The 56,538-nt window shown below is 63.1% G+C and carries 55 protein-coding genes, 1 tRNA gene and 2 pseudogenes (1 of these 58 only partly in view); 32 read left to right on the top strand and 26 right to left on the bottom strand.

Annotated elements, in window-relative coordinates:
• The 10 genes from P1U48_RS12255 to coxB all read right to left on the bottom strand — a co-directional run.
• Positions 1-195 (bottom strand): hypothetical protein (locus P1U48_RS12255; RefSeq protein WP_301069296.1); only part of this gene is annotated, 195 nt, incomplete at its 3' end.
• A gap of 28 nt (positions 196-223) precedes the next feature.
• Positions 224-808: a GNAT family protein gene (locus tag P1U48_RS12260; protein WP_301069390.1), complete on the bottom strand. Its 585-nt coding sequence runs from the start codon at positions 806-808 to the stop codon at positions 224-226.
• Complete coding sequence (locus P1U48_RS12265; RefSeq protein ID WP_301069297.1) at positions 808-2,070, bottom strand: pitrilysin family protein; 1,263 nt, start codon at positions 2,068-2,070, stop codon at positions 808-810. The genes P1U48_RS12260 and P1U48_RS12265 overlap by 1 nt, the downstream gene beginning before the upstream one ends.
• Positions 2,067-3,455 (bottom strand): threonine synthase, encoded by a 1,389-nt coding sequence (thrC, locus tag P1U48_RS12270; protein WP_301069298.1) that lies wholly within the window; start codon positions 3,453-3,455, stop codon positions 2,067-2,069. The genes P1U48_RS12265 and thrC overlap by 4 nt, the downstream gene beginning before the upstream one ends.
• Positions 3,452-4,114: an SURF1 family protein gene (locus P1U48_RS12275; RefSeq protein ID WP_301069300.1), complete on the bottom strand. Its 663-nt coding sequence runs from the start codon at positions 4,112-4,114 to the stop codon at positions 3,452-3,454. Before P1U48_RS12275 ends, thrC begins: the two co-directional genes overlap by 4 nt.
• Before the next feature lie 127 nt (positions 4,115-4,241).
• Complete coding sequence (locus P1U48_RS12280) at positions 4,242-5,042, bottom strand: cytochrome c oxidase subunit 3 (protein ID WP_301069301.1); 801 nt, start codon at positions 5,040-5,042, stop codon at positions 4,242-4,244.
• 22 nt (positions 5,043-5,064) lie between these two features.
• Positions 5,065-5,643 carry a cytochrome c oxidase assembly protein gene (locus P1U48_RS12285; protein WP_301069302.1) on the bottom strand — a complete coding sequence of 193 codons (579 nt, stop codon included), beginning with the start codon at positions 5,641-5,643 and terminating at the stop codon, positions 5,065-5,067.
• On the bottom strand, positions 5,643-5,810 hold the full coding sequence (locus P1U48_RS12290; protein WP_301069303.1) for a hypothetical protein: 168 nt from the start codon (positions 5,808-5,810) through the stop codon (positions 5,643-5,645). Before P1U48_RS12290 ends, P1U48_RS12285 begins: the two co-directional genes overlap by 1 nt.
• A complete protein-coding gene (cyoE, locus tag P1U48_RS12295) occupies positions 5,810-6,748 on the bottom strand; it encodes a heme o synthase (protein ID WP_301069304.1) in 939 nt (312 codons plus the stop codon). Before cyoE ends, P1U48_RS12290 begins: the two co-directional genes overlap by 1 nt.
• A 70-nt stretch (positions 6,749-6,818) precedes the next feature.
• The gene (gene coxB, locus P1U48_RS12300) at positions 6,819-7,712 is read right to left on the bottom strand and encodes a cytochrome c oxidase subunit II (RefSeq protein ID WP_301069305.1); all 894 of its coding nucleotides are present in this window, start codon (positions 7,710-7,712) and stop codon (positions 6,819-6,821) included.
• A 177-nt stretch (positions 7,713-7,889) separates the two neighbouring features.
• On the opposite strand from coxB, the gene tldD reads away from it, so the two are divergent.
• The 3 genes from tldD to topA all read left to right on the top strand — a co-directional run bounded on the left by tldD (position 7,890) and on the right by topA (position 13,437).
• The gene (gene tldD / locus P1U48_RS12305; protein ID WP_301069307.1) at positions 7,890-9,311 is read left to right on the top strand and encodes a metalloprotease TldD; all 1,422 of its coding nucleotides are present in this window, start codon (positions 7,890-7,892) and stop codon (positions 9,309-9,311) included.
• A gap of 141 nt (positions 9,312-9,452) precedes the next feature.
• Positions 9,453-10,631: a DNA-processing protein DprA gene (gene dprA / locus P1U48_RS12310; RefSeq protein ID WP_301069308.1), complete on the top strand. Its 1,179-nt coding sequence runs from the start codon at positions 9,453-9,455 to the stop codon at positions 10,629-10,631.
• A 199-nt stretch (positions 10,632-10,830) separates the two neighbouring features.
• Entirely contained in the window at positions 10,831-13,437 is a 2,607-nt protein-coding gene (gene topA / locus P1U48_RS12315; RefSeq protein WP_301069309.1) for a type I DNA topoisomerase, read from the top strand.
• Positions 13,438-13,455: 18 nt separating this feature from the next.
• Here the strand turns inward: topA and P1U48_RS12320 are convergent, their stop codons facing one another.
• Positions 13,456-14,181, bottom strand: a complete 726-nt coding sequence (locus P1U48_RS12320; protein ID WP_301069311.1) for a DUF4386 domain-containing protein — start codon at positions 14,179-14,181, stop codon at positions 13,456-13,458.
• Positions 14,182-14,270: 89 nt separating this feature from the next.
• On the opposite strand from P1U48_RS12320, the gene P1U48_RS12325 reads away from it, so the two are divergent.
• The 3 genes from P1U48_RS12325 (at position 14,271) to P1U48_RS12335 (ending at position 16,592) form a co-directional block, all read left to right on the top strand.
• Positions 14,271-15,167, top strand: a complete 897-nt coding sequence (locus P1U48_RS12325; protein WP_301069312.1) for a LysR family transcriptional regulator — start codon at positions 14,271-14,273, stop codon at positions 15,165-15,167.
• A gap of 94 nt (positions 15,168-15,261) precedes the next feature.
• Positions 15,262-15,966 (top strand): CoA transferase subunit A, encoded by a 705-nt coding sequence (locus P1U48_RS12330; protein WP_301069313.1) that lies wholly within the window; start codon positions 15,262-15,264, stop codon positions 15,964-15,966.
• Positions 15,966-16,592, top strand: a complete 627-nt coding sequence (locus P1U48_RS12335; RefSeq protein WP_301069314.1) for a 3-oxoacid CoA-transferase subunit B — start codon at positions 15,966-15,968, stop codon at positions 16,590-16,592. Before P1U48_RS12330 ends, P1U48_RS12335 begins: the two co-directional genes overlap by 1 nt.
• A 180-nt stretch (positions 16,593-16,772) precedes the next feature.
• Here the strand turns inward: P1U48_RS12335 and P1U48_RS12340 are convergent, their stop codons facing one another.
• Complete coding sequence (locus tag P1U48_RS12340; RefSeq protein WP_366142885.1) at positions 16,773-17,633, bottom strand: lytic transglycosylase domain-containing protein; 861 nt, start codon at positions 17,631-17,633, stop codon at positions 16,773-16,775.
• Positions 17,634-17,792: 159 nt separating this feature from the next.
• Complete coding sequence (locus P1U48_RS12345; RefSeq protein ID WP_301069315.1) at positions 17,793-18,035, bottom strand: hypothetical protein; 243 nt, start codon at positions 18,033-18,035, stop codon at positions 17,793-17,795.
• On the opposite strand from P1U48_RS12345, the gene P1U48_RS12350 reads away from it, so the two are divergent.
• The 12 genes from P1U48_RS12350 (at position 18,022) to P1U48_RS12405 (ending at position 28,859) form a co-directional block, all read left to right on the top strand.
• Positions 18,022-18,210, top strand: coding sequence for a hypothetical protein (locus tag P1U48_RS12350; RefSeq protein WP_301069316.1), 189 nt, complete (start codon positions 18,022-18,024; stop codon positions 18,208-18,210). The two genes, P1U48_RS12345 and P1U48_RS12350, sit on opposite strands and share 14 nt — an antisense overlap.
• A 184-nt stretch (positions 18,211-18,394) precedes the next feature.
• Positions 18,395-18,607, top strand: a complete 213-nt coding sequence (locus P1U48_RS12355; protein ID WP_301069317.1) for a hypothetical protein — start codon at positions 18,395-18,397, stop codon at positions 18,605-18,607.
• Between the two features lie 177 nt (positions 18,608-18,784).
• Positions 18,785-19,645, top strand: a complete 861-nt coding sequence (gene cpaB, locus P1U48_RS12360; protein WP_301069318.1) for a Flp pilus assembly protein CpaB — start codon at positions 18,785-18,787, stop codon at positions 19,643-19,645.
• A 213-nt stretch (positions 19,646-19,858) separates the two neighbouring features.
• Complete coding sequence (locus P1U48_RS12365; protein ID WP_301069319.1) at positions 19,859-21,286, top strand: type II and III secretion system protein family protein; 1,428 nt, start codon at positions 19,859-19,861, stop codon at positions 21,284-21,286.
• Positions 21,287-21,290: 4 nt separating this feature from the next.
• Entirely contained in the window at positions 21,291-21,965 is a 675-nt protein-coding gene (locus P1U48_RS12370) for an OmpA family protein (RefSeq protein ID WP_301069320.1), read from the top strand.
• A gap of 221 nt (positions 21,966-22,186) precedes the next feature.
• Positions 22,187-23,446, top strand: coding sequence for an AAA family ATPase (locus P1U48_RS12375; protein ID WP_301069321.1), 1,260 nt, complete (start codon positions 22,187-22,189; stop codon positions 23,444-23,446).
• A 23-nt stretch (positions 23,447-23,469) separates the two neighbouring features.
• Positions 23,470-24,939: a CpaF family protein gene (locus P1U48_RS12380; protein WP_301069322.1), complete on the top strand. Its 1,470-nt coding sequence runs from the start codon at positions 23,470-23,472 to the stop codon at positions 24,937-24,939.
• A gap of 5 nt (positions 24,940-24,944) precedes the next feature.
• Positions 24,945-25,913, top strand: a complete 969-nt coding sequence (locus tag P1U48_RS12385) for a type II secretion system F family protein (protein WP_301069323.1) — start codon at positions 24,945-24,947, stop codon at positions 25,911-25,913.
• Positions 25,914-25,924: 11 nt separating this feature from the next.
• On the top strand, positions 25,925-26,896 hold the full coding sequence (locus tag P1U48_RS12390) for a type II secretion system F family protein (protein ID WP_301069324.1): 972 nt from the start codon (positions 25,925-25,927) through the stop codon (positions 26,894-26,896).
• A 19-nt stretch (positions 26,897-26,915) separates the two neighbouring features.
• Complete coding sequence (locus P1U48_RS12395) at positions 26,916-27,476, top strand: tetratricopeptide repeat protein (protein ID WP_301069325.1); 561 nt, start codon at positions 26,916-26,918, stop codon at positions 27,474-27,476.
• Between the two features lie 32 nt (positions 27,477-27,508).
• Positions 27,509-28,354, top strand: coding sequence for a tetratricopeptide repeat protein (locus P1U48_RS12400; protein WP_301069326.1), 846 nt, complete (start codon positions 27,509-27,511; stop codon positions 28,352-28,354).
• 10 nt (positions 28,355-28,364) lie between these two features.
• Complete coding sequence (locus tag P1U48_RS12405) at positions 28,365-28,859, top strand: prepilin peptidase (protein WP_301069327.1); 495 nt, start codon at positions 28,365-28,367, stop codon at positions 28,857-28,859.
• On the opposite strand, the gene P1U48_RS12410 is transcribed toward P1U48_RS12405, so the two are convergent.
• Positions 28,830-30,434 carry a hypothetical protein gene (locus P1U48_RS12410; RefSeq protein ID WP_301069328.1) on the bottom strand — a complete coding sequence of 535 codons (1,605 nt, stop codon included), beginning with the start codon at positions 30,432-30,434 and terminating at the stop codon, positions 28,830-28,832. The two genes, P1U48_RS12405 and P1U48_RS12410, sit on opposite strands and share 30 nt — an antisense overlap.
• Before the next feature lie 164 nt (positions 30,435-30,598).
• On the opposite strand from P1U48_RS12410, the gene P1U48_RS12415 reads away from it, so the two are divergent.
• Positions 30,599-31,912 (top strand): ATPase, encoded by a 1,314-nt coding sequence (locus P1U48_RS12415; RefSeq protein WP_301069329.1) that lies wholly within the window; start codon positions 30,599-30,601, stop codon positions 31,910-31,912.
• A 45-nt stretch (positions 31,913-31,957) separates the two neighbouring features.
• Here the strand turns inward: P1U48_RS12415 and P1U48_RS12420 are convergent, their stop codons facing one another.
• Positions 31,958-33,487 (bottom strand): MDR family MFS transporter, encoded by a 1,530-nt coding sequence (locus P1U48_RS12420; protein ID WP_301069331.1) that lies wholly within the window; start codon positions 33,485-33,487, stop codon positions 31,958-31,960.
• 141 nt (positions 33,488-33,628) lie between these two features.
• Here P1U48_RS12420 and P1U48_RS12425 point away from each other — a divergent pair, with 141 nt between their 5' ends.
• The 3 genes from P1U48_RS12425 (at position 33,629) to P1U48_RS12435 (ending at position 37,836) form a co-directional block, all read left to right on the top strand.
• On the top strand, positions 33,629-34,291 hold the full coding sequence (locus tag P1U48_RS12425) for a MarR family winged helix-turn-helix transcriptional regulator (RefSeq protein WP_301069332.1): 663 nt from the start codon (positions 33,629-33,631) through the stop codon (positions 34,289-34,291).
• A 59-nt stretch (positions 34,292-34,350) separates the two neighbouring features.
• The gene (locus tag P1U48_RS12430) at positions 34,351-36,765 is read left to right on the top strand and encodes a ligase-associated DNA damage response DEXH box helicase (protein ID WP_301069333.1); all 2,415 of its coding nucleotides are present in this window, start codon (positions 34,351-34,353) and stop codon (positions 36,763-36,765) included.
• 132 nt (positions 36,766-36,897) lie between these two features.
• Positions 36,898-37,836, top strand: coding sequence for a DMT family transporter (locus P1U48_RS12435; RefSeq protein ID WP_301069334.1), 939 nt, complete (start codon positions 36,898-36,900; stop codon positions 37,834-37,836).
• Here the strand turns inward: P1U48_RS12435 and P1U48_RS12440 are convergent.
• On the bottom strand, positions 37,760-38,446 hold the full coding sequence (locus P1U48_RS12440) for a thiamine diphosphokinase (RefSeq protein ID WP_301069335.1): 687 nt from the start codon (positions 38,444-38,446) through the stop codon (positions 37,760-37,762). The genes P1U48_RS12435 and P1U48_RS12440 overlap by 77 nt on opposite strands.
• 161 nt (positions 38,447-38,607) lie before the next feature.
• Between P1U48_RS12440 and P1U48_RS12445 the strand changes: the two genes are divergently transcribed.
• Positions 38,608-41,010, top strand: coding sequence for a hypothetical protein (locus P1U48_RS12445; RefSeq protein ID WP_301069336.1), 2,403 nt, complete (start codon positions 38,608-38,610; stop codon positions 41,008-41,010).
• 81 nt (positions 41,011-41,091) lie between these two features.
• Here the strand turns inward: P1U48_RS12445 and P1U48_RS12450 are convergent, their stop codons facing one another.
• Complete coding sequence (locus P1U48_RS12450; protein ID WP_301069337.1) at positions 41,092-41,886, bottom strand: crotonase/enoyl-CoA hydratase family protein; 795 nt, start codon at positions 41,884-41,886, stop codon at positions 41,092-41,094.
• Positions 41,887-42,002: 116 nt separating this feature from the next.
• Between P1U48_RS12450 and P1U48_RS12455 the strand changes: the two genes are divergently transcribed.
• Positions 42,003-43,127: a pyridoxal phosphate-dependent aminotransferase gene (locus P1U48_RS12455; RefSeq protein WP_301069338.1), complete on the top strand. Its 1,125-nt coding sequence runs from the start codon at positions 42,003-42,005 to the stop codon at positions 43,125-43,127.
• On the opposite strand, the gene P1U48_RS12460 is transcribed toward P1U48_RS12455, so the two are convergent.
• Positions 43,124-44,320 (bottom strand): aminotransferase class V-fold PLP-dependent enzyme, encoded by a 1,197-nt coding sequence (locus P1U48_RS12460; RefSeq protein ID WP_301069339.1) that lies wholly within the window; start codon positions 44,318-44,320, stop codon positions 43,124-43,126. The genes P1U48_RS12455 and P1U48_RS12460 overlap by 4 nt on opposite strands.
• 165 nt (positions 44,321-44,485) lie before the next feature.
• Positions 44,486-45,166, bottom strand: a complete 681-nt coding sequence (locus tag P1U48_RS12465; RefSeq protein WP_301069341.1) for a glycosyltransferase — start codon at positions 45,164-45,166, stop codon at positions 44,486-44,488.
• 64 nt (positions 45,167-45,230) lie between these two features.
• On the opposite strand from P1U48_RS12465, the gene P1U48_RS12470 reads away from it, so the two are divergent.
• The gene (locus P1U48_RS12470) at positions 45,231-45,989 is read left to right on the top strand and encodes a folate-binding protein (RefSeq protein WP_301069343.1); all 759 of its coding nucleotides are present in this window, start codon (positions 45,231-45,233) and stop codon (positions 45,987-45,989) included.
• Between the two features lie 71 nt (positions 45,990-46,060).
• Here the strand turns inward: P1U48_RS12470 and efp are convergent, their stop codons facing one another.
• Positions 46,061-46,624, bottom strand: a complete 564-nt coding sequence (gene efp / locus P1U48_RS12475) for an elongation factor P (RefSeq protein WP_301069344.1) — start codon at positions 46,622-46,624, stop codon at positions 46,061-46,063.
• Between the two features lie 211 nt (positions 46,625-46,835).
• Between efp and P1U48_RS12480 the strand changes: the two genes are divergently transcribed.
• Both P1U48_RS12480 and P1U48_RS12485 read left to right on the top strand, forming a co-directional pair.
• A complete protein-coding gene (locus P1U48_RS12480) occupies positions 46,836-47,156 on the top strand; it encodes a DUF6280 family protein (protein WP_301069345.1) in 321 nt (106 codons plus the stop codon).
• Between the two features lie 88 nt (positions 47,157-47,244).
• Positions 47,245-48,705 (top strand): cobyric acid synthase, encoded by a 1,461-nt coding sequence (locus P1U48_RS12485; RefSeq protein WP_301069346.1) that lies wholly within the window; start codon positions 47,245-47,247, stop codon positions 48,703-48,705.
• A 48-nt stretch (positions 48,706-48,753) separates the two neighbouring features.
• Here the strand turns inward: P1U48_RS12485 and P1U48_RS12490 are convergent, their stop codons facing one another.
• The 3 genes from P1U48_RS12490 to P1U48_RS12500 all read right to left on the bottom strand — a co-directional run bounded on the left by P1U48_RS12490 (position 48,754) and on the right by P1U48_RS12500 (position 52,223).
• A complete protein-coding gene (locus P1U48_RS12490) occupies positions 48,754-50,052 on the bottom strand; it encodes a hypothetical protein (RefSeq protein WP_301069347.1) in 1,299 nt (432 codons plus the stop codon).
• Positions 50,053-50,122: 70 nt separating this feature from the next.
• Positions 50,123-51,499, bottom strand: a complete 1,377-nt coding sequence (locus tag P1U48_RS12495) for a TolC family outer membrane protein (protein ID WP_301069349.1) — start codon at positions 51,497-51,499, stop codon at positions 50,123-50,125.
• 73 nt (positions 51,500-51,572) lie between these two features.
• Positions 51,573-52,223 carry a protein-L-isoaspartate O-methyltransferase gene (locus tag P1U48_RS12500; protein WP_301069350.1) on the bottom strand — a complete coding sequence of 217 codons (651 nt, stop codon included), beginning with the start codon at positions 52,221-52,223 and terminating at the stop codon, positions 51,573-51,575.
• A 141-nt stretch (positions 52,224-52,364) separates the two neighbouring features.
• Here P1U48_RS12500 and P1U48_RS12505 point away from each other — a divergent pair.
• The 4 genes and pseudogenes from P1U48_RS12505 to P1U48_RS12520 all read left to right on the top strand — a co-directional run bounded on the left by P1U48_RS12505 (position 52,365) and on the right by P1U48_RS12520 (position 53,228).
• Positions 52,365-52,438 (top strand) — tRNA-Cys (locus P1U48_RS12505).
• A 116-nt stretch (positions 52,439-52,554) separates the two neighbouring features.
• Positions 52,555-52,749 (top strand): DUF1858 domain-containing protein, encoded by a 195-nt coding sequence (locus P1U48_RS12510; RefSeq protein WP_301069352.1) that lies wholly within the window; start codon positions 52,555-52,557, stop codon positions 52,747-52,749.
• A gap of 156 nt (positions 52,750-52,905) precedes the next feature.
• Positions 52,906-53,019: pseudogene (locus tag P1U48_RS12515) on the top strand (IS630 family transposase); the annotation flags it as partial.
• Between the two features lie 17 nt (positions 53,020-53,036).
• A complete protein-coding gene (locus tag P1U48_RS12520; protein ID WP_301069354.1) occupies positions 53,037-53,228 on the top strand; it encodes a hypothetical protein in 192 nt (63 codons plus the stop codon).
• 255 nt (positions 53,229-53,483) lie between these two features.
• Here P1U48_RS12520 and P1U48_RS12525 read toward each other — a convergent pair.
• The 3 genes and pseudogenes from P1U48_RS12525 to sfsA form a co-directional block, all read right to left on the bottom strand.
• Positions 53,484-54,257, bottom strand: a pseudogene (locus P1U48_RS12525) (IS110 family transposase).
• A 411-nt stretch (positions 54,258-54,668) separates the two neighbouring features.
• Complete coding sequence (gene map / locus P1U48_RS12530; RefSeq protein ID WP_301069394.1) at positions 54,669-55,463, bottom strand: type I methionyl aminopeptidase; 795 nt, start codon at positions 55,461-55,463, stop codon at positions 54,669-54,671.
• 137 nt (positions 55,464-55,600) lie between these two features.
• Entirely contained in the window at positions 55,601-56,308 is a 708-nt protein-coding gene (sfsA, locus tag P1U48_RS12535; protein WP_301069357.1) for a DNA/RNA nuclease SfsA, read from the bottom strand.
• Between the two features lie 46 nt (positions 56,309-56,354).
• On the opposite strand from sfsA, the gene P1U48_RS12540 reads away from it, so the two are divergent.
• Positions 56,355-56,538: the 5' end (the start) of a molybdopterin-binding protein gene (locus P1U48_RS12540; protein ID WP_301069358.1), read on the top strand. The gene runs 539 nt beyond the window's last position; only the first 184 of its 723 coding nucleotides appear in the window; it begins with the start codon at positions 56,355-56,357; the stop codon falls past the right edge of the window.

A 56,538-nucleotide genomic window follows, 5' to 3' on the forward strand; every position in this document is an offset into this window, starting at 1 on the left:
GCAGATACCAGCTTGAATCATGCCTGCGCGGCGATGCGAATCCCATTTGGCAACACGGCCCAGTGGCGTCCTAATCATCTCATGCGCCGCGCTTGTTTGCTGCGTTTGATACATAAGGCCGAAAATATCCCCGCCGGAGGCCACCGGTGGACCGGCCTCGATGGCCCGGACGCCGATTCCGCGCGCGACGGCCAAAGCCGACGCAATTCTTGTCAGAAGCGCCTCAGCCCACGTCGGTCTTGCCGCGGCGATCGGCGCGCAGCGCGGCATAGAGCACATGGGTGCGCCAGCGCCCGTTGATCTGCAGATAGCTCTGCGCCACGCCTTCGTATTTAAAGCCGCAATGTTCCAGCAAGGCCCGCGACGGCACGTTTTCCGGCAGGCAGGCAGCCTCGATCCGGCTCAGATCCATTCGCTGAAAGGCGTGATGCACCACCGCAGTGATCGCCTCGCGCATATAGCCCTGGCGGGCAAAGCTTTCGCCGATCCAATAGCCGAGGGTCCCCGCCTGCGCCGGGCCGCGGCGGATATTGTCCAGGGTGATCGCGCCGAGCAATTGCTCATCCTCGCGGCGGCACAGGAACAGCGGCACCGCAGTGCCGCCGGTGACCGAACGCTGCGCCCAATAGACTCGGTTGGTAAAGGATTTGCGGCCCAGGTGGTCGGTGGCCCAGATCGGCTCCCAGGGTTCCAGGAATCCCCGGCTCTCCCGTCGCAGCGCCGCCCAGGGCCGCCAATCGGCATGAATCGGTGGGCGCAGCACCATGCGATCGGTGTCGATCCGCATCTTGCGCCGCGGCCGCAACATCATGCGGCGCGCCTTGCCTGCAACGCCTCCAGCCCGAGCGCATCGCCCTTCGGACCGTAGAGGGCCAGCGCCACCGACGCGTCGCTCACCAGGGCTTGCCCGTAGCGGCGGATGTCGGCGGTGGTGACCGCGTCGATCTTGTCCACCACCTCATCCAGCCCCGGCACCCGGTCCCAGATCTGCAGCATGCGGGCCAACCGTTCCGCCCGGCTCGAGGGACCTTCCAGCCCCATCAGCAGCCCGGCCTTCATCTGCGCCCGGGCACGGGCGACCTCCTGATCGCTCATATCCTCGGCGGCGCGCTTCATCTCGTCCACCGTCAGCTCGGCCAGGCCCTTGACCTGATCCGCACCGGTGCCGGCATAGATCGTGGTCATCCCGGTGTCGGAATAGGCCCCGGCCTGGGCATAGATCGTGTAGCACAGCCCCAGTTTTTCGCGGATTTCCTGAAACAGCCGCGAGGACATGCCGCCACCCAGGGCCGTGGCATAGATCTGCGCCGCATAGGCATCGGGGTCGCGGTAATCCGGGCTTTCAAAGGCCAGCGCAAAATGCGCCTGCTCCAGCTTCTTGATCTTGCGCATTTCGCCGCCGCGAAACCGCGCCGGGGTCACCGCCACCTGTGGCTGTGCCGCCATATCGCCGAACAGGCCCTCCGCCAGATCGACTATCGCCGCGTGATCGACCGCCCCCGCCGCCGAAAGGATCATCTGCCCGGGCCCGTAATTCTGCGCCACGAAATCCGACAGATCGGCGCGGGCAAAGCCGCGCACCCGCTCGGCCGGGCCCAGAATGCTGCGCCCCAGCGGTTGATCCGGATAGGCCTGTTCCTGCAGCCAGTCAAAGATCACGTCGTCCGGCGTGTCCAGCGCCTGGCCGATCTCGGACAGGATCACACCGCGCTCGATCTCGATCTCGCTGGCCTCAAAGGTCGGATTGCGCAGGATATCGGCAATCACATCCATCGCCAGCGGCACATCGGCGGCCAGAACCCGCGCGTAATAGGCCGTCACCTCGCGTGAGGTATAGGCGTTGATATAGCCGCCGACATCCTCGACCGCCTCGGCAATTTCCAGCGCCGACCGGGTCGCAGTGCCCTTGAAGGCCATATGTTCGAGGAAATGCGCAATGCCGTTCTGCGCCTTGGTCTCGTTGCGCCCGCCGGCCGCCACCCAGATGCCCACCGCCGCCGATTGCAGCCCGGGCATCGCTTCGGTGACGATACGGAAACCATTGGAAAGCGTGTGATATTCAGTGGTCAATGTGAGCGCCGTTCTCGGATCAGGGATTGCAGGGCTGACAGGTCATTGCTGGCCCGGGTCACCCGCTCTGGTCGGTCATACAGGTTTGCCATGAACCGGGGAAGCCCCGGGCGCTGGCCAGTTGCCGCTTCGACCGCATCGGGGAATTTCGCCGGATGGGCGGTGGCCAGGGTGATCATCGGCACCGCCGGATCGCGCTGTTCCTCGGCCACTTTCACCGCCACCGCGCTGTGCGGGCAGAGCAATTCTCCGGTCGCCTCCAGGGTGCGGGCGATGGTGGCGGCGGTTTCCGCCTCCGAGGCGCGGCCGCTGTCGAAATGCTCGCGCAGCGCCTGCAGCGCACCCTGGCTGACGGTAAACCCGCCACCAGCCAGCTCCTGCATCAACTGCGCCACCGCGCCGCCATCGCGGTCATAGGCGTCAAACAACGCCCGCTCGAAATTCGAGCTGACCTGAATATCCATCGACGGGCTGATCGAGGGCACCACCTGGTCGGTCAGGTAGGCGCCGCCGGTCAGACAGCGGTGCAATATGTCATTCTGGTTGGTGGCGATCACCAGCCGGTCGATCGGCAGCCCCATCCGCTTGGCGATATAGCCCGCAAAGACGTCGCCGAAATTGCCGGTTGGCACGGTAAAGCTCACCTTGCGATGCGGCGCGCCCAGGCTGACGGCGGCGGTGAAGTAATAGACCACCTGCGCCAGAACCCGCGCCCAGTTGATCGAATTGACCCCGGCCAGCCCGACCTCGTCGCGAAAGGCATGATCGTTGAACATATCCTTCAGCCGCGCCTGGCAATCGTCGAAATTGCCGTCCAGCGCGATGGCATGGACATTTGCCGCTGCCGGGGTGGTCATCTGACGGCGCTGGACTTCGCTGACCTTGCCATGCGGATAGAGGATCACCACATCGACATTGTCGAGCCCGGCAAAGGCCTCGATCGCCGCCGATCCGGTGTCGCCGCTGGTGGCCCCGACGATCGTCACCCTTTGGCCCGACCGCGCCAGCGAAGCACGGAACAGTTGGCCGATCAGCTGCATGGCGAAATCCTTGAACGCCAGGGTCGGGCCGTGGAACAGTTCCAGCAGGAAATGATTGGCATCCAGCTGCACCAGCGGCGCCCGGGCGACGTGGTCGAACCCGGCATAGGCGGCGGCGATGATCGCCCGAAACTCGGCCGCGTCAAAGGCCTCGCCAATGAATGGCAACATCACCCGAAAGGCGGTCTCTTCATAGCTCAGCCCGGCCAGGGCGGCGATCGCATCGGCGCTCATCTCTGGGATGGTCTCGGGCACATAGAGCCCGCCGTCACGGGCGAGGCCGGTCAGCATCGCCTGTTCGAAACCCAACGTCGGCGCCTGGCCACGGGTGGAGATATAATTCACGGTCGTCCCTCACTCACTTTGCGCATCCGATAGACCAGAAAACCGGTCATCGCCAGCCAGATCGCGGCGAGGGAAAACCAGGTGATGGCATATTGCAGGTGATCATTGGCGATGCCCTCGATCCCGACCGGCAGCGGTGTCACCCCCGGCAGATCGACTCCGCTGCGCAGCACGATCAGCACCGGCGCGCTGTCCAGATGCGCGGCCAGGCTGCTCACCTCGCGGGCGAACCACAGGCCTTTGGCGGGATCGGGCTCCGGGGTAAAGCTGTCCACCTCATCCGGCCAATGCAGATTGCCAATCAGCTCTACCTGGCCTTGTGGCATCACCGGCACCGCTTGGGCGACCGGCAGAAACCCCAGATCCAGCAGCACCCGGCGCCCGTCGGTGGTGAAGGGCACGATCAGGCGATACCCGGCGCCGACAGTCTTGCGGCTGGCCAGCACCCGGATCACCCCGGTGCCGATCTCGCCACGCGCCCGCACTGGCAGATACCGGTTCAGCTGCGGATCCGGCACGGTCGGCAGCGGCACCGGTTCGGCGGCAATATGGGCCGCGATATCGTCCAGCACACCCTCTTTCCAGGCCAGCCGCTGTACCTGCCAGAATCCCAGGCCCAGCAGCACCGCAACGCCGCCCAGCCCAATCACCGCAACCATCAAAATGCCGCGCACTTTGCCACCCTCAATAGCCGGAGGCGCGAAGAACCCCCCGCGCCCCCTTCATCTTGCTCAAAATATTCCCGCCGGAGGCAACGCCGCGGCAGCGGCGTCCCCTGAAGCGGCTTTAGCCGCCCCAGACATAGACCGCGGCGAACAGGAACAGCCAGACCACGTCGACGAAGTGCCAATACCAGGCCGCCATCTCGAAACCGGCATGGTTTTCCGGGGTGAAATGCCCGGCATAGACCCGCAGCAGGCAGACGAACAAAAAGATCGTCCCGATCAACACGTGAAAGCCGTGGAACCCGGTCGCCATAAAGAAGGTCGCGCCGTAGATGTTCCCGGCAAAGCCAAAGGCGGCGTGGCTGTATTCATAGATTTGGAACACGGAGAACAGCGCGCCCAGTACAATCGCCAGGATCAGACCCCATTTGATGTCTTCGCGGTTGTCCTCATGCACCAGCGCATGGTGCGCCCAGGTTGCGGCGGCACCGGAGCACAGCAGGATCAGCGTGTTGATCAGCGGCAGGTGCCAGGCGTCGAAGGTTTCGATTCCCGCCGGCGGCCATTGTCCGTCGATCATCGGGCTCTCTGGCCCCATCGGATAGATCGCGTGTTTGAAAAAGGTCCAGAACCACGCCGAAAAGAACATGACCTCTGACATGATAAACAGGATGAACCCGTATTTCAGGCCCAGCCGCACCACCGGGGTGTGGTCGCCTGCCTTGTTCTCGGCAACCGTTTCTGACCACCAGGCGAACATGACATAGAGCACCATCGCAAAGCCGATGAGCAGCATCCAGGGTCCGCTGTCGTGGAAGAACAGCACCGCCCCGAAAAGCATGATGAACGCCGAAATCGCCCCGAGGAGCGGTTGGATCGACGGGGTAAGGATGTGATAATCGTGGTTCTTTTCGTGCGCCATTTCGGTCCCTCGTTGGAGCCTCTTAGTTCAATGCCGGCCGGTCCGATGTGTCCGGCGCAGCGGCCGAACCCTCGGGCAGATCGGTTTGGTAGAATGTATACGACAGGGTGATGCGATGAACATATTTCGCGTCCCGGTCGGTGACGATTTCCGGATCGACATAAAAGGTCACCGGCATCTCGACCCGCTCATGCGGTTGCAACACCTGCTCGGTGAAGCAAAAGCAGTCGATCTTGGTAAAAAAATTCCCGGCCTCGTATGGCGCGACATTGTAGCTGGCCGACCCGGCGACCACCTGGTCGGTGGGATTGTAGGCCTCGTAGAACGCCAGCCCGGTCTCGCCGATCCGCAGCACCATATCGCGCTGAACCGGCTTGAACTGCCAGGGCATACCGGGGGCGGTATTGGCGTCAAAGCGGATCTTGATGGTTTGATCCAGGATCACGTCGCTGCCCGCATCGGCGGTGTTGGTGATGCCACCAAACCCGGTCACCCGGCAGAACCAGTTGTAAAACGGCACCGAAGCCCAGGCCAGCGCGCCCATGATCACCACCGTGCCGACGGTCGCCAGCACTGTCTTGGTGGTGCCTTGCATCGCCATTACTTGTCCCCTCCGGCGGCTTTGGGCGCATTCGAAAAATCGGTGCGCGCAACCTTGACCATGGTCAGGCCGAACACCATCGCCACGAAAGCGGCCAGCACCAGGCCAAGGCCCAAGTTGCGGCCGCGGCGGCGCTTGTGCAGTTCATGTTCGACTTGAATTGCCATCACCAGCCCCCCAGTCCCCAGGGCCGCAACGCGGCCTCGGCCAGAATCGCCCCGAAGTGCAGGAACAGATAGAGTAGAGACAGCGCGAAAAAGCGTTTCTCGACCCGATATTTATCGGCCACGGCGTGGGTTTCGTCGCGGCGCAGGATATCGACCGCGCCTTTGACAAACGCCAGGTTCAGCAGCACCGATACGGCCAGATAGATCGGCCCGCTAATCGCGGTGAACCCGGTGCCGATCGCCAGCGGCGCCAGGATCAGCGTGTAGACCAGAATGTGCCGCCGGGTGGCGCGGCGGCCGTGGGTCACGGTCAGCATCGGCACGCCCGCGGCCTCATAATCGGAATTCATGAACAGCGCCAGCGCCCAGAAATGCGGCGGAGTCCACATGAAGATCAGCGCGAACATCAGCACCGATTCCACCGACACGCCACCGGTCGCCACCGCCCAGCCGATCATCGGCGGGAAGGCGCCCGCGGCACCACCGATCACGATGTTCTGCGGCGTCCAGCGTTTCAGCCACATCGTATAGACGACCGCGTAAAAGAAGATGGTAAAGGCCAGCAGCCCCGCCGCCAGCCAATTCGCCGCCAGCCCCAGCATCACCACCGCAAAACCCGACAGCGTCAGCCCCAGCGCCAGCGCATCGCCCCGGCTGACCTTGCCCGCCGGGATCGGCCGCCGCGCGGTGCGCTTCATTACCGCGTCGATGTCGTGGTCATACCACATGTTCAGCGCGCCCGAGGCGCCGCCGCCCACCGCAATGAACAGCACCGAACAGAAGGCGACGAAAGGATGCACCGGCACCGGCGCGGCCAACAGGCCAACCGCCGCCGTGAACACGACAAGCGACATCACCCGCGGCTTGAGCAGGGCGAGGAAATCGCCGAACTCCGCCTCGAGCGGGTCTGTCTCTGTGTTGATGCTTGCGTCGCTCATCTCTGATGGCCTTTCGGGCGCCGCGCCACTTTTGATGGAGCGGGCCGGATCATTGCTTCACCGCCCGAAATCAGAGGGCGTTTACATCGACATATTCGCCGGCGGCCTGAGTGGCAGCGATCCAGGCGTCATACCGCGCCTGCGACACCACTTTGACCGCGATCGGCATATAGGCATGGTCCTTGCCGCAAAGCTCGGAACATTGGCCAAAGAACACGCCTTCAACCTCGGGCTTGAACCACAGCTGGGCAATCCGCCCCGGCACCGCGTCCTGTTTCACCCCAAAGGCGGGCACCGTCCAGGAATGGATCACATCGCTGCCGGTCACATCCATGACGATGACCTTGTTCACGGGCACCACCACCGCATTGTCGACGGCCAGCAGGAATTCATCATCCCTGTAGCCGGATTTGATCAGCTTGGCCTTCATCGCGTCGGATAGGATATAGGCCTCGGCGCCCGCCGTGTCGTCTTCGGCGGTCATCGTGGCGGGCTGGCCGATCATGTAGCTGTCAAAGGTCACATCGTCGAAATCGGTGTATTCATAGCTCCAATACCATTGGTTGCCGGTCACCTTGATGGTGATGTCACCCTCCGGAATTTCCTGCTGCTTGAACAGGACCGGCAGCGAAAACACCCCGATAACGACCAGGATCATCACCGGGAGAATCGTCCAAACCACCTCGACCGGGGTGTTGTGGGTGAATTTCGCCGGCTTCGGGTTGAACCGGCTGTTATAGCGCAGGATCACCACGAACAGCAGCGCGACCACGAGTAACACGATCGCCGAGATGATGACCAAGATCATCCCGTCCAGCCATTGCTGGTCGCGCGCCAGTTCTGTGGCTGCGGTTTGAAAGCCTAAGCCGCCACTGTGCGGTTTTCCGATGACGCTTCCGTCTTGCGCTGCCGCGGGCAGAGCGGTTGCCGCCAGAAGGGCGAAGAGGCTGGTAAATGTTCGCATTATGCACCCTGATGATTGAGCGTTCCGCCGCGGTTCGGCCCATATTGGCCCGCGCCACGTTGTTTGTCGCAGCTTAAAACCATATTCTGACACGAACGACAACAATTGCGCTTGCGGCAAACGGACGCTTTTCTTGATCTGGATCAAATGCCGCGGTCGCGAAGCAGAGGTTTCAGCATGTCCAACACCCCTTTTCGCCCATTTGACACCGCCCTGGACGAGGATCGGGCCCTGGCCCATCTGCGCACCGCTGTGGCCGGGGCCGATGATGGCGAGCTGTTTCTGGAACGCCGCCGCTCCGAAGTTCTGGTGTTTGACGATGGCCGGATCAAGACCGCCAGCTATGACGCGTCCGAGGGATTCGGCCTGCGCGCGGTGCAGGGCGAGGTGGCAGGCTATGCCCATGCCACCGAAATCAGCGAAAGCGCGCTGAAACGCGCAGTGGAAGTCACCCGGCTTGCGGTGGGCGATGGCGGCGGCAGCCTGGCGCCGCCGCCGCGCGCCACCAATCGCCGCCTTTATGCGGATCTCGACCCGATCTCTGGCGCTGAATTTCCGGTCAAGGTCGAGACCCTGCGTGAGATCGATGCCTTTGCCCGCGATCTGGACCCGCGCATCGTGCAGGTTTCAGCGACCATCGCCGCCTCTTGCCAAGAGGTCGAGATTCTGCGCCCCGAAGGCCTTAGGGTGCGCGATGTGCGACCGATGACCCGGGTCAATGTCTCGGTCATCGTCGAACAGAACGGGCGCCGAGAATCCGGTTCTGCCGGCGGCGGTGGCCGGGTTGGCCTCGACGGGCTGCTCGACCCCACCGATTGGCAGGCCAAGGCGCGCGAGGCGCTGCGGGTGGCGCTGGTCAACCTCGATGCCGAATCCGCCCCCGCCGGGGTGATGGATGTTGTGCTCGGCCCCGGCTGGCCCGGCATTCTGTTGCACGAGGCGATCGGTCACGGGCTGGAGGGCGATTTCAACCGCAAGCAAACCTCGGCTTTTGCCGGGCTGCTGGGCCAGCGAATCGCCGCGCCCGGGGTCACGGTGCTGGATGATGGCACCATCCCGGACCGGCGCGGGTCGATCACCGTCGATGACGAGGGCACGCCGAGCGGCAAGAATGTGCTGATCGAGGATGGAATCCTGGTCGGGTTCATGCAGGACCGGCAGAACGCCCGGCTGATGGGCGTGGAGCCAACCGGCAACGGGCGCCGCGAAAGCTATGCCCATGCGCCGATGCCGCGAATGACCAACACCTATATGCTGGGCGGCGAGGCCAGCCGCGAAGAGGTGGTGGGTGAGCTCAAGGATGGTATCTATGCGGTCGGGTTCGGCGGTGGCCAGGTCGATATTACCAACGGCAAATTCGTGTTTTCCTGCACCGAAGCTTACCGCGTGAAAAACGGCGTCGTCGGCGCCCCGGTCAAGGGGGCCACCCTGATCGGTGACGGTGCCACCGCGCTGAATCGGATCCGGGCGCTCGGCAATGACATGGCGCTGGATCCGGGCATGGGCAATTGTGGCAAGGCCGGGCAATGGGTCCCCGTCGGGGTCGGCCAGCCAACGGTGCTGATCGGCGGGCTGACGGTGGGTGGATCGGCGGTCTGAGCCCCGTGGCCTGTCATATGGCCGACTGAAACCGCTGATCCGGGTCGTCTCACAGAATATTCCCACGCGGTTAACCATGCGATTCACGCTTGGTTAACCGCGCATCGGCTATGCCTGAGTCTGCAAGCAGGCGGAGTCACGATGGCCGTGGATACACATCCTTCCACTCACCCCCCACTCCCACCCACCACGGAAGATGAGCGTCTTTCGTGGCTCCGTCTCTTACGCTCGCGGCGGGTCGGAATCGTTACCTTTTACCGGTTGCTCACCGAACACCAATCCGCCCGTGCGGCCCTCGTCGCCCTGCCCGACATCGCTAGGGCGGCGGGGGTCTCCGGTTACCAGCCCTGCCCCGAGGCCGTGGCGCTGGCCGAACTGCGGGCCGCCGCCCAGGCGGGCGCCCGGATGATCTGTGTCGGTGCGCCGGACTATCCCGTTGACCTGCTCGACATCGACGACCCACCACCGATCCTCTGGGCGATTGGCGACCTCGGGGTGCTGGCCCGGCCAAAGATCGGGATTGTGGGGGCGCGCAATGCCTCCTCGCTTGGCACCAGGATGGCGCGGGCGATGGCCACCGATCTGGCCGAATCAGGGCTGGTGATCGTCTCGGGCCTGGCGCGCGGCATTGATGCGGCGGCGCATCACGCCAGCCTCGCCAGCGGCACGATCGCAATGATGGCCGGGGGTGTCGACATGCTTTACCCGGCGGAAAACGCCGACCTGGCAAGCAAGATCATCCAGACCGGGCTGCGCCTGTCGGAACAACCGATGGGGATGCAGCCGCAAGCGCGGCATTTTCCGCGCCGCAACCGGCTGGTCTCCGGCCTGTCGCGGGCGGTCGTGGTGATCGAGGCGGCGGCGCGGTCCGGCAGCCTGATCACCGCCCGCACCGCATTGGATCAGGGGCGCGAGGTGCTGGTGGTGCCGGGTCATCCGATGGACGCCCGCAGCGCCGGCTGCAACATGTTGATCCGCGACGGCGCCCGTCTGGTCCGCAATGCCGCCGATGTGATCGAGGCGCTGCCACCACAGGCGGCAACACGCGATCCGGTTCAGACGGCGCTGGCACTGGACACCCCGGTTCCATCGGCCCCGCCCCCGGGCGCGCCGCGAAAGCGCAGCCTGCGTGAAACCGCCGCGCTGCACAGCGAGATCCTGAACCGCCTTGGCCCGACTCCGCTGGCTGAGGACCAGTTGATCCGCGACCTCGGAGAGGAACCGCGCCGAATCGCTCCGGCGCTGGTCGATCTGGAACTCTCAGGCCAGATTCTGCGCCAGTCCGGCGGCCTGATCTCGCGGGTTCCGAGCAACGCCTGAGCGGAAGCAGACCGGCCACCGCCCCGACATTGCCACCCGACCGGCCGTGCCGCCGCGCGGGTCGAAACCCGGCCCAATCCTGCCGGGCAGTGTGGATTCCCCGAAATCCGCCGCGCGGCATTGGTCGAGTTGACATCCACCCGACATTGCTCACATGGTCCGCCGCCAACAGGTTATCCCCGACTCGAAAGGACTGCGTATGCCCGTTGTCGTGGTGGAATCCCCGGCCAAAGCCAAGACAATCAACAAGTATCTTGGTGCCGATTACACGGTCCTCGCCTCTTATGGTCACGTTCGCGACCTGCCGCCAAAGAATGGGTCGGTGGACACCGAACATGATTTTGAGATGAAATGGGAGATCGCCGCAGACAGCCGCAAACATGTCAAAGCCATCGCCGATGCGCTGAAGACGGACAATGCGCTGATCCTCGCGACTGACCCCGACCGCGAGGGCGAGGCGATTTCATGGCACCTCGAAGAGGCGCTGCGCGCCCGCAAGGCGATCAACAAGGACACGCCGGTCAGCCGGGTCGTGTTCAACGCGATCACCAAGACCGCGGTGACCGAGGCGATGAAGAATCCGCGCCAGGTCGATGCGCCGCTGGTTCAGGCCTATCTGGCCCGCCGGGCGCTGGACTACCTGGTCGGCTTCAACCTGTCGCCGGTGCTCTGGCGCAAACTGCCGGGCGCAAAATCCGCCGGGCGGGTGCAATCGGTCTGCCTGCGGCTGATCGTCGAGCGCGAGATGGAGGTCGAAGCCTTCCGGCCGCGCGAATACTGGACCGTAAAGGCGCTGCTCGGCACCCCGCGCGGCCAGGAATACGAGGCCCGGCTCACCCTTCTCGCCGGCAAAAAGCTTGAGCGCTACGACATTGAGAACGCCACCCAGGCCGAACTCGCGGTGCAGGCGATCACCTCGCGCGATCTCTCGGTCAAATCGGTCGAGGCGAAACCGGCCAGCCGCAATCCGTCGCCGCCATTCATGACCTCGACCCTGCAGCAAGAGGCGAGCCGCAAGTTCGGCATGGGCGCCCGGCAGACGATGAGCACGGCGCAGCGGCTCTATGAGGCCGGGCATATCACCTATATGCGGACCGATGGCATCGACATGGCGCCGGAGGCGGTGATCGCCTGCCGCGACGCGATCAAGGACCGCTTTGGAGCCGAATATGTGCCAGGCGAACCGCGGGTCTATAAAAACAAGGCCAAGAACGCGCAGGAAGCGCATGAATGTATCCGCCCGACCGAGATGACCGCCGACGCGGCCACGCTGAACATCACCGATACCGATCAGCGCAAGCTTTACGATCTGATCTGGAAACGCACCTTGGCCTGCCAGATGGAAGGCGCCCGGATGGAACGCACCACCGTGGTTATCGGCAGTGCCGATGACCAGGTCGAGCTGCGCGCCTCCGGTCAGGTGGTGCTGTTCGACGGCTTTATGAAAATCTATGAAGAAGGCCGCGACGACGCTGTGGTCGATGATGACGACAAACGCTTGCCGCAGATCCAGCAGGGCGAACAGGCCACCAAATCCAGCATCACCCCGGACCAGCACTTCACCCAGCCGCCGCCGCGCTACACTGAGGCGACGCTGGTCAAGAGGATGGAAGAGCTGGGCATCGGACGCCCCTCGACCTATGCCAGCATCGTCACCACGATTCAGGATCGTGGCTATGTGATCAAGGACAAGAACCGGCTGCTGCCCGAAGACAAGGGGCGGCTGGTGACCGTGTTCCTGACCAATTATTTCCGTCGCTATCTGGAATATGATTTCACCGCCGAGCTGGAAGAAGAGCTGGACGATGTCAGCGCCGGGGAACGCGACTACAAGGATGTTCTGGCCCGGTTCTGGCGTGATTTTTCCGCCGCGATCGCGGAAACCGCCGAGCTTCGGATCACCGATGTGCTGGAAAAGATCAACGAGGTGCTGGAACCGCACCTGTTCCCGCCCAACGAAGATGGCACCGATCCACGCCTCTGCCCGAATTGCGGCGCGGGCCGTCTGTCGATGCGCACCGCGCGCGCCGGTGGCGCCTTTATCGGTTGTTCGAACTACCCCGAATGCCGCTATACCCGGCCCTTCGGTCCGCCCGACGCCGAGGCCGAGGCCAGCGCGATCCCGCCGGACGGCAAATTGCTGGGCGAGGATGAGGGCGACGAGATCCGCGTCTTCAAGGGCCGCTTTGGTCCCTTCGTGCAGCGCGGGCCGGTCACCGAAGAGAACAAGAAACCGCCGCGCCAGTCGGTGCCCAAGGAATGGAATCCCGAAGAGCTGACACTGGAACCGGCGGTGCGCCTGTTGCAACTGCCGCGCCTGATCGGCCCACACCCCGAGGACGGGGTCAATGTCTGGGCCAATATCGGTCGCTATGGCCCCTATATTAAACATGCCGAGAGCACCTCGAACCGCGGCGGCACCAATGCCAATCTCGAGGGGCTGGACGAGGTCTGGACCGTGGGCATGAACCGCGCGGTGCAATTGCTGGCCGAAAAGGTCGCCAGCCGGGGAGCGCGGGGCAAGGCCGCGGTGCCGATCCGCGAATTGGGTGAGCATCCCGACGCGGGCGGGCCGGTGGCGATCTATGACGGCAAATACGGGCCCTATGTGAAATGGGACAAGATCAACGCGACGATCCCCGACACCTTCGAGGTCGACAAGGTGACGATCGAACAGGCGGTCGAATGGATCGCCGAAAAAGCCGTCAAAAAGGGCAAGAAGGCCCCGGCGAAAAAGACCGCCAAGGCCAAGCCTGCCAACGCCAAGCCGACCAAGGCCAAGCCTGCCAAGGCGAAGAAGGCCTAGGCGGGGTACACTGATCGTTCAGGCGGCGGCGGGCGCAGTGACCCGCGCCGCCGCCACGCGGCCGAACACCAGCCACAGGGCGAAGCCGATTTCGGCCAGCGTCACCAGGACCAGCAAAGCGATCCGCAGCATCCCCAGCCAGTCGGCATCCGGCGCCGCAAAGGCGTGGATCGAATCCAGCAGATAGCCCAAGCCGCCCAGGCTCAACGCCTGCCCCAGCACGCGGGGAAACCGGCCCGAGCGCGCCACCAATTGCCCCAGCAGCAGCAAATGCGCGGTAAAGAACACCTGCCAGATCCAGACGCCGCCGTCATGCATCGCCAGCAGCAGCCCGGCCAGATCAAGGCGCTGCGCCGCTGACAGGCTGCCCAGCCCGAGGTCGGGCCGCACCAGCGCCATCGCTCCGATGTGAAAGAACAGCATCGCCGCCATCACCGTGACCATGGCAAACCGGGCCAGCGCGGCGGCCAGCGACAGCGTCGCATTCACCGGGCGGAACATGAAAAACAGCATCGCCGTCACCATGATCTCGGCCAGCATCATCACTAGGTCACCCGCCAGCCCGAGGTGAAACAACCCCGGATGCGCCGCGATATTGGCAAATGTTGCCGCCGGATCACCGGCGACCTGCAATTGCGATGGCACATAGGCAATCGAAAAGCCGCCCGCGACGGCGATGATCAGATAGAAGACGCCTGCCAGCCTTGCATAGCCGCGCGATTGGGCGTTCTCAAAGAGGTGCATGTCGGTGTCCTTTCTGCGTCCGATGTCTGTGAGACCGGATCTAGCCGCGCCGCATTCCAACGAAAATTGACTTAATTCGTCTTTTTGATATGCGTAAATGCATGCATTGGGACGGCACGACTTTTGACTGGAACCGGGCGCGGGCCTTCCTCGTCACCGCCGAAGAGGGTTCGCTCTCGGCTGCGGCGCGGGCGCTTGGCCTCACCCAGCCGACCCTTGGCCGCCAGGTCGAGGCGCTGCAGCACGAATTGGGTGTGGTGCTGTTTGAACGGGTGGGCCGCGGCCTGACCCTCACCCCGGCGGGGCGCGATCTGCTGACCTACGTGCAACGGATGGGCGAGGCGGCGAACCAGCTGAGCCTGAAGGCGGTGGGTCGAAACGCGGATCTTGCCGGCAAGGTGGTCATCGCAGCGAGCGAGGCGGATGCCGCCCTGATCCTGCCAGCGATCCTCGCGGATCTGCGGCGGCGCGCGCCGCGGATTTCCGTGCAGGTCGTCGCCTCTTCCGATACCACCGACCTGCTGCGCCGCGAGGCCGATATCGCGATCCGCAACTTTCGCCCCACCGAACCCGATCTGATCGCCCGCAAGATCCGCGACGCCAATGCCCGGCTCTATGCCACGCCCGGCTATATTGACGCGGTTGGCCCGCTCGACACCCGTGCCGACCTCAGCCGCGCCGCCTTTGTTGGCCTCGATACCACTGGCCGCCTGATGACCCGGCTCAACAGCCTCGGCCTGTCGCTGAGCGAAGCGAATTTTCCGCTGGTATGTGACAGTTTCCTGGTGATGTGGGCAATGGTGAAACAGGGGCTGGGCATCGGCATCCTCGACGACCGGATGGCAAGGGTCGATGCGTCGGTCCGCCAGATTCTGCCGGATCTGGCGCCGGTCAGTTTTCCGATCTGGCTGGTCGCCCATCGCGATGTTCTGACCAACCCCCGGCTGCGTCTGATCTATGACCTCCTCGCCGAAGCGCTGGCCTAAGCTGCGCCATGGCGCTGGCGCCGCGTCGCAGCATTCCGTTGACTCCCAGCCCGCAGGTCGGCAAGACAGAAGCAAACGACCAAGGAGGTTCCTGATGAAGAAGGTCTACGGCTCTGCGGCCGAGGCGCTGGATGGCGTGCTGTTTGACGGCATGCTGATCGCGGCGGGCGGTTTCGGCCTCTGTGGCATCCCCGAATTGCTGATCGCGGCGATCCGCGATGCAGGCACCAAGGATCTGACGGTGGCCTCCAACAATGCCGGGGTCGATGACTTCGGCCTGGGCGTGCTGTTGCAAACCCGGCAGGTGAAAAAGATGATGTCCTCCTATGTCGGGGAAAACGCCGAATTCATGCGCCAATATCTGAGCGGCGAGCTGGAGCTGGAATTCAACCCCCAGGGCACCCTGGCCGAACGGATGCGCGCTGGCGGCTCCGGCATTCCCGGGTTCTATACCAAGACCGGCGTCGGCACCGTCATCGCCGATGGCAAAGAGGTCAAGACCTTCGACGGTCAGGATTACATCCTGGAACGCGGCATTGTTGCCGATCTGGCCATCGTCAAGGCCTGGAAGGCCGATGAGACCGGCAATCTGGTGTTCCGCAAGACCGCGCGCAATTTCAACCCGCCCGCCGCGATGTGCGGCAAGGTCTGCGTCGTCGAGGTCGAAGAGATCGTGCCAACCGGCGCGCTCGACCCCGATGCGATCCATCTGCCCGGCGTCTATGTGCACCGGCTGATCCAGGGCGAACACGAGAACCGGATCGAACAGCGCACCACCCGCAAGAAGGAGACCGCGTAATGCCCTGGGACCGCAACCAGATGGCCGCCCGCGCGGCCGAGGAACTTCAGGATGGGATGTATGTGAACCTCGGGATCGGCATCCCGACCCTGGTCGCCAATTACGTCGGCGACAAGGACATCACCCTGCAATCGGAAAACGGCATGCTTGGCATGGGCCCCTTCCCCTTCGACGGCGAGGAAGACCCGGACCTGATCAACGCCGGCAAGCAGACGATCACCGAATTGCCGCGCACCGCCTATTTCGACAGCGCCACCTCCTTCGGGATGATTCGCGGCGGCAAGATCGCCGCGGCGATCCTCGGCGCGATGGAGGTCTCCGAGGATGGCGATCTGGCGAATTGGATGATCCCCGGCAAGCTGGTCAAGGGCATGGGCGGCGCAATGGATCTGGTCGCGGGTGTCGGCCGGGTGATCGTGGTGATGGACCATCAGAACAAGGCGGGCGAAACCAAGGTTCTGAAATCCTGCACCCTGCCGCTGACCGGCAAGGCGGTGGTCGATCTGATCATCACCAATCTCGGGGTGCTTGAGGTGGCCGAGGGCGGCCTCAGGATCCTCGAACTCGCCGATGGTGTCAGCGAAGCCGAGATGCGCGCCGCAACCGAGGCAACCATCCTCGCCTGATCCCCACCAAAACAAGAGTCCCATACGCCGCCCCGGCCGGGCGGCGTTTGGCAGTCTTCATCACTTCATCTTGCCAGAAATATTCCCGCCGGAGGCCACAGCGACAGCGGGCTCAATGCCCGGTGGCGCTGTCCCCTGCGCGACGCCAACGGCGGCGCAATGCCGATCTCGATGCCCCGGTCAGCTCGGAAACGAAAACACGCAGCCATCCGAAATCAGCTGTGGCCGGGTCCGGCAGAGGTTCCGCGCCACCTCGAAGGCGGCCAACACCTTGGGCACATAATCCCTTGTCTCGGCATAGGGGGGCACACCGCTATGGGTCTTGATCGAATTCTCGCCCGCATTGTAACCGGCCAGCACCAGGATCGGGTCGCCGCCGAAGCGGGTCATCAGCATGTCGAGAAACGCCACCCCGCCCTTGATATTGTCCGCAGCGTTCGATCGGTCGGCGACGCCAAAGCGTTCCGCCGTGGCCGGCATCAACTGCATCAACCCGGCCGCCCCGGCGCCGCTGACCGCATCCACCCGGCCCGCGCTTTCCACCGCGATCACCGCCAGCACCAGCGCGGGCGAGACATTGGTGCCCGCCGTGGTCAGCAGAATATCCGCCTGATGCGCCCTGGCGATCTGCATCAGGGTGCCGAGTCGCGGTGCGGGCACCCCGGCGCCGCTGGGCGGGGCCGCGATCCGGCGCAGGGCCGGCTCCAACCGCCCCGGCCCGCTGGCCGTCAGATCCGGCGAGATCGCCTCCCAGAACCAGGCCAATTGCCCCGGTGCCGCGCCGACCGCCACGCTCGCCTTGTCGGTATCGGCCTCGGTCTTGGGTTTGGCCCTGGGCTTGGGTGGTTTCAGAGCGTCGCCGGGCTTGATCTGAACGGTGATCCGTCGCTTGGCATCGGCACGCGGCGGTTTCACCCTTTTGTTGGTGAAATCACCAAACCCGGTCTGCACCTCGGCCTGTGCCGGGGCGGTGACGGCTGTCATCATCGGGGCCGACATGGCCAGCCCGACGACAAACGCCAGGGGAATCGGTAACCGCATATAGGAACGCCTGTCTGTGATCGCTGCCTGTCAGGGCTGTTTCGCCCCCTTGTTATTGTCTGACACTATCTCAGATTCTGGTTAACCGCGCCAGAAATCGATTGGAATCACAACCTCGACGCAGGTTTTTACGCCACAGAACCTGCCCCTTCCGGTTACTCAAAAACTTTTTTGATTTTTTGTTTTGTTTACTTTCAACAGCTTAATCAGTTGTTCATGCTTTTTCTGGGGGCTGTCCAATTTTGAACCAAAGGCGCCCAATTCCTGCCCCAATCCGAGGGCTTTATATCCGAGTACCGCAAGGGTGGTGCCCGAAAGTTGAGAGAGACGGGTGGCCAACAGCCTAAGCGGACGTAGCAAACCATATGATCCTTTGGAGGGACACAACATGATCAAGTTCATCAAAAATTTCCGTAAAGACGAAGCTGGCGCCGTGACCGTTGACTGGGTCGTTCTGACCGCAGCCGTTGTTGGCCTGTCCGCAGCCGCCTACACTTCGATCAAGAGCGGTGCGACCGGCCTGACCGCCAACGTTGCGACCTACATGTCGGAACAAAACCCGAGCACCACCAAGTAATCTTCGGACGCTTCGGCGATGTAAGACCCAGCCGCGCCTTGTGACAAGGCGCGGCTTTTTCGGTCCGGCGGCAGAAGGCTTGCGACGCGACCGTCTGAGACCGACACCGGGCCCTGCCCGGAGACTCGGACCCATATTTGGCCTCCGACATGGCAATGATCGGGGCAGAACGAAGGGCCAGCCCATGCACATGCTTTCATCCTTCACTTTCGCAAACCGCCTCCTGGATCGCCAGAGCTTTGCCGCCGATGAAACCGGTGCAGTCACTGTCGACTGGGTGGTTCTTTGCGCGCTGGTCGTGGCGCTGACCGTGCTGGCGCTGCAGATGATGACGACCGGCACCACCGGCCTGACCGACAGCACCGCCAGCTATATGACGGATATGGTCAAGAACTGATCCGCCGCGCCTGCCAGCGGGGCCGCCGCAGGCAGGCGCAGCAGCACATCAACCGACACCCAGAAATCAGGAATTGTCCCTTCTTTGGACACAATTCGCTGCCAGAGTCAGACTCAGATAATCAGCATCGCCCGGCAAACGCGGCGGTGCGGACAAAAGTGAAAATGAGGTAGTAACATGCGCTCGCTTTTCGGATTGGTACTCATCGCTGGCGTCGGCCTCGCCGGTTTCGCCGTCTATATGGTCAACGGCTATATGCAGACCTACGAGCAGCAGCTCGCGATGGAACGCTCACAGCGGCCCGAGTCGGTGCCCACCGTCGATGTCTATGTCGCCCAGCGCGCCCTGCGGTATGGCGAAACGCTGAAACAAGAGGACGTGCGCAAGATCAAATGGCCCCAGGACGCCGTTCCCGAAGGTGTGTTCACCGATGTGGCCGCGCTGTTTCCCGAAAACAAACCCGATCGTTTCGTCCTCCGCTCGATGGAGGTCAACGAGGCGGTCATGGCGATCAAGGTCACCGAGCCCGGCGAAGAAGCAGGCCTGACCAACCGCCTGTCCAAGGGTATGCGCGCCTTTGCCATCAATGTTGACGTGTCTTCGGGCGTGTCGGGCTTTCTGCGCCCTGGCGACAAGGTCGACGTCTATTGGACCGGTCGGGTGACCGGCGACGATTTCAATCGTTCGACGGATGTCACCAAATTGATCGAAGTCGGGGTACAGCTGATCGCGGTCGATCAGACCTCGTCCTCTGACGCAGTTCAGGCCAGCATCGCCCGGACCGTCACGGTTGCGGTGAACCCGCAGCAGGTGGCGGCGCTGGCCCAGGCACAATCCACCGGTCGCCTGTCGCTGTCGCTGGTCGGCGCCGAAGATGACACCGTGGCGCAGGCCGTCGAAGTCGATCAGAACACGCTGCTGGGGATCGAAGCGCCGAAACCCGAGGAAGTGATCCGCAAGGAAGAAAAACGGGTCTGCACCATCCGCACCCGCCGCGGTGCCGAAGTGGTGATGATCCCGATCCCCTGCCCCGATTGATCCGCAACAATGGGGCGGCCGCAAGTGGCCGCCCTTTTTGCGTTTTCCGCTGTGCAGGCGGTGCGAAAACAACCGGGCTGTTGCGACTTATCCACATAAGCAACACCGTAGAAGCCATTGTTCATTGCAAAAAAACATAACTTGCCGCAGGATGCAGCCAATCGTGGGCACCACAAGACCCGCATCTGAGGCGTGATCGGAGAGGCAGGTCACATGAAAAACGACAGATTTATCAAGGCGGCCCTGTTGGGTCTGTCTCTGGCTGTGAGCAGCATGGCCCAACCGGCCATGGCAGAACAGCTTAGAGTTCTGCACCGCGGTGCAGAGGCCAAGGTCAGCGTGGCGATGAACCGCGCGGTGGTCGTGGAAAGCGACACACCTTTTGCCGAACTTTCGATCGCCAACCCGCAGATTGCCGACATTTCGTCGCTGAGCGACCGGTCGATCTATGTTCTGGGCAAATCGCCGGGGATCACCACCCTGACGCTGCTGGATCAGAACGGTCAGTTGATCACCAATGTCGATGTGGTGGTGGCGGCTGATATCACCGAATTCAAGGAACGCCTGCGTCAGATCCTTCCCAATGAGAAGATCGAAGTGCGCACCGCGAATGACGGCATCGTGCTGTCGGGCACCGTGACCTCGTCGCAGCGCCTGCAACGGGCGCTGGACCTGGCCGAACGCTATGCGCCGGAACGGGTTTCCAATCTGATGAGCGTCGGTGGCGTCCAGCAGGTGATGCTGAAGGTCCGCTTCGCTGAAATGGAACGCTCGGTGTCGAAATCGCTGTCTTCCTCGCTGTCGCTGAAAGGCAGCGGCCTGGGCGGCAAGCTGGGCCTGTCCGGTGGCACCGGAACCAACAACAATTCGACCAGCCAGACCAGTTCTCTGGCAGGCAATATCCCCGCCAACAATACCAACAACGGCGCAATGCTGTTTGGCTTTGATGTTGGCGCGGTCGAGGTCGGCGTTCTGCTGGAAGCTCTTGAAACCAAGGGCGTGGTCCGCACTCTGGCGGAGCCGAACCTGGTTGCGCTTTCGGGTCAGGAGGCGAAGTTCCTGGCCGGTGGCGAGTATCCGGTTCCGGTGTCGCAGGACAATGGTTCGGTCTCGGTCGAATACAAACCTTTCGGCGTCGAGATGAACTTTATCCCGCGGGTGGTGGATGGCGACATCATCAACCTCGAAATGTCATCCGCCGTTTCGGCGATCGATACCAACAACGGCTTTACCCTGAACGCCTTTACCATCAACGCCTTTACCCGGCGCGAGGCGCAGACCACGGTTGAGCTGCGGGATGGGCAGAGCTTTGCGATTGCCGGCTTGCTCAAGGATGATTTCCGCGATTCCAACGGCCAGGTCCCCTGGCTCGGCGATATCCCGGTGCTGGGCGCGCTGTTCCGCAGCGCCGATTATCAACGGTCGCAGACCGAGCTGGTGATCATCATCACCGCGCATCTGGTGCAACCGACCAGCGGCGAAGCATTGGTTCTGCCGACGGATCGGGTCAAACCCCCGTCGGAAAAGGATCTTTTCCTGTTCGGCAAGGTTGCCAAGGATCAGAGCCGCAAGTTGAAGGGTGCCGCGGGCGAAGTTGCGCGGCAGGACTTCAGCGGCTCTTATGGCTATGTGATGGAGTGAGACCATGATCGTTCGGGGCCACCTCAAAGGGCTTTTGTCCGCGACCTCTCTGTTGGCCCTGGTGGCCTGCACCGGTGACGGCTATTCGACCTTCACCAACGAAGCGGGCGCGATTGTCGATGGCGGCGATTTCGGCAGCGCGACGATGAACAACACCATGATCCACAATGGGGATCGTCAATATGTCGTCAGATTGAACGACCGTTTCACCAAAGAGGTCCCCTCGACGGTGAATTTCGCATTCAACTCGGCGGTTCTGGATGCCGATGCCCAGGCCGTCCTGCGCCATCAGGCCGATTGGATCCGGCAATTCCCCGAGGTCCGGTTCCGGGTCTTTGGCCACACCGATCTGGTCGGAACGAACGCCTATAACAAGAAACTCGGCCTGCGCCGCGCGCAAGCGGTCGTCAGCTATCTGACCCGTTTCGGGATTTCCCGGTCGCGGCTTGAGGCGATGGTGTCTTATGGCGAAACCCAACCGCTGGTCGTGACCCAGGGCCGCGAACGCCGCAATCGGCGCACCGTGACCGAGGTCACCGGCTTTGTCGGTGGCGCACCGCTGGTGCTGGATGGCAAATACGCTGCCATCATTTACCGTGACTATGTGCAGTCTGGCGTCGCCGTCAGCGGGTTGAGCGGCGTGCAAATGCAGAGCGGATTGAAATCGCTGGGCGACTAAGCCCAGCGAAACAACACCGCGCTTTTTCGGTCAGTGTTGTGAATTACCCAACTAATTCATATTTTTGGCCGCATTTCCGCCCAAGTTCACTGACATCCTGACCTGAGAAACACCAAGCCCTTCTTCCGGGCAATTGGATCGGACCCCGACGTCGTAACCGCAGGAGCAGTGCGGAACCGCCGTCACCGACCAAATAGGTGGACGATGAGAGGTATTGAGGCATGACGTCGAACGCAGAAGTGCAGCAGCCGGAGCCGAGCGCGCTGATCGCGTGCACGATCCGCCGCGAGCCAGATGGCTTCGATCTGTTGATCGAAGACATGGAAGACGCGTTAGGCGAACACTGGGGCGACCTTGGGTTCTCTGAAGCACTGATGTTCTTCAATCAACCCGAAGCCACCTCACTTGAATTCATTTCGATGGCGATTGACGCCGAAGACGAGAAAAACCTGGCGCTGCTGGGTGAAATCATCGCCCAGGCCGGGGTTCATGGCATTAAGGTGATCCTGATCGCCGAAGACGTCAGCCCCTCCTCACTGCACCAATTGCTCCGCCAGGGCGCCGATGAATTCGTGCCCTACCCGCTTCCCGAAGGGGAACTGGCCGCCGCGATCTCGCGGATTCAGGCCCCTGATCCGGAACCGGAAATCGCCGCCAATGACACGACGAAAAAGAAACGGGTCAAGGGTGATCGCAATGGTGCCATTCTGGTCACCCATGGCCTGGCTGGCGGCGTCGGCGCCACCACCCTTGCGGTGAACCTGGCCTGGGAATTGTGCAATGTCGCCGGTAAGGGCGAAGACGACCCCAAGGTCTGCATTCTCGATTTCGATCTGCAATTCGGCACTGTCGCGACCTATCTCGACCTGCCGCGCCGTGAATCGGTTTATGAAATGCTGTCCGATACCGAAGCGATGGACAGCGATTCATTTCATCAGGCGATGCTGACCTTTGAGGAAAAGCTGCATGTGCTGACCTCGCCCGGTGAGATGCTGCCGCTGGATTTCGTCAGCTCGGAAGATATCAACCGGATTCTGGAAATCGCGCGGTCGCATTTCGACTTTGTCGTCGTCGACATGCCCAAGACGCTGGTCAACTGGACCGAAGCGGTGCTGAACGCCTCGCAGGTCTATTTTGCGGTGATGGAGCTGGACATGCGGTCCGCCCAGAATTGCCAGCGCCTGAAACGCGCGCTGCAAGCCGAGGAACTGCCGGTCGAAAAACTGCGCTACGTTCTGAACCGCGCCCCGACGGGCCTGGACCTGAACGGCAAACAGCGGGTGAAACGGTTGGGCGAAAGCCTGGGAATTTCGATCGAATTGCAATTGCCGGATGGTGGCAAACCGATTGCACAGGCTGGCGACCGTGGTTCGCCGCTGGGCAAATTGGCCGCCAAGAACCCACTGCGCAAGGAAATCGCGAAACTGGCCAAGTCGATCTACGCGCTCGACATGACGGCTGAAGCGGACACGGCCGACTGAGGTCGGGACAAGGGGTAATACCGATGTTTTCCAAATATAAAAAACCGGGCCAAGCGAACAAGCCAACGCTCGTTCCCATCAACAGCAGCGGCGCAGCCCCCGCAGCGCCGAGCGCGCCTGCCGCCGCGGCAGCGCAGAAACCGAAAGTCGCGCGGCGCCCGATGGGCGGCGGCACTACCGCCGCGGCCCGCCCGGCTGCCACCGACAAGACCCGCAAGCGCAAGGAACGGCTGAGCGAGATCAAACTGGAGCTGCACCGCGCCCTGCTCGACAATCTCAACCTTGCCGCCCTCGACAGCGCATCCGAACAGGATCTGCGGATGGAGATCAACTCCATCGCCACCGAAGTGCTGCAGGAAAAAGGCATCGTTCTGAACCGCGAGGAACGCTCGCATCTCAATCAGGAACTTTATGACGAGGTGAAGGGCCTTGGCCCGCTCGAAAGCCTGCTTCAGGACGACAGCATCGCCGATATTCTGGTGAACGGCCCGCAGCAGATTTTTGTCGAACGCAACGGTAAGCTGGAACTCAGCGACGTCACCTTCAAGGACGAAAAGCACCTGTTGCGGATCATCGACAAGATCGTCTCGGCCGTGGGTCGGCGCGTCGATGAATCCAACCCCTATGTTGACGCCCGTCTGCAAGATGGCTCGCGGTTCAACGCCATGGTGCCGCCGGTGGCGGTGGATGGATCTCTTGTGTCCATTCGTAAGTTCAAAAAAGACAAGCTCGGCATTGATGACCTGGTGAAATTCGGCGCCTTTTCCGAAGAAATGGCCGCCTATCTGCAAGCCGCCGTGGCCTGCCGATTGAATATCATCGTCTCGGGCGGGACCGGTTCGGGTAAGACGACCACGCTGAACGCCCTGTCGTCCTTTATCGACAACAGCGAACGTATCCTGACCATCGAAGACACCGCCGAACTTCAACTGCAGCAGACCCATGTCGGCCGAATGGAAAGCCGCCCTGCCAACGTCGAGGGCAAGGGCGCGGTGACCCAGCGCGATTGTCTGCGCAACGCCCTGCGGATGCGTCCTGACCGGATTATCGTCGGGGAAACCCGTGGCGAAGAGGTCATCGACATGTTGCAGGCGATGAACACCGGCCACGACGGATCAATGACCACGATCCACGCCAACTCGGCCCGGGACAGCGTCAGCCGTCTGGAAAACATGGTCGCCATGGCCGGGATCGAAATGCCACTCAAGGCCGTGCGTTCGCAGGTCGCCAGCGCCGTGCATCTGATCGTGCAGGCCAGCCGCCTTCAGGACGGGTCGCGCCGCATGGTGTCGATCACCGAAGTGACCGGCATGGAAGGCGAGGTCATCTCGATGCAAGAGGTGTTCCGCTTTCAGCGTGTCGGCCTTGGCCCGAATGGCAAAATCCTGGGCCATTTCACCGCCACCGGCGTGCGCTCGCATTTCTCCGAACGCTTCAAGCAATGGGGTTATGACCTGCCGCCGTCGATCTTTGAACCTGTAGCTGCGGAGTAGGGCTGATGGAATTCGCGACCGGACCCGTCATTTACGGGCTTATCTTTGTCGGTGTCCTCGTCTTGGTCGAGGGCATCTATCTGACAGTCTTTGGTAAATCGATCAGCCTGAACAACCGGGTGAATCGCCGTCTGGAAATGCTCGACAAGGGCGCCGGGCGCGAAGAGGTGCTGGAAAAACTCCGCAAGGAGATGCAGCAGCACATGGCATCGCGCAAGATCCCGCTGTATTCGCTTCTGGCTGACAAGGCGCAGAAGGCGGCCATCGCCTTTACCCCGCAGCAGCTGCTGATGATGATGGCGGTGCTGTCGGGCGTGGCCTTTATGGGCATCACCGTCAGTTCGGACACCTCGCTGGCGATGCGGGTTGTGATGTCCGTCGGCATCGGCATCGGTGCCGTCTACATCTGGGTCAGCCGCAAGGCCAACAAACGTTATTCGATGATCGAAGAACAGCTGCCCGACGCGGTGGAACTGATGGTGCGCAGCCTGCGCGTCGGCCACCCGTTTTCCTCGGCCATCGCCATCGTCGCGAAAGAGGTGCAGGATCCGCTGGCCTCGGAATTCGGCATCATCGCCGACGAGGCCGCCTATGGCCGCGATATGGGCGAGGCGCTGAAAGAAATGGCTGAGCGTCTGGACATGCAGGATATGCGCTTCCTCGCCGTGGCGGTCACCATCCAACAGCAATCGGGTGGTAACCTGGCCGAGGTTCTGGCCGGTCTGGCCGCCGTGATCCGCTCGCGCTTTCGCCTGTTCCGCCGTGTCAAGGCGATCACCGCCGAGGCGCAATGGTCGGGCAAGTTCCTGTCGGCCTTCCCCATTCTGGCGCTGATCGTGATCAACGTCATGGACCCGCATTACTACGATGAAGTGATGGAACACCCCTATTTCATTCATGCCTGCCTTGCCGTGGCTGGGTTCCTCGGAGCCAACCTGTTCGTCATGCGCTCGCTGGTGAATATCAAAGTCTGAGGAGCGCCAAAATGGACGCCATCAACCAATTCCTGGTCAATCTGCTTGGCCCCATGGGACCGCTCTACGCGGTTGGCGGGCTGGGTGTGGTGCTGATCCTTGTTGCCCTGCCGGTGTTCCTGCGCAAGGAACGCGATCCGCTGGACAAGCTGAGGCAGCAGTCCAATGCCGCCGCGGCAGGCGCCACCAAAAAGGACCGGCTGCGGGTTGGCACCAAGAACGACAAGCTGGAGAAATATTCCTCCTTCCTCGAACCGCAGAACGAAACCGAGTATTCGGCGGCCAAGCTGAAGCTGATGCAGGCCGGCTACCGGTCGCGCGATGCGGTGCGGTTCTTTCACTTTGCGCAATTCGCGCTGGGGATCCTCGGGATCCTGCTCGGGCTGATCTATTTTGTCCTGTTCATGGCCGCGGATGAGCCGACGACCCAACAGACTTTGATGTATATCCTCGGCCCCGGCGGCATCGGCTATATGTTCCCGAAATACTGGGTAACCAAGCGTATGCAGACCCGCAAGGACGAGATCACCGACGGTTTCCCCGACAGTCTCGACATGCTGCTGGTCTGCGTCGAAGCCGGCCAGTCGATGGATCAGTCGATCATCCGGGTGTCCAAGGAAATCCGGCCCTCGTTCCCGGCGCTGGCCGACGAATTTGAGATCGTCAGCAACGAGATCAAGGCCGGCAAGGACAAATCGACGGTTCTCGCCGATATGGCCGAACGCTGTGGCGTGATGGATATCTCGTCCTTTGTGACGGTGCTGATCCAATCCTCCATCTTTGGCACCTCGATCGCCGAAGCGCTCAGGGTCTATGCGGCGGAAATGCGTGACAAACGTGTTATGCGCGCCGAAGAAAAGGCAAACAAGTTGCCGACCAAGATGACCCTTGCCACAATGATGCTGACGGTGCCGCCGCTGCTGATCATCCTGGTCGGTCCCTCGGTTCACGGCATCACGCAAATGGGCAATATGAGCCCCTAAGACAAAGGCATCGGCACCCATGGCGAAAATTCACCTCGCCATCCTCGTCAGCTTTGGATTGGCCGCCTGTTCGTCAGGCGGCTTTTCCCCTGTTGGCGATCAGGTCTATGCGCCCGGCGTGAAACCGAACGCCAAGGCGGTGGACGGGCTGATCGTCGGCGACCGGCTGATGGCGGCGAAAGAATACGAGCTGGCGCTGCAGGCCTATACCCGCGCCGCCGGGGATCAGGGGATGAACGTCGAGGTGCTGTCGGCCCTGGGTGCAGCGAACTACAGCCTGGGGCGGCTCGGCCAGGCCGAAAAGCAGCTGCGCGCGGCGATCAAGACCGGCGAAGCGGCGCCCGAGGCCTGGAACAACCTCGGCATCCTGCTGATGGAAAAAGGCGAAACCGCCGAGGCTGTGCAGATCCTCAAGCGCGCCTACGCCCTCGACAATGGCGAAAGTGACGCAATTCGAGACAATTTGCGGCTAGCGCTCGAAAAACTTGAAAATTCGAGCTACGCTGTCGATAATCAAGACCAAGAATACAAAGTGGTACGGCGCGGCAGCAGCGAATTCCTGATCCGCCAGATACCATGAGGCCCGAGGCAGAGCAGTAAAGGACGCAGTTCATGCGCCATCCCCTATTTGTGACCCTGTATCTGGCAGGCGCGGTTGCGCTTGCGGGCTGTGACCAAAACGGGTCCGGCGAGGTCAACCGCGCCTTTCGCGACGTGAACGTCGTCGATGAATCCAACCTCAGCGACATCATGTTGACCGTCGCCGACCCGAACGAGGCAGTGGCCTATTTCCAGCGCACGTCGAGCGACAACCCCAAGCGGATCGACCTGCAGCGCGGGCTGGCACAAAGCCTGATCCGGGCCAAGCGCCCGGTCGAAGCGGTGCCGGTCTTTGCCAAGATCGTCGAGCATAAAGAGGCCAATGACGACGACCGGGTCGATTATGCCGACGCGCTGATCCGGGCCGGGGATTGGGCCAAGGCCGACAAGGTGCTCGACCAGATTCCGCCGACGTTTGAGACTTACAAGCGCTACCGGCTGGAGGCGATGATCGCCGACAGCAACAAGGAATGGAAAAAGGCCGACAGTTTCTATGAAATCGCCGCCGGGCTGACCACCAAACCGGCTGGCGTGTTGAACAACTGGGGCTATTCGAAACTGACCCGTGGCGATTTCACCGGGGCCGAACGGCTGTTCGGTGATGCGTTGCGTCAGGACACCAGCCTGTTCACCGCCAAGAACAACCTTGTTCTGGCCCGGGGTGCACAGCGCAATTATACCCTGCCGGTGATCCCGATGAGCCAGGTCGAACGCGCCCAGCTGTTGCAGACCATGGGCCTGACGGCGGTGAAACAGGGCGACGTGCAGACCGGCAAGGCGCTGTTGCGCGATGCCATCGACACCCATCCGCAGCATTTCGAGGAAGCGGTGCGCGCGCTTCGCGCCCTCGAAACCTGAGCCCGGCGGCATGGAAATCTCAAGCCTGTCGGCGCTGATCCTGGCGATTCCGGCCCTTCCCCTGTCGTTCTACACCGTGTTCAGTGACCTGCGCGGTATGCGGATCCCGAACAAGACGGTGATCGCGCTGGCCGCGGCCTTCATCCTGCTGGGCCTCTTGGTGATGCCGCTGGAAACCTATCTGTGGCGTCTGTCGCATCTGGCGATCATGCTGGCGGTGGGGATTTTCGTGCATGCCGCCGGGCTGGCCGGTGCCGGTGATGCCAAATACGTCGCCGCCGCCGCGCCCTATGTCGCGCTTGGCGATATCCGTTTTGTTCTGGCGCTGTTCACCGCCAATGTTCTGGCCGCCTATGCCGCGCATCGACTGGCCAAGCACACCGCCCTGCGCCGTCTGGCCCCGGAATGGGAAAGTTGGACCCGCACGCGAGACTTCCCAATGGGTCTGGCGCTGGCGGGCACCCTGTCGATGTATCTAGTCCTGGGCATCTTCTTTGGCAGCTGACGCCGTTCCAGGCGCGTGATCAATGGCGTAGAGGCTGAACCCCGCGCCCTGGTGCACCTCATGCAGACCAACCCCGATCTCTTCGACATATGACAGGATCAGCTGCCGGGCCGATGGGTTCGCCGGGCAATCCGGCACCAGCAGATGGCTGGCATTGGCAAAGCCGGGCAGCCCTTCGTAATACCACGGCGCGCCGCCCTGGAGCGGTGCCAGCGGCGCAAACAGCCAATGCGGCGCCAGGTAATCGGCGACGAAGGGCTGGACCTGCAGCGCCGGTTTCAGCGCCCTCAGCGTGGCGGCCTGATCCCGGGTCTCGGCAATCAGCCCGGCGGTCAGGGTGCAATCCGGCAAGGTCCGATCCAGAAACAGCGTCTGCATCGCCGGGTCGATATCCTTGCTCACGCGCAGCGGCATCGCCATGCGCGCGGGTCCGGCGTAGTCGGTCAGGATCTGCAGATCCGCCCCGATCGGTGTGCTGAACACCGGCGCGTACTGATCGCGCGGCAGAAACGCATGGCGCAGCGGGCTGACCAGCAGATTGAGCATGATCGGCGACAACAGAACCAGCGCGCCCAGAGCGACCCCGCCAAGGCCGAGGCGCGGCCCCTCGCCCGACGCCGGCAATTGCGCCAAGAGACAGATGGCGAGTGCCAGCAGCCAGATCGGATCATTGCCGATGTTCTGAAAAGCGATGTGGGCGAAGGCGGGCAGCAGGATCAGCAGGGTCAGCCCCGGCCCGCGCGACTCCCGCCGCAGCAGCCAGGCACCGATCAGCGCCAGCAGGCTGGCCGGGGCATAGGCTGGTGACAGGATCACCTGCACCAATGACGCGGAGGGCCAGGGCCGCAGGGACGAGTGTGACCCGGCACTCAAATCATAGAAATAGGCCAGCCAATAGCCGAGCCCGAAGATCAGGCTGTATCCGGCCCAGACCGCCAGCGCAGCAAGGATTCCGACCCACATCACCCGGGCGCGAAACTGAATCAGCAGGCCCAGCCCCACCGGGATCAGCAACGCCAGTGCCACATCGGCCTTGATCAGCACCAGCGCCGCCAGCGCCAGCCCGATGATCAGCCCGTCCCGGACATCGGCCCGGTCGCAACGCGCCGGAACCACGACCAGCACCACCACCAGGCTGGTCAGCGCCCAGGCCCAGCGGTTGGAATGCGCCAGCAGCGACAGGTTCGGATCGCTGCCACCATAGGTATTGGCGGTGACCATCCCCAGCACCGCGACGCCAAAGCCGCAGGCGAGCCACAGCGGCAAGCGGCTGACCCCGGTCCAGATCACCGCCGGCAACAGCACCAGCGCTGCCAGAATCTGGCCCCAGAGCAATGCCTGACCAAGGCCGATCTGCCATCTGATCCCGAACTGCGTGGGCAGCGACAGCAACACCGCGAAGGGCCGGATCGCCAGATCGCCGATTGGCGTCATGAAATCCTGATGTGGCACCTGCCCCGCCGTCATCCGCAGCACCAAATCGGCCAGATGCAGCATGTCGCCTGCATCGCGATCAAACCGTAACGCGCCAGCGTAAAGCGTCAGCCCCAGCTGCAGCGCGAGGAAGCCGAGCATAAATCCACAATAAAGCCGTATTTGCGCCCTGCTCATGATCCCCTCATGTGGTTTTTGTCACATTACGAGGCTGAAATGCGCATTGGAATGATTTGTTCACCGGCCTTTGTGGCCGAAGCGTAATATGGAAAAAAACCTGTGATGAGCAGAAGGCAGGAACACGTATGAACATGCAGGTCCAAACGGGGGTGGCACCGCCACCTTTGCCGCATTCTCTGGAAGAGATGTGCCTTCCCATCGTGATGATGCGGGACATCTTGCTGAAAACCATTTTCCGCAAGAATATCGACCGGATCAGCACGATTGCGCAGGCCTTGTCGCTGCCTGTCCCGGTGACCCAGGAGCTGGTGGATATCGCCCGCGAGCAGATGCTGATTGAGGTGACTGGCACGGTCAAGGCGTCCGCTTCACGCGAGATGGCCTATCAGCTGACAGATTCCGGCCGGGCCCGGTCGCTGGATGCGCTGAAACAATCGGAGTATTATGGCGCCATGCCAGTGCCGCTGGCGATCTATCATGAACAGATCAAGCGCCAGTCGATCAAGAATATCCAGGTCACCCGCGACCACCTGACCGCGTCGATGGGGCATCTGGTGCTGCCCGACGACCTGATCTCCAACCTCGGCCCCGCTGTGTCCTCGGGCCGGTCGGTGCTGATGTATGGCCCGCCGGGCAACGGCAAATCCTCGATCTCCAACGGCATCCGCGACGCGCTCGGGGACAAGATCTACGTACCCAAGGCGGTCGAATATGCCGGGCAGGTGATCACAGTTTACGATCCGATCGTACACACCGCCGCCGAAGAGCAGGTGGACGACCCGAACACGCTGCGCCGCGCCTCGAACCGCTTTGACAACCGCTATGTGCTGTGCGCGCGCCCGACGGTGATCACTGGCGGCGAACTGACGCTGGACATGCTCGATCTGGTCTATAACCCGGTCGCCCGCACCTATCAGGCGCCGCTGCAGATGAAGGCCACGGGCGGCGTGTTCATCGTCGATGACCTTGGCCGTCAATCGGAACCGCCGCAGGCGCTGATCAACCGCTGGATCGTGCCGCTTGAGGAAAGCAAGGACATCTTGGCGCTGCAATCGGGCGAAAAATTTGAAGTGCCGTTCGACACGCTGGTGATCTTTTCCACCAACTTCCACCCGAACGAGCTTTTCGATAAGGCCGCGCTGCGCCGGATCTTCTTCAAGATCAAGATCGACGGGCCGAGCCAGGAAAACTTTCTCAAGATCTTTGCCATGGTGGCGCGCAAGAAGAAGATGCCGCTGTCGGAACCGGCGCTGGTGCATCTGCTGAAAAAGAAATACCCGACCATCGACAACATTTTTGCCAATTATCAGCCGATCTTTCTGATCGACCAGATGATCTCGATCTGCGAATTCGAAGGCATCCCCCATCAGATGACCCCCGAATTGATCGACCGCGCCTGGCACAACATGTTCGTCAAGGACGAGCATATCGTGAACTGATCCGCACCGGGCGGATCGCCTGCGCGAGGACAAATCGGCCCGCGATCACTCGGCTGGGGCTGTGTTCCGGTCTGGCATCGTGGTCCCCAGCGGCAATTCTTCAAGTCGCATCGAAATCAGACAAGCCACAAAGGCCAAGATCATCGCGACGCCGTAGATCGGCGTAATCGCCTCGGAAAACCCGGCGATCACCTGCGCCCGCAGGTCCGGGTCCAGCGCAATCACCCGCTCGAACGTGATCGGCCCGTCACCGCCGCCCGGCAACAGCGGGCGCACATGGCGGCCCAGCCCCATCGCAAACAAGCCGCCGAACAGCGAGGTGCCGATGGCGCCACCGGTGAGGCGGAACATGTTCACGCTGGCGGTGCCGATGCCGATGTTTTCGATCGGGATCGCCGACTGGATCGCGGCAATGCTGATGCCCATCGTCGGCCCCAGCCCGATCCCGACCATGCACAGATTGGCAGAGATCAGCCAGATTGACGTGTCCGGCCCGATGTTGGACAGGCAGAACATCGCGACCCCCAGGAACGCGGTCGAGGCGATCGGCATCCATTTGTAGCGCCCGGTCCGGGACATGGAGCGTCCGGCCAGGATCGAGGTGCCGATCATGCCGAACATCATCGCCACCAGGAACATGCCCGACTCGGCCGGTTCCAGCCCTTTGACCACCTGCAGATAGGTCGGCATGAACGCGATGGTGCCGAACATCGTCATCCCGACCAGAAAGTTCATCGAATTGGCGACCTGGAAGTTCCGGATCGTGAACAGGATCGGCGGCATGATCGGTTCGGCAGCGCGGCGTTCAACCCGAACCAGCAGCAGCAGCACAACCGGGGCCAGCGCCAGCAATGCCAGCACCGTCGGGCTGGTCCAGGGCAATACCGCACCGCCCAGATTGGCGAGCAGAACCAAAGTGCTGAGCAAGGAGGCCAGCAGGAACCCACCTAGATAGTCGATCCGGTGCTTGCCCGAGGACGGCGCTTTGTCCATCGCCAGGCTGATCACTGTAAAGGCGATCATCCCGATCGGCAGGTTCAGCCAGAAAATCCAGTGCCAGCTCATATGGCTGACAATATAGCCGCCGACCAGTGGACCGATGATCGAGGACACGCCAAATATACTGGACAGGACACCCTGCGCTTGGCCGCGTTGACGTGGTGGCAGCACATCCGCAACCGAGGCCATCGAGAGCACGATCAAGGACCCGCCGCCATAGCCCTGCACCAGGCGCCCGGCCACCAGGGTCAGCATGTTCTGCGCGGTTCCGCAGATCACCGATCCGACCAGGAACACGATGATCGCGGCCTGCAGAACCACCTTTCGGCCATAGAGATCACCCAGCCGCCCGGAAATCGGCGCGCCGATGGTCGAGGCCAGCAGGAACGCGGTCACCACCCAGGTGATGTAATCCAGCCCGCCCAATTGGCTGACGATCCGCGGCAGCGCAGCCGCCACGACGGTGTTGCCAATCGAGGACAGGAACAAGGTCGAAGCAATTGCGGCAAAGATGATCCGAAGCCGACGCTTATCGATCTCTGGTGGCGGGGTCTGGTCTGCCTCGGCTGCCGCCATGAGGTATAGTCCTTTGCTGACCGGTTGTTGCCGGCCTGAATTCGCCCGGGAGAGCGCACAGACATGGTTTGGATTTGGTCAGTGCGGTGCTAATCTTCCGTAGCCGCCGTTATCTGCTGCTGGCATTTGCATGTCAATAGCATGTATATTGGCGGCGCAGTCGATTCCGGTCGCCGCAGGACATACGCCAATCAGGAGGGCAGGATCATCGGCTCACGCGATGACATCACCAAACGCTACCTCGCCCGCGCCGGGATCCCGCCCGAAGTGTCGGATCGCGCGCTCAAGCTGGATGCGATCGTGCAGAACTGGCGCCGCCGCGTCCAGAAACGCGAGATCGGCCGGATGGCGCTGCGCGAGTTGGACCTGCCGCTGGACCTGCCCAAGCTCGACGTGCTGATCGCGATCTGGGCGCCATCGAACGAATTCGGCCGCAACGATGCCGAAACCATGGTCTCGACCATCGCCACCCGGCTGGGCATCGATCCGTCGCGCGCCTCGCGCCTGGTTTCGGATCTGATCGGCCAGGGTTTTGTCAAACGCTGTGTCTCACAAGAGGATGCGCGCCGCACCGTGGTGGATCTGACCGACCAGGGGCTGGCCATCGTCGACGCGGTGCGCACGATCAAGTTCCTGATGCTGGGCGATTATCTGAAAAGCTGGCCGATCGAGGAAATCGACGCCTTCGTGCCGCAGATGGAACGCTTCTTTCACTGGTCCGATCAGGCTGAAACAATGAATTCCGGTCGCCTGAAACCCGAGATCGAAAAGCTGGCGAACAAGCTCAAGCAAAGCTTGGACTGAGCTGGGGCGCGATCGACAGCCCCTTGCCCAATCCGCCTGCGGCACCTTAAGAACGTAGCATGAACACGCTGCCCGCCCCGTTTCAGCACTGGTTTTCCAGCCGTGGCTGGCAGATCCATCCGCATCAGCGGGCGATGCTGGACCGGGCCGCCGACCCGGCCCTGCTGCTGATCGCCCCGACCGGCGGCGGCAAGACCCTGGCCGGGTTCCTGCCGACCCTGGCGGAGCTTGCCGATGGCGGGCACCAGGGGCTGCACACGCTCTATATCTCGCCGCTCAAGGCCTTGGCCGCCGATATCAAACGCAACCTGTCGACCCCGGTCGAAGAGATGGGCCTGCCGATCCGCATCGAGGATCGCACCGGCGACACCTCTTACACCGCCAAGCGTCGCCAGCGCGCCGACCCGCCGCATATCCTGCTGACCACGCCGGAAAGCCTGGCGCTGCTGATCTCTTACCCGGACGCGCCCCGCATCTTTGCGGGTCTGCAACGGGTGGTGGTGGATGAGATCCACGCTCTGGCTGAAAGCAAGCGCGGCGATCAGCTGTTCCTGGCGCTGGCGCGGTTGCAAACCCTGTGCCCCGATCTGCGCCGGGTCGGCCTGTCGGCCACCGTCGAGGATCCCGCCGCCCTCGCCCGTCTGCTGGCCCGGCATCCCGACCGCTGCGAAATCCTGACGGCCGATCCCGGCCCCGACCCGGATATCGCGATGCTGGAAACCGCCGAATTGCCACCCTGGTCCGGCGGTGGTGCCGGCTATGCGATTCCGGCGGTGCTTGACCAGATCCGCCAGCACAAGACCACGCTGATCTTTCACAACACCCGCGCCCAGGCCGAAATTTTCTTTCACGCCCTATGGATGGCCAATGACGAGGCGTTGCCGATCGGCATTCACCACGGCAGCCTCGACCGGACTCAGCGCGAACGGGTGGAGCGGGCGATGACCACCGGGCGGCTGCGGGCGGTGGTCTGCACCGGATCGCTCGACCTCGGAATCGACTGGGGCGACGTCGATCTGGTGATCCAGATTGGCGCGCCGAAGAACGTGAAACGGCTGGTGCAACGGATCGGGCGCGCCAACCACCGCTATAATGCGCCGTCCAAAGCGCTGCTGGTGCCCGCCAACCGGTTCGAAGTGGTCGAATGCGTCGCCGCGCTGGAGGCGGCGAAGGCGCATGATCTGGACGGCGATCCGCGCGGACCTGGCCCGTTGGACGTGCTGTGCCAGCATATCCTGATCACCGCCTGCGCCGGGCCCTTCGATGCCGCGGCGCTGTTTGCCGAGGTCACCAGTGCCGGGGCCTATGCGGATCTGGCGCGCAGCGATTTTGACGCCTGCCTCGAATTCGTCGCCACCGGCGGCTATGCCCTGCGCGCCTATGACAAGTGGAAGCGGCTGCAACAGGGGCCCGACGGGCGCTGGCATCTGCGCGACCCGCGCGCCACCACGCTGATCCGGATGAACATCGGCACGATCTTTGACTATGACAAGCTGAAGGTCCGGTTGAAAAACACCTTTGGCCGGGCGCTGGGTGAAATCGACGAAAGCTTTGCCGCCTCGCTGACCACCGGCGACACGTTCCTGATCGGCGGGCGCATCGTGCGTTACGAGGGGTTGAAGGAATTGACCGTCGAGGTCACCCGCAACGCCGCCCGCAAGCCCAAGATCGCGGTGTTCGCCGGGTCGAAATTCGCCACCTCGACCCAGCTCAGCCACCGCATCCTACGGCTGTTCCAGCAGGACGACTGGCCGAACCTGCCTCCTCACACCGCCGAATGGCTGGCGCTGCAACGGCAGCTGTCGCGGTTGCCCGAACCGGGGCGGCTGCTGTTGGAAAGCTTTCCGCATGACGGGCGGCAGAACCTGGTGATCTACGGGCTCGCCGGGCGCAATGCGCAGCAGACCCTCGGCCTGATCCTGAGCAAACGGATGGAGGATCTGGGGCTTGCCCCGCTTGGCTTTGTCGCCACCGATTACGCGACCCTGATCTGGGGGCTGGAGCATCTGGACGATCCCGCGCCGCTGTTCGAGCCCGCCAGCCTGCGGGTCGGGCTGGAGCGCTGGCTGTCTGACAATGCGCTGATGAAACGCACCTTTCGCGCCTCGGCGCAGATCGCCGGGTTGATCACCCGCAACCAGCCACAAGCGGCGCGCAAGAGCGGGCGTCAGGCAACGGTTTCCTCGGACATCCTCTATGACACCCTGCAGAAATATGACCCCGACCACCTGCTGCTGCGGATTACCCGGATCGAGGCGATGCGCGGCATGGTCGATTTTGGCCGGGTCGAGGAAATGTTGGCCCGGATCGACGGGCGCATCGACCATCTGACCCTGGATCGCATCACCCCGCTGGCGGCACCGCTGTTCCTGGAACATGGCCGGGTGCCCGTCGAGGGCGCCGGGCGCGAACGGCTGCTAACGGAAGAGGCCGATCGCCTGATGGCCGAGGCAGGGCTGACGCAAAGGCCCTGATCCGTCGCCGGAACTGACCCGAAGCCGGCAGGGGCGTTCCGTTCTGCGCCAAGTCTCGGCCCTGAAAAAATAGCTATTTCTGCACCTTCAAACCGGATGGACAAATTACCTGACGCCAATTAGCGTCCAAATATGAAAACTGACCGTCCTCTGCTTGGCATCCTCTTGATGATCGGCTTTTGCGTGGTCGCGCCGATGGGTGATGCGGTCGCCAAGCTGCTCGGTGAAAAGCAGCCCTTGGGGCAGCTGCTGCTGATCCGCTTTGCGGTGCAGGCGCTGTTGCTGGCTCCGCTTGTGGCGCTGACCGGGCGCAGCTGGCGGCTGTCGGGCCATCTGCTCAACCTGGCGATCCTGCGCACCTTCCTGCACATCATCGGCATCGGCATGATGTTCACCGCGCTGCGCTACCTGCCGCTGGCCGATGCGGTGGCCATCGCCTTTGTGATGCCGTTCATCCTGCTGGTGCTTGGTCGGCACTTTCTGGGCGAAGAGGTTGGCATCCGGCGGCTGCTGGCCTGCGTCGTCGGCTTCATCGGCACGCTGTTGGTCATTCAACCCAGCTTTGTCGAGGTCGGCCTGCCGGCGCTCTTGCCACTGGGCGTGGCGCTGAATTTCGCGGTATTCATCCTGGTGACCCGTAAACTGGCGCCACATACCGATCCGATCGGGCTGCAGACGACATCGGGTCTGATCGCCGTAATCGTGCTGTTGCCGCTGATCCTGCTGCTGCAGCCGTTTGACTTTGCTCTCACCGATTTCGTCGCGGTGGATCGCCATAACGCCTTTCTGCTGTTTGCCATTGGCGCCCTTGGCACCCTTGGGCATTTGCTGATGACCTGGTCGCTGCGCTATGCGCCCTCGGCCACCCTGGCACCGATCCAGTATCTGGAAATCCCGGTCGCGACGATCATCGGCTTTTTGATCTTCAAGGATTGGCCGAATGGCCTGGCCGCCCTGGGCATCCTGATCACCATGGCCGCCGGGCTTTATGTGGTCATGCGCGAACGGGCCATCGCGCGGGCGCAGCCGCAAGCGCAGGAACAACCTCCGACAATTCCGCCCGAGGCATGATCACCAGCATCAGCGGCGCCGCGATTTTCAGGCGCACCGGCCCGGTCACCCTGTTCGAGGTGCCGACCCGGTGATCCGGCGCAAAGACCAGACCGTCGATCGGCCATTGCAGCCCCTCAGATGTCCCGGACACCTGCCCCAGCGGATAAAGCGACAGCCAGCTGCCGAGCTGCGGCGTCACCGCAAACTCGGGCGGGCACAGAAACACCGCCTCCTCCTCACCGACCAGAATACAGCGTCTGTCGGGATGCCGGGTCAGCACGGTATAGGCGGCCAGCGCGTGATCTGCCCGTGTGCCGCTGAATCCGGCACCAATCACCAGCGGCGCCTCGATATGGCGCAGCGCCTTGTCGAAATCGGTGCTGTCCTGTTCGGTGATCCGGTGCAGCCTTTCGGCGGCAATCCGCGCGCGGTGTTCGGGGTTGAGGGAATCCATATCGCCGATGACCGCTTCGGGCATAATATTGCGCCTGAACGCATGCGCGGCACCGCTGTCCGCGGCCACAACGGGACCACCAAGGCCAAGAACCTCGTCCAGAAGGCCGTCAGAGACCATTGCGCCGCCAAGCAAAACGATTTGTTTACAGGTGGTAAATAATGTCGAAGGCATGGCAATCCCGGCACTTGCGTGGACTTGAACCACACAATCGTCACAAAATGAAACTCAATGCACCATAGATTCGGGCAGGTTGGAACGCATCCTCTGAGTGTCGAGGTCCACGAGCAGTCACCGGACCCATAACTGGATACGAACAAGAAGCGAGCAAGACAGTGGTAGAGTCCAACAAAATCCTGACCGTCTCTTACGGGACGTTTTCGTGCACGCTCGAAGGGTTTGACGATGCGTTCGACACGATGAAAGCGATTGCGGAATACTTCCGCGATCTCGCCGCCGATGACCGGTATTTCGGCGCCGAACCCCCAACCCCTGATGCCGAGATGCTGGCGCGTATCGCCGAACGCAGCACCGCCCGCCGGGTCGAGGCACATGCCTCCCAGGATGGCGTGGTCCTGCGCTCGGGTGCCGCCATGACCGCCCCTGCCGCCGCAATTGCCGCAGCCCCGGTCGCAGCAGATCCAGTCGCCGAACCCGCACCGGTGGCCGAACCTGTGGTTGCCGAGGCAGAGGTCGATGCGGACCCAGAATTCGCAGACGACACCGCCGACATCTCCGCCGCAATCGATGACACCATCGCCTCTGATCAGGCCGATGCCGAAGCTGCCGCTTTGATCGCGGCTGAGGCGGAAGCCGCAGAATTGGCCGCCGCCATCGCCGCCGAGAAAGCTGCGGCTGAGGCCACCGCCGAACTGGAAGCCGAAGCCGATGTCGCGGCAGACGAAGACGCGTTTGAGGCGGATTATGACGCGGCCGAGGACCATGACGACGAAGACGAAGTCGCAGAGGTCGAAGCCGATCATCTGACCGAAGAACAGGCCGACGATCTGGCCGATGAGTTCGCCGAGGACCTGGACGAAGACGATTTCGAAGACCTCGCCGAGGCGGCCGTCGAGGCGCCAGAGGTCGATCTGATCGCCGAGGAGCCGGTGGCCGATGACGCCGACGACAGCATCCTGTCCAAACTGCGCCGCATCCGCGCCGTCGTGTCACGGTCGCGCAGCGCCGCGCCGGTGATGGATTACGAAGAGGATCAGCACGCCGAAGAGCTGGCCGCGAATGCCGATGTCGACATGACCGAATTGCACGAGGCCACGGTCTCGGATGCGGCGGATGATTTTGTCGCCGAGTCGGATGCCGACGAATACGAAGAGGTCGAAGCCTCTGTCGATGCGCTCGAAGAACACGCCGAATCGCTGACCGAGGCTTTTGCCGCAGCAGATGAAGACGACATTGAAGCGACTGGCGAAGCCTATGAAGACGAGGGCGCGCTTGGCGAGGTGATCGAAGAGACCACGATCGCCACCGGTTGGGCGCGTGTGGTCAAAGTGAAGCGTGCCGATCTCGAAGCGGCCGTCGCCAGCGACATCACCGAAGAAGACCACGATGATCGCCGCCCGGTCAGCTCGCTCACCCCCGAGCAAGAGGCCGATCTGCAAAGCGAACTGGCCGCGCTTGAGGCCGAGATCGACGCCGATGCGGCGTTTGAAGACGGAGATCTGTCCGTGGCGGAAGCGGTCTCAGAAGAAGCCGCCTTTGAAGAAGACGATCTGCCCGAGGAGGAGCTCGCCTTTGCCGAGGACGATCTGGCCGAGGACGAGATCGAAGACGATCACGAAGCCTATGCCGAAGACGAAGACGAGGATGCAGAATGGGTAGAGGCGCTTGCGGCCCCGTCGACCCCGGCCGCACCCGAGATGCACGAGGACGAGGCCCGCGACGAAGGTGACGACAGCCTGTTCACCGATGATGACGAATTCGATGGCGACGACGAAGGCAACGACAGCCTCTTTAGCGAAGGCGAGGCTGCGCCTGCGGCCCCGGTCGGTGGCCGGGCCAAACTGGCCGCCTCGGCCTCGCCCAACGATATGGACCGGATCCTGAAGGAGACCAACAACCAGCTTGGCGAAACCGAAGGCACCCGCCGCCGCAGCGCCATCGCCCATCTGCGCGCCGCCGTGGCCGCAACCAAGGCGGAAAAGCAGGCCGGATCCGACCTGAACCCGATCGATGAGGACAGCACCGACGCCTACCGCCAGGATCTGGCACAGGTTGTGCGCCCGCGTCGTCCGCGCCCCTCGGGCACGCCGCTGCGCCGGAGTGAGGACAAGCCCGCGCCGCTGCGCCTGGTCGCCGAACAACGGGTGGATATGGAAAACCAACATAGTGATCCGGTGCGCCCACGCCGCGTCTCGATCGCCGACCTGATCCGCCAGGAGGCCGAATCCGACGAGAGCAATTTTGCCACCGCCGAGGCCAGCGCCGCGCCGAATGAAGGCTTTGCCGCCTTCATCGAAGAGGCCGGTGCCAGCGAGTTGGGCGAAGTTCTGGAAGCCGCCGCGGCCTACCTCGCCTTTGTCGAAGGGCGCGAACAATTCTCGCGTCCGCAGCTGATGAGCCGGGTGCGCGAAGCCGCGCCTGAGGATTACAGCCGCGAGGATGCGCTGCGCGCCTTTGGCACGCTGCTGCGCGACGGCAAGATCCGCAAGGTCAAGGGCGGTCGGTTTACCGCATCCGACCGGATCAGCTATCGTCCGGATCAACGCGCCGTCGGCTGATCCTGAACGATCCACACCACAGGCAAAAGGCCCGGACAGCGATCTGCCCGGGCCTTTTCCTTTTTCCAACCGGCGCCCGGTTCAGTCGAAATTCGCCGCGCGTTTACCGAGATTGGCGGCAATCACCTCTTTCTGATGCGCGCCGCCGATCAGGTTGGCCTGTTCGCGGCTTTCCTCCAGCAGCACCGCCTTTTCATCGGCCCCGCTTTCGGCGAAATCGATCAGCCGTTTCGCCGCCCGGATCGCCGAGGGCGATTTGCCCGCGATCAGCGTCGCGATCTCCATCGCCCGGGCCAGCGGATCGGCATTGACCTCGGTCACCAGCCCCATCGGCAGCGCCGCTTCGCCGCTCACCACGTCAGCGGTGTAGGTCAGCAGCCGCAGCATATCGCGGCGCAGCAGCTTGGGCAGCACCGCAAGGCCGCCCATATCCGGGATCAGGCCCCATTTCATCTCCATGATCGACAGTCGCGCGTCGGGCGCGGCGATGCGGATATCCGCACCCAGCGCCAGCTGGCAGCCAGCGCCATAGGCGACCCCGTGCACCGCGGCGATCACCGGCATCGGCAGGTCGCGCCAGACCGTGGAAAACCGCTGCGAGATGTTGGAAAGGCCGTGGGTGCGCACCATCATCCGGCGCACCGGATCGATGCTGCCCTTCGACATCTCGCCGAACGAGGACACGTCGAGCCCGGCGCAAAATGCACGCCCCTCACCGGACAACACCACCACCCGGACATCGTCACGGTCAAGCAGGCTCTCACCGGCCTCGACCACCGCCGATTTCATCTCCGGGTCGACCGCGTTCATCTTGTCGCCCCTGGTCAGGGTCACCTTTGCAATATGGTCCTCGACCACCACCGATACACGCGCCATTTATCGCTCCTCTGTCTTGACGTTCGCGGGGACTGCACCCGATCTGCGGGCCCGCGTCCAGCCCTGTGGCGCGGATTTCACTGGACGAGCACAGTCTGGCCCCCCTAATTCAGCGGATGAACACACCAAACCTGACCCCGCTTGTCGCTGGCCTGCCCGCAACCGTGCCTTTTGTCGGACCCGAAGAACTGCAACGCAATCGCGGCGCGCCGTTTGCGGCCCGGCTCGGCGCCAATGAAAATGTCTTTGGCCCCTCACCTAGGGCGATTGCGGCACTGCAAGCCGAGAATGCCAGGATCTGGCAATATGGCGACGCGGGCAGCCACGATCTGCGCAACGCGCTGGCGGCGGAGCTGGGCTGTGGTATCGGCAATATCGTGGTCGGCGAGGGCATTGACGGGCTGCTTGGCTATCTGGTGCGGATGCTGGTGGCCCCGGGTGACGCAGTGGTGACCTCGGCCGGGGCCTATCCGACGTTCAATTACCATGTCGCTGGCTATGGCGGGCGGCTTGAGACGGTGCCCTATCGCGATGATGCCGAGGATCTGGTGGCGCTGATCGCCCGCGCCGCCGAGGTCGGGGCGCGACTGATCTATTTCGCCAATCCGGACAATCCGATGGGCAGCTATCTGCCGGGGGTCGAGGTCGCCGCCGCATTGCAGGCCCTGCCCGAGGGGGCGCTGCTGATCCTGGACGAGGCCTATCTCGAATTCGCCCCGGACGATGCTGCGGTGCCGCTGCCGCTAGATGATCCGCGGCTGATCCGGATGCGCACGTTCTCCAAGGCCTATGGCATGGCCGGGGCGCGGGTCGGCTATGCCATCGGCGCGCCGGGGCTGATCGCCGCCTTTGACCGGGTGCGCAACCATTTCGGGATGAACCGGGCCGCCCAGGCCGGGGCACTGGCGGCGCTCGCGGATCGCGATTGGCTGGCACGGACCAAGGCAAAGGTCGCCGCCTCCCGCGACGAGATCGGGCGGATCGCGGCAGAGAACGGGCTGAAAGCCCTGCCGTCGGCGACCAATTTCGTCACCGTTGATTGCGGTGGCGACGGCAATCTGGCGCGGCGGGTGGTGGCCGAACTTGGCGACCGCGGCGTATTCATCCGGATGCCGTTCGTGGCGCCGCAGGACCGCTGTGTGCGGATCAGTTGCGGCACCGAAGCCGACATGGCGCTGCTGGCCAGCACGCTGCCCGCCGCCCTGACGGCAGCGCGGGCGGCGGCGGCGCGGGCGGGTTAGCCCTTGGCAATCACCGCCGCGGCCGCGGACAGCGCGCCGGGGCCAAAGGGGATGTCCAGCGCCAACATGCCGGCCTCGATCGCCCCGAGCAGGCCCATGATCATATGGCCATTCACATGGCCCATATGGCCGATGCGGAAATAGCCATGCGCCCGGGGATCGCCGTCCGGCACCATGCCGAGACCGATGCCCAGGGTCAGCCCGGTCTCGCGTTCGCACCATTGCCGCAGCCTGGTGCCGTTGTCATCGCCAAGCCCTAGCGCCGTCACCGCATGGCTGCGCAGTGCCGGATCGGCGACATTCATCCGCATCGCTCCACCCGCGCCCCAGGCGTCACAGGCCGCCCAGATGGTGCGGGCCAGGCTGGCGTGACGGGCCCAGACCGATTCGATACCTTCATCGTGGATCATGTCGAGCGCCTTGCGCAGCCCATAGACATGGTGAGTGGCCGAGGTGCCACCGAAATACTGATACCCGGCCACCGGATTGGCGCGCGCGGTCCAGTCCCAATAGCGCGACACGCCATTGCGCCCGACCGCCAGCGCCTGCGCCTTGTCGTTGAAGAACACGAAGCCCAGCCCCGGTGGCACCATCAGCCCCTTCTGGCTGCCGGTGACCGCGACATCGACGCCCCAGGCGTCCATTTCGAAACGGTCGCAGGCCAGCGAGGCGATGCAATCGGCCAGCAACAGCGCCGGGTGCCCGGCGGCATCCAGCGCCGCGCGCAGCAGCCGCGGGTCATTGCGGATCGAGGTGGAGGTGTCGACATGGCTGAACAGCACCGCGCGGATCCGGTGATCCGTGTCGGCGCGCAGCGCTGCCTCGACCCGGTCGGGATCAACCGGAGATTTCAGGCCGAAATCCAGGATCTCGATTTCGGCGCCAAGGCCGGTGGCCATATCCGCCCAGCCATGACCGAACCGGCCGGTGACCGCGACCAGCACCTTGTCACCGGAGCGCAGCACATTGGCCAGGGCCGCCTCCCAGGCACCATGGCCATTGGCCATATACATCGCGACCTGGTGTTCGGTGCGGGCCACGCGTTTGAGATCCGCGCTGACGCTGGCCATCAGATCGACAATTTCGCCCTCATAGATATTGGGCGACGGGGTGTGCATGGCCTGCAGCACCGGGTCAGGCATGACCGAGGGACCGGGGATGGCAAGATAAGGACGGCCCGCGGCGAGAGACATGGAAAAGCTCCGGTTGGATATCTAGCTGGCGCAGCATTAGCGCGCTTGGCAGCGGGGTCAATCGGGCGCAGGCCATTGCCTGACGTCAACCCGGGATCACCGGCGCCGAGCGGGGGCGCTGCCCCCGCACCCCCGGAATATTTTTGGCAAGATGAAGCGGGCGGATCAGCGGCGATGATAGCGTTTCGCGAGGTCTGTGGGATCGGCACCAGCGAGGTAGCGGGCCAGGGTCAGCAGATTGCGGGCGCCACGCCGGGCCCAGCCGCCCTTGAGATAGCGGGCGGCGGAGGTGATTGCGGTGGCGTCGATCGGGCGCAGGCGGGGGGTGAGGGCGCGGGCCAAGGCGACATCCTCCATCAACGGCTGATCCGGGTAGCCGCCGACCGCGTCGTAGAGGGCGCGCGACAGCAGCAGCCCCTGATCGCCGTAGGGCAGGCCAAAGCGGCGGGCGCGGGTATTGGCCCAACAGGCCACCGCCCGTCCCCGCCAACCGCCGCGGTCAAAGGCCAGCTGGAAATAGCCCGCATCGGTGCCAGCCATATGGGCGATGACCGGCCCGGTCCAGCCCGGCGCCAGACTGGTGTCAGCATGCAGGATCAACAGCCAATCGCCGCTGGCCGCCTGCACCCCACGCCGCAGCTGGCCGCCACGCGAGGCTGGCCCGCCAAGCCAGATCGCCCCGAGCCGCTCGGCCACCGCGCGGGTCTGGTCGTCGGAACCGCCGTCGCTGATCACCACCTCACGGATCAGCCCGGCCTCCAGCCCTTCAAACAGAGCCGCCGCACAGCCGGGCAGGCTGTCGCCCGCCGCCAGTGTTGGAATAATCACGGAAATCGGTGCCCGCATAAGCGCCTCTGGTCCTTGCCGTCGCTGCGGCTATATTGCCCCAACCAAGGAAGGGACAAGCACAATGGCCCGACAGATATACCGCATCACCGGCGCGGATGCCCGGGAGTTTCTGCAAAACCTGGTGACCAATGACATGGGACGGCTGGAGCGCGATGGCATCCTCTATGCCGCGCTGCTGACACCACAGGGCAAATACCTGGCCGATTTCCTGCTGATTCGGGATGGCGACGCGATCTTGCTGGATGTCGATGCCGCGCTGGCAACGGGATTGCTGCAGCGTTTGAACATGTATCGCCTGCGCGCCGATGTGCAGATCGAAGCGACCGATCTGGGCGTCAGCCGCGGCACCGGGCCGGCCCCGGAGGGCGCCCTGGCAGATCCGCGGCATCCGGCACTGGGCTGGCGGCTCTATGGGCAGGAAAGCGGTGACGATGGCAGCGACTGGACAGCGCTGCGGGTGGCCCATTGCATCCCCGCCTCGGGGATCGAGCTGACCCCGGAGACCTATATCCTGGAGGCCGGGTTCGAGCGCCTGCATGGCGTCGATTTCCGCAAGGGTTGCTATGTCGGCCAGGAGGTCACCGCGCGAATGAAACACAAGACCGAGCTGCGCAAGGGCCTGACCACGCTCGCCATCGAGGGCGAAGCGGAGCCGGGCAGCGCGATCACCAGTGACGGGCGACCGGCAGGCACGCTGCTGTCGCGCGCCGGGAATCAGGCCATCGCCTATCTGCGGTTTGAGCGCAGCACAGGCGAATTGCGGGCCGGTGCGGCGCGGCTGAGCCTGCTGCCGCCCGTGGATTCTGCCGCGCCGGTCTGAACGCGCGGAAACCCGCCCATGCAAAAGGCCGGGATTTGGTCCCGGCCTTGCATCCAATGCATAACGTCGCGTCAGGCGCGTTCGGAATAATCCATGGTTTCGGTGTTGACGATAATGTCTTCGCCCTCGCCGACAAACGGCGGCACCATGACCCGGATGCCATTGTCCAGAACCGCCGGTTTGAAGCTGTTGGCGGCGGTCTGACCTTTGACCACCGGCTCGGTCTCGACGATCTTGCAGGTCACTTTCTGCGGCAGCGTCGCATTCAGCGCCTCGTTGTCATAGAACTCCATCTTGACGGTCATGCCATCCTGAAGGAAAGGGCGACGTTCGCCCAAAAGCTCGGCCGGAAGCTCGATCTGCTCATAGGTTTCGGCATCCATGAACACCAGCATCCCGTCGCTTTCATACAGAAATTGTTGATCTTTCTGCTCAAGCCGCACCCGCTCGACCTTGTCCGCCGAACGGAAGCGTTCGTTCAGCTTGGAGCCGTTGCGCAGATTGCGCAGCTCGACCTGGGCAAAGGCACCGCCCTTGCCAGGTTTGACATGGTCAACCTTCACCGCGGCCCACAGACCGCCATTGTGCTCCAGCACATTCCCGGGGCGGATCTCGTTTCCATTGATCTTGGGCATTGCAATATCCCTTGCGGCGGTTGATCGAAGACTGTTCCGCCCTATATATCGCGTCAGCCCCCGAGGCAATATGACCATATACAGTGCGGACTTGGCTCCACCTATGCTGACAGCACATAACAGACTTGCGTTTGCGATCTATCCGAATCGTCACTATTCCGCCATAAGTCGCCGACAGTCTGAAACGCAAGACCAATAAAAAGGAGGCCTGATGAAGGATTTCATCGACGGTACCGCGTATAACAACGAACAAGGTAACCGTGCCCGCAAACTTTTTGCCGCTGTCGTTCTCGCCGCTCTGGATGATGCGATTGCGGATGACAAGAAATATGGCAATGGCCCGGAACAGATTGCCCGTTGGGCGCGCTCGCGCGATGGGCGCGAAGTTCTGAGCTGCGCCGGAATCGACCCGAACGAACGGGTTGTGACCGGTCTGATGGATTTTGTCGGCAAGGGTGTGCGCACCTCGGTTGCGCTGTCGCGCGAAGAGAGCGAACGCCGTCACGCTGCCGAACAGGCCGAAGCCGCCTGACATATACCCAAATTGCTGCCATGAAAGACGCGCTCCCACTGCTGGGGGCGCGTCTTTCGTTTTGCAGACCAGTTAGAGGAACAGCGCCATGACCCGGGCGATCATGATACAGGGGGCCGGGTCGAACGTCGGCAAATCGCTGATCGTCGCCGGGCTGGCGCGTGCCTTTGCCGATCAGGGCCTCGTGGTGCGCCCGTTCAAGCCACAGAACATGTCCAACAACGCCGCGGTCACCGCCGATGGCGGCGAGATCGGGCGCGCCCAGGCGTTGCAGGCCCGCGCCGCGCGACTCGAGCCGCTGGTCGATATGAACCCGGTGCTGCTGAAACCCGAAACCGAGACCGGGGCGCAGGTGGTGGTGCAAGGCCGCCGCATCGCCAGCGTCGCGGCGCGCGATTACGCCAAGCTGCGCCCAACCTTGATGGCGCCGGTGCTCGAGAGTTTTCACCGCCTCGCCCAGGGTGCCGACCTGATCCTGATCGAGGGCGCCGGCAGCCCAGCCGAGATCAACCTGCGCGCCGCTGACATCGCCAATATGGGCTTTGCCGAGGCCGCCGATGTGCCGGTGATCCTGATTGGTGACATCGACCGTGGCGGGGTGATCGCGCAGCTGGTCGGCACTGCGGCGGTGCTGGCGCCCGAGGATGCGACGCGAATCAAGGGCTTTGCAGTGAACAAGTTTCGCGGCGACCCGACCTTGTTTGAAACCGGTCTGCAGGCGATTGCCGACCGCACCGGCTGGACCTCGTTGGGTGTGTTGCCCTGGTTTGCCGACGCCTGGCGCCTGCCCGCCGAGGATGTGATGGACGTCGCCTCATCCCCGCGCAGGGGCGGGTTTCGGATCGCGGTGCCGCGGTTGGGGCGGATCGCCAATTTCGACGATCTCGATCCGCTCTCGGCCGAGCCGGGGGTCGAGCTGCAGATCATCGAACCGGGGCGCCCGCTGCCTGGCGATGCCGATCTGGTGCTGATCCCGGGATCGAAATCCACCATTGCCGACCTCGCCGATTTCCGCGCCCAGGGCTGGGACATCGACCTGATGGCGCATGTGCGGCGCGGCGGGCGGGTGCTGGGCCTCTGCGGCGGCTATCAGATGCTGGGGCGCGAGATTGCCGATCCCGAAGGGATCGAAGGGGCGCCAAGCCGGGTGAAGGGGCTGGGCCTGCTGGACATCAGCACGGTGATGACGCCGGAAAAGCGGGTCAGCCTCAGCCAGGCCAGCCATATCGCCAGCGGCGCCAGGGTCAGCGGCTATGAGATCCATATCGGACAGACCGAAGGGCCGGATTGCGCCCGCCACTGGCTGAGTATCGACGGGCGCAACGAGGGCGCGACCTCGGCAGATGGGCGGGTGCAGGGCTGTTACCTGCACGGGCTGTTCAGCGAAGACCGGTTTCGCGCCGCCTGGCTGGCGGACATGGGCGCGGCGCCGTCAGGGTTGGATTATGGCGCCGAGGTCGAGACGGTTCTGGACCGGTTGGCCAGCCATATCGCCGCGCATCTCGACCTTACCGCGCTTCTGGCACTGGCCGGGCCGGTGAAATTCTGAAGTTACCGTGAAATTCTAGAGACGCGGACAGGTTGAGCGCGGAGAGCCCTAAAGCAGGTCATGCGCGGTCAGCGAGCGCTGGATTTCGCGGCGGACCAGTTTGCGGACATTGCGGGTGATGCGTTCGCCCAGGGCGCCCTGCAATTCCTGCCGGACGATTTCCGCCACCATGTCGCGCAGAATATCCTCGTCGATCATCGAGGTCGCGTCGATGGCCAGCCCGGCGTCCTCATCCGGGTCGGTCCACAGAACCTGCGCGTCGATTTCTTCCTCGGGATCATCTGACCGCAGGTTCAGGGCGTCGGCGGTGGGATCATCGGCGTGATCCTCCCAGGGCATCGTGCCAGCGGAGAAGGCTTCCTGATCGTCATCACGCGGATCGACGGTTCTGAATGTTGCGGACGCACGGCTGACCGCCGGTTCCATTTCCGCGATCGGTTCGTCCATCGAGGTGATGCCGCGCGAGCGCAGGAAGGACGGGATCGCCCCGGCGGCGCGGGCTGCCACGACATCGTCGTCGGGTTCGGATTCAGCGGGATGTCCCGGGGCGCTGTTCGCGTCGGCATCCGGGCCGCCCAGCAGTGCGTCCGACGCGGCCAGACCACCACCGGTCAGGCCCTCGTCTTCGTCATCAAGCAGCGCCTCCGCCGCGTCCTGATCGGCAAAGGCGGGCAGGTCCAGTGCGGCGGCGGCGTTTGCGCCCTCGTCCTCATAATCGCTGCCCGAATCGAACCGCGCCATCGGCGTCAGATCATCCGGCGTCGCCTCGGACGCGGGTCCGGCAGTCGCCTCGGCGGCCGCCTCAAATGCGGCGGCAACCCTGTCCTTCGCGGAAGTGTCATTCAAAAGCAGCTCGCGGCTGAACGCCGCAATGTCAAAGCCATCGTCTTCGGCGGACACATTGGCCTCGGCGGTCTTCTGTTCGGCCTGATCGGCCCAGATCGCCTCATCATGCAGGGCGGAATGGCTGGCGTCCTGATCATCGCCCTCCTCAACGAAATCCACGTCGAACCCGGCGGCATCCTCATCTGAGGCCGTGCCGGACTCGATCAGATCATCGCCATCGCCGTCGGGCGAAAGGGCCGCTTCGTCATCCCGGGACGCGTTGTCATCACGATCAGCATCAACAGTGGTGACCTCGGCGATCCGATGCGCCGGTGTCAGCACCAGCATGCTGACGGGGGCGGGGGCGGGTTTCTCGGGGGGCGCGGAGTCCACCGGGTCTGCGGGCTTTTCCGCGATTGGGCGCCGCAGCGGCGTGGTCTGGGCACGCACCTCTTCTGATACGAGCTTGCGAATTGAGGATAACACATCCTCGATCTGCACATTGGTCACAGGATCGGACATTGTATCTACCACTCTCGCCCCGCCCAAGAATAACCTGTGAGCGCGATTTTCTCAACCGATAGACCGCGTATTAATCTTTGCCAATCTTCCGCAACACGCGATCCAGGCGCTTTCCGCGCTCGCTCAACCCGGCTGGAGCATCTTTTACCATATTGTAATAGGCTGTGGGGTCAAAAATCTGCACCCCCAGGCGCAAATGCGCCGCCGTCAGCCTGCCCTGTGCCGCCAACAGCGCATAGGCACCGATATATTCATCGATCTGCGCCGAAATCAGATCGGCGCGGGCCTGCAGCAATTCCTGCTCGGCGTTCAGAACATCCAGGGTGGTGCGTGATCCAAGCGTCGATTCTTCGCGCACGCCGCGAAAGGCGATCTCGGAGGCGCGGACCTGTTGTTCACCAGCCAGCCGCGAGGCGCGGGCAACCAACACGTCGGAATAGGCGTTGCCTGCGTTACGCTGCACATTGTCCACCACCACATGCAGATTCGAACGCGCGGCGTCACGCTGCGCGAAAGTCTGCCGCTGCAACGAGCTGAGTCGGCCACCGGCATAGATCGGACCCGAAGCGCCGATGCCGACGGTCAGCCCGCTGGAATAGCCTTTGTTGTTCAGGTTTTCGGTCAGCCCGTAGGTCGCATTCAGATTGACCGTGGGCCGCAGCGCCAGATCGGCCAGCGTCACGTTCAGCTCGGCAACCGTGACGTTTTGCTGCGCGGCCAGCACATCCGGGTGCTGACGGGCGGCGGCCATCATCGCGGCATCGACCGTGGCAGGCAGGCCTGGCAGACTGCGTGGTGAGGTGAGGCCCTTGGCAACAACCCCGGTCGCGGCGCGGTATTCCAGCTTGGCGCGGTTCAGCGCCCCCTCGGCGGCAGCCAGGCCCGAACGGGCGGCGGCCAGGCGGGCTTCGGCCAGCGAGACGTCGGTACGGGTGACCTCGCCCACTTCGAACCGGTCGCGCGCAGCGCGCAATTCCTGGGTGATCAAGCGCAGGTTGTTCTGCCGCAGGGTCAGAGTTTCGGTGGCGCGGCGCACTTCGAAAAACGATTGCACCGCGCGCAGCAGCACCTGCTGTTCGGCGGCAATCAGATTGTGCCGGGTGCCCAGCACGCTTTCCTTGGCGACGTCGATCCGCACCTTGGAGGCGCCGAAATCATAGATCAGCAATTGCAGCGACAGCCCCAGCGACAGCGCGGTCGACCGTGAGGTGGTCGCGGTGAACCCGGACGAAGCGCTGCTGGCGCGAGTCCAGCTATGGGAGACATTGGCACTCCAGTTCAGGATCGGTCTGAGCGCTGACACCGCCTGGGGCACGCTTTCATCCGCCGCCCTGAGCAGCGCCCGGTTCTGTTCCAAAAGCCCGGAATTATTATAGGCCGCGACCAGCGTATCGGCCAGCGTTTGCGCCCGGGCCAGCGGCGCCGAAAGTGCCAGACCCAGTGTCATTACCGTCGCCAGTCCTAGATTTCTAGCAATCATACGGCTCTTCCTTGTCTATCAAACGGGCTGTTTGCGTCGGTTATAGCGTGAAAGCGCGATGTCGTTCAAATCCTGGCAGCACCGGCGCTGCCGCATTGAAGGCAAACCGCCAGTTCATCTTGCCATCCACCTTATACCCGATCCGGGCAACGCCCAGCGGCCCTTCCATGAACAGACAGCCGATCCGGCCACCGTCCTTGAGCTGGTCGAGCAGGGCCTCGGGCAGATGTTCGACCGCGCCTTCCAGCACGATCACGTCATAGGGGCCGTGCTCGGCCGCGCCTTCGGTCAGCGGGCCTTCGTGCAGCACCACATTGTCGGCACCGATCTGACCCAGCAATTCCAGGGCGCCGCCTTGCATATCGGCCTCGTCGACGGCGATCACCGCCTCGGCCATGCGGGCAATGACGGCGGCGGAATAGCCCTGGGCCGCGCCAAGATCGAGCACCAGCTCATCGCCCCGAATATCCAGCCCGTCCAGAAGCTTGGCCAATGTCCGCGGTTCCAGCATCACACGCCCGCCGCCCAGATCGACATTTTCGCCCAGATAGGCGGCTTCACGTTTTTCAGCGGGCACGAAAATTTCGCGCGGCACGCTCAGCATGGCGTCGATGATCGGAAATTTGGTCACATCCGAGGGGCGGACCTGTGCGTCAACCATCGTCGTCCTGCGGGCTGCATAATCGGCCATGTGTCGTCTCTCTTCCCAGCAGAATCCTTGTAGTTTGTATTGGCACAGATGGAACCTCCCGGCAACGCATGAGCGACGCCCGGCCCACCGCTTCACCCTTGCGAGGCCCCGCAGGATCAGCTAAACGCCCTCCACCACGGCGGCGAGTTGGCGGAGTGGTTACGCAGCGGATTGCAAATCCGTGTACAGGAGTTCGATTCTCCTACTCGCCTCCAGTGTCCCTCACCCCAATTTGCGTTTCCACAACATCGGAGCGGGCCGGGCTGGCTATGCTCGGGGGAAATGGCATGGGATCAGGACTGTGTGCTTACCGGATTTCGATGACCCGGACATGACCCTCGACACGCTGTTTCGGCATTGGCCGGCCGCGGCGGCGGTCTTCTTTCGCCACAAGATGAGCTGCGTCGGCTGCCCGGTTTCCGGGTTCCACAGGCTTGCCGATGCCTGCACCGCCTATGACCTTGACCCCGAGGCGTTTCGCGCCCGGCTGCGCGCGGCGGTCTTTGGCCCGGAGTCCCAGCCCTAGCCACCTGGAACCATAATTCGTGTCATTGACCTGATGTATATCGGGAGATGATGCGATGGTGGGGCGTTTGGCAAACGCGGTCGTTCTGCGCGACGAGGAACACGCCTTCCTCGAGGCACAGGTTCGGCGACACAAGGCGGCAGGCCGGACGGCCCGCAGGTGCATCTGGCGATGGACAACTACGCCACGCACAAGACGCCGCGCGTCAAGGCGTGGCTGGCGCGCCGCCCGCACTGGCAGGTGCATTTCACGCCCACCTCGACCAGCTGGAGCGTTGCTTCGCCGCGTTGACACGCAAGAAATTGCAACGGGGTGTCCACCGATCCAGCGCCGAACTGGAGGCCGACATTGCCGCCTTCATCGAGGCGCACAACGAGAACCTCAAGCCATACCGATGGGTCAAATCCGCCGACGAGATCCTCGCATCCGTCAAGCGGGTCTGCCAGCGTACCCAGAAAAACCGATGTGCCGAACTTTAGATTCGGGTGACTGGCGAATGTCCTGTGTGGATGGCTCCCGCATAACAAGGGTTAAATGTGGCTGAATACCCTTGCAGAAGCGGTCTTGTGTCCGGCCTGTTTGCGCGGTCATGACCGCTGGCCCTGATCGGATCCGCAGATCAGGTTCCTAACTGCTTTGCGGGCAGTGACGCCCGGGACATTCGGCGGAGTTTCCTGGTCGTTACGGCTGAAGGGTACACCATCACATCGTTGGCCTTGCTATCTCTGTTGTTTCTACTTCGACCAAGCCGCGTGCGGCCTGTATGGTTCGTTCTTCGTCAGCACGGCCCACATGATCCGCGCCGTTTTGTTGGCCATGGCGACCGTGGCGAGGCGTGCTGGTTTTCGTTGCAACAGGTCCGCGAGCCAGGGGGGGGGTGATTGGCGACCTGTCGGACGCGAGACGTCATGCCGACCACGATGAGCTGCCGCAGATACCGGTCGCCCATCTTGGTGATCTTGCCCAATCGTTCCTTGCCACCGCTGGAATGGTTGCGCGGTGTGACCTCCTTCAGTAATCCCTTTCGCAAAATCGATGGCACGGGCGACGCCGCGGGCAAGGACGATGCCGAACTCCGCAGCAAGGCTGCGCAGCATGTTGATGAGCTGTGTGCTTTGGCGGACCACAAAATCGCGTGCCCGGTGCAACGACAGCAGAGCCTGCTGCTCTTCCGACTTGATCTCGACAAAGCGCATCGTAGGCCGGGTCACCGCCTCGCAGATCGCCTCGGCATCCACGGCATCGAATTTTCCGCGCTTCACATATGGCTTGACATACATCGGCGGCATTAGCCGGACGGTATGCCCCAATCTCGAAAGCTCACGACCCCGGTGGTGGCTCGATGCGCAGGCTTCGATGCCGACAAGACAGGGGGCAAGGCGTTGGAAAAATGCCAGCACCTGAGACCTGCGCAAAGGACGGTTGAAGGCAACTTGCCCGTCTTCTGTGACGCCATGAACGTGAAAGATGGTTTTGGCCAAATCCAGGCCGACGGTGGTAACTTGCATCGGTGGCTCCTCTCGATCGCAGATTCTGACACCTGCAGTATGGCGCATTGCGATGCCGCGGGCGGGAGCCATCCACCCCATCTGTTTTAACAATATGGGACAATACTCGTGACTCTGCTGCGATTCATCTACGGCGACCAAGGGCCCGTCCGAGATGATCGCGCGGCGGGGCTTTGCACATCCTGTTTGCTGGGGATTTCTGCCACCGGCGCATGACGCTGTCAGAGTCGATTTTGTTTCAAAGGGTTACGATGTTCCACTCGGAGCTTCCGGCGGGGATATTTTGGACCAGAGGAACTTAGGACCGCCATCTCGGCTTCCTCTGGTTCCAAATATCCCGGGGGAGTCGCCCCGCAGGGGCGGCGGGGGCAGCGCCCCCATGTCTCAGGTTTTCACGAAAAACCGCCCGCGTCAGTCCTGGGCAGACGTCGGATAAAACAATCCGGCCGGCGACAGAGTGAAAATCTCCGCCCCGTCGGCGCGCACGCCGACCGAGTGTTCGAATTGTGCTGACAGCGACTTGTCGCGGGTCACCGCGGTCCAGTCATCGGCCAGCACCTTGGTTTCCGGACGGCCCAGATTGACCATCGGCTCGATGGTAAAGAACATGCCCTCTTCCAGCACCGGGCCGGTGCCGGGACGGCCATAATGCAGCACGTTCGGCGGCGCGTGAAACACCCGGCCGAGCCCGTGGCCGCAGAAATCCCGCACCACTGACATCCGCTGCGCTTCGACATAGCTCTGGATCGCGTGGCCGATGTCGCCAAAGGTATTGCCCGGCTTGACCGCCTCGATCCCCTTCATCAGGGAATCATGGGTGATCTGGATCAGCCGCTCGGCCTTGCGGCTCAACGCCCCGGCGGCATACATCCGCGAGGTGTCGCCAAACCAACCATCGACAATCACCGTGACATCGATATTCAGGATATCCCCGGCTTTCAGCACCTTGGCGCCGGGAATGCCGTGGCAGACCACATGGTTGACCGAAATGCACGAGGCGTGGCGATAGCCCTTGTAACCGATCGTGGCCGAGGTCGCCCCGGCCTCGTTCACCCAATCCTCGATCTGGCGGTCGATCTCGGAGGTGGTCTGCCCGGGAAACACATGTTCAGCGATCCGGTCGAGAATGTCGGCCGCCAGCGCGCCGGCTTTGTGCATGCCTTTGAAATCCGCATCCTCATAAATGCGAATCCCGTCACGGGTCATGCGGCCGCGGTTGTCTTTGTCCACGTCAGGCGCCTTTTGGATTACAAGCGGGATATGCGTTCCCGGAGGAAATAGACCGCCCCGGAACGGATTTCCAGAGACTTGGCAGAAATTTGTCGCAATTTGCGACCTCCCGCTTATCCGGTCTGCACTGGCAGCGGCGCGTCGGGCCAGGCGCCCTCAGGCGTGATCCGGCAGCCGAGCGCCATCACCTCGACCCCTGCCGCCACCGCCCGGGCAAAACCCGCCGCATAGGCCGGGTCGATATCTGCGGCCAGGCTGACCCGGTCGCAATCGCTGCGCTGGACCAGAAACACCAGCACGGCGCGATGGCACTGCTGCGCCATCTCGGCCAGATCATGCATGTGTTTCAGGCCGCGCGCGGTGACGCTGTCGGGGAATTCCGCCAGCCCGGCCTGCCGCGACAGGGTGACCGATTTCACCTCGACATAGGCATCGCGTCGCCCGGCCCCGCGCATCAGGAAATCGACCCGGCTGTTCTGGCCATAGCGTTGCTCTGGCAGCACCGTATCATAGCCCTCCAGCCCGGCCACCGCCCCAGCGATCAGCGCCGCGCGCAATGCCCGGTTCGGCACCGAGGTGTCGACCCCGGTGAAATGTCCGTTCTCGTGATCGACCAGCCGCCAGCCGTATTTCAACTTTTTCTTGGGATCATCGTTCGGTTCCACCCAGATCCGCATCCCCGGTTCCGCCAGTCCCAGCATCGCGCCGGGGTTGGCGCAATGCGCCACCACCTCGCGGCCATCCTCCAGCTGGATATCGGCAAGGAACCGCTTGTAGCGACGGATCAGCCGGGCGGGCACGAGGGGGGGTTGAAACCGCATGTGCCCCGCCTATACCCATGGCAAGACGCACTCAAGGAGGCCGCGAATGCCCAATCCAACCGCCGCGATGCTGGTGATCGGCGATGAGATCCTGTCCGGCCGCACCCGCGACGCGAACATGCACCATCTGGCGCAGGAGCTGACAAAACACGGTGTCGACCTGCAGGAGGTCCGCATCGTCAGCGATGACAAGACCGCGATCATCAATGCCGTGCGCGCCCTTTCTGCCG

Origin of the sequence: Pseudooceanicola sp. (genome assembly GCF_029213205.1) — a bacterium.
Classification (GTDB): Bacteria; Pseudomonadota; Alphaproteobacteria; order Rhodobacterales; family Rhodobacteraceae; genus Pseudooceanicola.

Coding starts and splice junctions, on each gene's coding strand:
- cyoE (WP_301069304.1), bottom strand. CDS start 6,748: ATGAGCGACGCAAGCATCAACACAGAGACAGACCCGCTCGAGGCGGAG.
- tldD (WP_301069307.1), top strand. CDS start 7,890: ATGTCCAACACCCCTTTTCGCCCATTTGACACCGCCCTGGACGAGGAT.
- sfsA (WP_301069357.1), bottom strand. CDS start 56,308: ATGCGGTTTCAACCCCCCCTCGTGCCCGCCCGGCTGATCCGTCGCTAC.
- P1U48_RS12290 (WP_301069303.1), bottom strand. CDS start 5,810: ATGGCAATTCAAGTCGAACATGAACTGCACAAGCGCCGCCGCGGCCGC.
- P1U48_RS12410 (WP_301069328.1), bottom strand. CDS start 30,434: ATGCTCGGCTTCCTCGCGCTGCAGCTGGGGCTGACGCTTTACGCTGGC.
- efp (WP_301069344.1), bottom strand. CDS start 46,624: ATGCCCAAGATCAATGGAAACGAGATCCGCCCCGGGAATGTGCTGGAG.
- P1U48_RS12435 (WP_301069334.1), top strand. CDS start 36,898: ATGAAAACTGACCGTCCTCTGCTTGGCATCCTCTTGATGATCGGCTTT.
- P1U48_RS12440 (WP_301069335.1), bottom strand. CDS start 38,446: ATGCCTTCGACATTATTTACCACCTGTAAACAAATCGTTTTGCTTGGC.
- P1U48_RS12320 (WP_301069311.1), bottom strand. CDS start 14,181: ATGCACCTCTTTGAGAACGCCCAATCGCGCGGCTATGCAAGGCTGGCA.
- P1U48_RS12375 (WP_301069321.1), top strand. CDS start 22,187: ATGACGTCGAACGCAGAAGTGCAGCAGCCGGAGCCGAGCGCGCTGATC.
- P1U48_RS12330 (WP_301069313.1), top strand. CDS start 15,262: ATGAAGAAGGTCTACGGCTCTGCGGCCGAGGCGCTGGATGGCGTGCTG.
- P1U48_RS12385 (WP_301069323.1), top strand. CDS start 24,945: ATGGAATTCGCGACCGGACCCGTCATTTACGGGCTTATCTTTGTCGGT.
- P1U48_RS12500 (WP_301069350.1), bottom strand. CDS start 52,223: ATGGCCGATTATGCAGCCCGCAGGACGACGATGGTTGACGCACAGGTC.
- P1U48_RS12285 (WP_301069302.1), bottom strand. CDS start 5,643: ATGGCGATGCAAGGCACCACCAAGACAGTGCTGGCGACCGTCGGCACG.
- coxB (WP_301069305.1), bottom strand. CDS start 7,712: ATGCGAACATTTACCAGCCTCTTCGCCCTTCTGGCGGCAACCGCTCTG.
- P1U48_RS12355 (WP_301069317.1), top strand. CDS start 18,395: ATGCACATGCTTTCATCCTTCACTTTCGCAAACCGCCTCCTGGATCGC.
- P1U48_RS12380 (WP_301069322.1), top strand. CDS start 23,470: ATGTTTTCCAAATATAAAAAACCGGGCCAAGCGAACAAGCCAACGCTC.
- P1U48_RS12325 (WP_301069312.1), top strand. CDS start 14,271: ATGCGTAAATGCATGCATTGGGACGGCACGACTTTTGACTGGAACCGG.
- P1U48_RS12365 (WP_301069319.1), top strand. CDS start 19,859: ATGAAAAACGACAGATTTATCAAGGCGGCCCTGTTGGGTCTGTCTCTG.
- P1U48_RS12280 (WP_301069301.1), bottom strand. CDS start 5,042: ATGGCGCACGAAAAGAACCACGATTATCACATCCTTACCCCGTCGATC.
- cpaB (WP_301069318.1), top strand. CDS start 18,785: ATGCGCTCGCTTTTCGGATTGGTACTCATCGCTGGCGTCGGCCTCGCC.
- P1U48_RS12405 (WP_301069327.1), top strand. CDS start 28,365: ATGGAAATCTCAAGCCTGTCGGCGCTGATCCTGGCGATTCCGGCCCTT.
- P1U48_RS12370 (WP_301069320.1), top strand. CDS start 21,291: ATGATCGTTCGGGGCCACCTCAAAGGGCTTTTGTCCGCGACCTCTCTG.
- P1U48_RS12390 (WP_301069324.1), top strand. CDS start 25,925: ATGGACGCCATCAACCAATTCCTGGTCAATCTGCTTGGCCCCATGGGA.
- P1U48_RS12345 (WP_301069315.1), bottom strand. CDS start 18,035: ATGAACTTGATCATGTTGTGTCCCTCCAAAGGATCATATGGTTTGCTA.
- P1U48_RS12510 (WP_301069352.1), top strand. CDS start 52,555: ATGACCCTCGACACGCTGTTTCGGCATTGGCCGGCCGCGGCGGCGGTC.
- P1U48_RS12430 (WP_301069333.1), top strand. CDS start 34,351: ATGAACACGCTGCCCGCCCCGTTTCAGCACTGGTTTTCCAGCCGTGGC.
- P1U48_RS12450 (WP_301069337.1), bottom strand. CDS start 41,886: ATGGCGCGTGTATCGGTGGTGGTCGAGGACCATATTGCAAAGGTGACC.
- P1U48_RS12480 (WP_301069345.1), top strand. CDS start 46,836: ATGAAGGATTTCATCGACGGTACCGCGTATAACAACGAACAAGGTAAC.
- P1U48_RS12490 (WP_301069347.1), bottom strand. CDS start 50,052: ATGTCCGATCCTGTGACCAATGTGCAGATCGAGGATGTGTTATCCTCA.
- P1U48_RS12335 (WP_301069314.1), top strand. CDS start 15,966: ATGCCCTGGGACCGCAACCAGATGGCCGCCCGCGCGGCCGAGGAACTT.
- P1U48_RS12260 (WP_301069390.1), bottom strand. CDS start 808: ATGTTGCGGCCGCGGCGCAAGATGCGGATCGACACCGATCGCATGGTG.
- topA (WP_301069309.1), top strand. CDS start 10,831: ATGCCCGTTGTCGTGGTGGAATCCCCGGCCAAAGCCAAGACAATCAAC.
- map (WP_301069394.1), bottom strand. CDS start 55,463: ATGACCCGTGACGGGATTCGCATTTATGAGGATGCGGATTTCAAAGGC.
- dprA (WP_301069308.1), top strand. CDS start 9,453: ATGGCCGTGGATACACATCCTTCCACTCACCCCCCACTCCCACCCACC.
- P1U48_RS12425 (WP_301069332.1), top strand. CDS start 33,629: ATGTATATTGGCGGCGCAGTCGATTCCGGTCGCCGCAGGACATACGCC.
- P1U48_RS12400 (WP_301069326.1), top strand. CDS start 27,509: ATGCGCCATCCCCTATTTGTGACCCTGTATCTGGCAGGCGCGGTTGCG.
- P1U48_RS12455 (WP_301069338.1), top strand. CDS start 42,003: ATGAACACACCAAACCTGACCCCGCTTGTCGCTGGCCTGCCCGCAACC.
- P1U48_RS12395 (WP_301069325.1), top strand. CDS start 26,916: ATGGCGAAAATTCACCTCGCCATCCTCGTCAGCTTTGGATTGGCCGCC.
- P1U48_RS12495 (WP_301069349.1), bottom strand. CDS start 51,499: ATGACACTGGGTCTGGCACTTTCGGCGCCGCTGGCCCGGGCGCAAACG.
- P1U48_RS12275 (WP_301069300.1), bottom strand. CDS start 4,114: ATGGTTGCGGTGATTGGGCTGGGCGGCGTTGCGGTGCTGCTGGGCCTG.
- P1U48_RS12420 (WP_301069331.1), bottom strand. CDS start 33,487: ATGGCGGCAGCCGAGGCAGACCAGACCCCGCCACCAGAGATCGATAAG.
- P1U48_RS12470 (WP_301069343.1), top strand. CDS start 45,231: ATGGCCCGACAGATATACCGCATCACCGGCGCGGATGCCCGGGAGTTT.
- P1U48_RS12460 (WP_301069339.1), bottom strand. CDS start 44,320: ATGTCTCTCGCCGCGGGCCGTCCTTATCTTGCCATCCCCGGTCCCTCG.
- P1U48_RS12465 (WP_301069341.1), bottom strand. CDS start 45,166: ATGCGGGCACCGATTTCCGTGATTATTCCAACACTGGCGGCGGGCGAC.
- P1U48_RS12485 (WP_301069346.1), top strand. CDS start 47,245: ATGACCCGGGCGATCATGATACAGGGGGCCGGGTCGAACGTCGGCAAA.
- P1U48_RS12350 (WP_301069316.1), top strand. CDS start 18,022: ATGATCAAGTTCATCAAAAATTTCCGTAAAGACGAAGCTGGCGCCGTG.
- P1U48_RS12340 (WP_366142885.1), bottom strand. CDS start 17,633: ATGCGGTTACCGATTCCCCTGGCGTTTGTCGTCGGGCTGGCCATGTCG.
- P1U48_RS12415 (WP_301069329.1), top strand. CDS start 30,599: ATGAACATGCAGGTCCAAACGGGGGTGGCACCGCCACCTTTGCCGCAT.